Below are 56,969 nucleotides of genomic sequence, written 5' to 3' on the forward strand. Positions count from 1 at the left end.
AGCGGCGTCGGCTGCGGCGGCGTGAGCTTCGGCGGTGGCTTCAGCTCCTTCGGCGGCTCCGGCGGCGGCGGCGGCGGCGGCGGGGGCGGCGGCGGCGGCTTGATGAGGTTGACGAACGTGACGTCCTCTTCCTGCTGCTGCTGTGCGGGCGGAGCCATCGGAGCGAGCAGCAGGAGCAGGGCGGCGACGTGGAAGGCGATCGCGATGGTGATACCGGCGATGCGCGCCCAGTTCAGACCTTCGCGGTCGTCGTCTTTTCTAGCGTGGATTTCGAGGTCTTGCGTCATGCGCCGTAGCTCGGGAGGTGTTTCCGGACGCCAGGGCGCCTCGGGCCGTCGGTTGCGGTTCCCGCGGCTGCTTCGAGTCGCGGGAACCTCCTAGCATATACCAAATTGCGCCCGTGGAACCAAGCGCAAATCGGTGCACTCGCTTTGCCGATTACTTCCCCGGCAGGGCGAGAATCTTCTTGGCGTCCTCGGGCTTTTTCACGCCCTTCGCGACAGCCTGCTTGGCGGCTTCCTTGGCCTCGGGGATGCGGTCTTCCTGCCACAGGACGCGGGCGAGATTGAGGTAGGTCTCGCCGTCCGGCGCGAGCGGCGCGGCCTTCTTGTAGGCGTCGATGGCCGGGCCGAACTGGTCGGCGAAGTAATTGGCCTGGGCCAGGGCCACGTAGGCCTGGTAGTCCGGCTTGAGGATGCCCTTCTGCAGGCCCTCGTTGATGACGCCGATGGCGTCCTTCTCGCGGCCGTCCATGTTCAGGTAGGTCGCGTAGAGCTGGCGGTATTCGCGGTCATCGGTGAGCTGGCCGGCGGCGCGCAGCTTCTCGAGCACGGCGGCCGACTTGTCGAGCATGTCGGCCTGCTGGTAGACGGCGGCCAGGTTCATCTGGGCGCGCTTGTCGTTGGGGTTCTTGGCGGCGACGGCTTCGGCCATCCGGGTGGCCTCGGCGGCGTTGCCCGATTCGGCGTAGGTCGCCATCAGTAGCTGCTGCCATTCCGGCTTCGGATCCGGGCTGGCGTCGATGGCCTGCTTCAGCACCGTGGCGGCTTCCGGGTAGCGCTCCAGGCGGTACAACGCGTTGCCCTTGACCACCAGCTGTTCCGGCTTGGTGCTCTTGGTCTCGGCGAAGAAGCGGTCGAGCGTCTTCAGCGATTCGGCGTACTGGTCGTCCTGCAGCTGCAGCTGGGCCAGCATGTACATCGCGCCGAAATGCGAGTTGTTGTCCAGGCCGTCGAAATCGATGGCCTGCTGCAGGTATTTCTTGGCAGCCGCCGCATCGTCGTTGTCGTACGAGGCCTGCGCGGCGATCTGCGCGGCGAAGGCGTGGTCGTATGCGTTGAACGCCGGGTTGGCGATGATCTCGTTGGCCGCGGCGATGGCTTCCTGCGCCTTGTCGTCGTCGTACAGGTCGACCATCTTCTGCAGCTTCGGCGAGGCCTTGGACGATGCCTTCGCCTCGGCCTTGCGCGTGGCTTCCGGATAATCGACGGCCGCCTTGCCCTTCGACGCGCCCTGCTGCTTGTCGGCATTGCGGGCGCGGCGCTGTTCGGCGCGATCCTGGGCCGTCTGCGCCTCGACCTGGCTGACCGTACCGAACACCAGGACCGCACCGATCGCCGCCGCGAGGACGCTGCGGTTGCGGAAGGAGAACTTGTTCATCGAGCACCTCAAATCTGCTGCCGCACGGGAGCGGGCGGGACGGGGTGGCACCAGGCCAGGGGGGCGTCACGCTATCAGAAACGCGCGCGCCAGGGATACGGGGTTTGTGTGTCTGGTTTGGTGGTTCAGCCGCACTTGGGCGTATGGCCGGAAGCGCGTGCCTGCTCGAAAGTGGGCATCAGGCTGGCGGCGCGGGCATTGAGTTCGCTGATGCGCGACTGCGGGTCCGGGTGGGTGGAGAGCCACTGCGGCGGGCGGCTGCCGCCCGCGGCGATCATGTTCTGCCACAGGTTCACCGCCTGGCGCGGATCGAACCCGGCCTTGGCCGCCAGTTGCTGGCCGACCACGTCGGCCTCGCTTTCCTGGGTGCGCGAATTGGGCAGCAGGTAGAAGGTCTGGGCGGCGGTGCCGCCGAGCTGGCTGGCCGCGTTGGCGGCGCCGGAGCCGTAGGCCGAACCAAGGATGGCGCTGCCGATACCGAGCAGGGTCGAGGTGCCCTGCTGGCGCGTGATCCGCTCGTCGTGATGGCGCGAGACGACGTGACCGATCTCGTGGCCGATCACCGCCGCGAGCTGGTCCTGGTTCTTGGCCACGGTGAAGATGCCGGTGTTTACGCCGACCTTGCCGCCGGGCAGGGCGAAGGCGTTCGGGGAGTCGTCGGCGAACAGGGCCACGTCCCACTGGGTCTGCCAGCCGGCGGGGAGTTCGCGGGTGATCGCGTCCACCACGCAGCGCACGTAGGCATTCTTACGCGCATCGGTGCTGAGCTTCTGCTTGGCCTTGGCTTCGGCAAAGGCCTGCGCGCCGAGCTGGTCGAGTTGTGCCTGGGGCACGGCACCGACGTACTGCTTGCGGCCGGTCGGCGAGGTGGTGGTGGCGCAGGCGGCCACGGCCACGGCGATCGCAAGACCGAGCAGGATGGGCTTCATCGGCAGGGCTCCCGGGGGGCTGCTGGGGTTGTAGCGTCGGCTGGATTAACGGGCCGTCAATGGGCCGGCCCGCACACGGACATGCCGCGAGCCCGCACGGGCAGGCTCGCGGGACAAGCCGGGTCAGACGTCGAGGTTGGCGACCTTCAGCGCGTTGTCCTCGATGAACTCGCGGCGCGGCTCCACCACGTCGCCCATCAGCGTGCTGAAGATCTGGTCCGCGGCGACCGCGTCCTCGATCCGCACCTGCAGCAGGCGGCGGGTTTCCGGATTGACCGTGGTTTCCCACAGCTGCTCGGGGTTCATTTCGCCCAGGCCCTTGAAGCGCTGGATCTGGCGACCCTTCTTGGCTTCGTCCATCAGCCATGATTGCGCCTGCGCGAAACTGTCGATCGGCTGCGCGCGATTGCCGCGCACGATCTGCGCGCCTTCGCGGATCAGGCCGTGCAGTTGCGCCGCCGCCTCGCGCACCGCACGCAACTCGCCGGCTTCGAAGATCGACAGCGGCAGCACCTGGGTGAGTTCCTCGCCCATGTGCATGCGCTTGACCAGCAGCGCCGGCTGGCCGCTGCCTTCATGCAGTTCCAGCTTGTAGCGCGGCTTGCCCAGGCCGCCGCGATTGAGGCGGGCTTCGAGCGCATCGAACTCGCTGCGCAGCGCGGCGTGGTCGGCGAGCGCGGCGGCGTCGAGCGGGATCGAATCGATCAGCGCTTCGATCACGCTCGGGTCGTAGCGGTGTGCGTTGCGTCCGATCGCCTCGCGCGCGCCGGCATAGGCTAGCAGCAGCTTCTCGAGCGCTGCGCCATCGATCGCCGGTTCGTTCGCGGCCGGAACCAGCGACGCACCTTCAACCGCGTTGCTCGCCAGATAGGCGTCCAGCGCCGCGTCGTCCTTCAGGTACAGCTCGTTCTTGCCCTGCTTGATCTTGTACAGCGGCGGCAGACCGATATAGACATGGCCGCGTTCGATCAGCTCCGGCATCTGCCGGTAGAAGAACGTCAGCAGCAGCGTGCGGATATGGCTGCCGTCCACGTCCGCGTCGGTCATCAGGATGATGCGGTGGTAGCGCAGCTTGTCCGGGTTGTACTCGTCCTTGCCGATGCCCGTGCCGAGCGCGGTGATCAGCGTGCCGACTTCCGCACTGCCGAGCATGCGGTCGAAGCGCGCGCGCTCGACGTTGAGGATCTTGCCCTTGAGCGGAAGGATCGCCTGCGTCTTGCGGTTGCGGCCCTGCTTGGCCGAGCCGCCTGCGGAGTCACCCTCGACGATGAAGAGCTCGGACAGCGCGGGGTCCTTCTCCTGGCAGTCGGCCAGCTTGCCGGGCAGGCCGGCGATGTCGAGCGCGCCCTTGCGGCGGGTCAGGTCGCGCGCCTTGCGCGCGGCTTCGCGCGCACGGGCCGCGTCGACCACCTTTTCGCAGATGGCGCGGGCTTCCTGGGGATGTTCCTGCAGGAACTCCTCCAAACGCGCGCCAAACGTGCTTTCAACGACCGGCTTCACGTCCGAACTGACCAGTTTTTCCTTGGTCTGCGAAGAGAAGCTCGGATCCGGCACCTTCACCGACAGCACCGCGATCATGCCTTCGCGCATGTCGTCGCCCGACAGGCTGATCTTGGCCTGCTTGGCGATGCCGTTCTGTTCGATGTAATTGGAAAGCGTGCGCGTCAGCGCGGCGCGGAAACCGGCCAGGTGCGTGCCGCCATCCTTCTGCGGGATGTTGTTGGTGAAGCAGAACATCGTTTCCTGGTAGGCGTCGGTCCACTGTAGGGCCACGTCCACGGTGATGCCGTTCTGCTCGCCGGAGACGGCGATCACGTTGGGGTGCAACGGGTTCTTCAGCTGCGCCAGGTGCTCGACGAAGGAAGCGATGCCACCGGCGTACTGGAAGACGTCGCGCTTGCCTTCGCCGCGCTCGTCGATGAGGGTGATCTTGACGCCGGAGTTGAGGAACGACAGCTCGCGCAGCCGGCGCGCCAGGATGTCGTAATGGAATTCGACGTCGGTGAAGATGGCCGCCGACGGCTTGAAGCGCAGGCGCGTGCCGCGCTTGTCGGACGCTTCCAGCTGCTTGAGCGGAAACACCGGCTCGCCCAGCGCGTATTCCTGGTGGTGGTGGTGGCCGTCGCGCCACACGTCCAGCCACAGGTGCTCGGACAGGGCGTTGACCACCGATACGCCCACGCCGTGCAGGCCGCCGGACACCTTGTAGCTGTTGTCGTCGAACTTGCCGCCGGCATGCAGCACGGTGAGGATCACCTCGGCCGCCGACACGCCTTCTTCCTTGTGGATGTCGACCGGCATACCGCGACCGTTGTCCAGCACCGAGACCGAGCCGTCCTCGTGGATGGTCACGACGATGTCGTCGGCGTGGCCGGCCAAGGCCTCGTCGACCGAGTTGTCGACCACCTCGAACACCATGTGGTGCAGGCCCGTACCGTCGTGCACGTCACCGATGTACATGCCCGGACGCTTGCGCACGGCCTCCAGACCCCGCAGCACGGTGATCTTGCTGGAGTCGTAGGTCTGGGAGGGGGTGGGAACGGTGGAAGGGTCTTGCGAGGGATCGTGCTCGATGTGGGTCATGCGGCAACAGGCTCCGTCGACGCACTGCGGTGAGGCGCCGAGACACATTAGCTATATGGTTTGGGAGTATAGCAGCCCATTCCACGACGCCAGTTGACTCCGGGCCTGTGGCCTGCCGCGCGGGCTGCTAGAGGCCGATCAAGCGTCCTTGTTCCACGTGGAACGTGGTCGTCGGCAGCCCGGGGACCATGCCCGGCGGACGCTCCGTACCGGTGATGAATGTCTGGGCGCGACTGGCGCTCAGACGCGCCAATACGCGCCCCTGATGATTGCGATCAAGCTCGGACGCCAAGTCATCCAGAGCCACCACGGGCCATTCCCCGTGCACGGCGTCGTGGTGCTCGGCCTGCGAAAGGAGGGCAGCCAGTGCGGTGAGCTTGGCTTGGCCCCGGGAGAGCGCCTCCCGACCCGGCAAGGCGCCGAACTCGATGCGCCAGTCGGCCCGGTGCGGTCCGACCGAGGTGTAGCCGGCGAGAAGATCACGGCTGCGCGCAAGAAGCAGCGCGTCCGCCAGAGGGAGCTCCTCCCGTCGCCAGCCGGGCATGTATTCGAGCCGGCTGGGTCCCAGGGCCGGTGCGAGTTCGTCGAGAAGCCCGGCGAATCGGGGTTGCAGCTCGTCCAGGTATCGCTCGCGATAGCGGGCCAACGGCTCGCCGGCCTCCGCCAGCTCCCGGTCCCAGGCGTCGAGCTGCGATTCGGGGGCTCGCCCTTTGAGCAGGGCATTGCGTTGCTTCAGGGCCCGGGCGTATCGACGCCAGACCGGCATGAAGCCCTGTTCCACGTGGAACAAACCCCAATCCAGAAACCGCCGCCTGGATTCGCCACCACCCATGATCAGCGCATGGCTACCCGGCTCGAAGGTCACAACCGCAAGCGCGGCGCACAAATCTCCCAGCTGGGCGACGGATTCACCGTCCAGGCGGCCGGTCCAGTCCTGCCCGCTGTGCCGCAGACCCGCCCGTCGCGTCCGGGCCCCCTCGCCGCGCCCTGTCGGGTTCTCGTGCCACTCGACGAACACTTCCAAGGCCGGATCGCCGGATCGAACCAGGCCATCGCGCACCCGCCCACGGAAACTGCGCCCGTACGCCATCAGGTGCAGGGCTTCGAGCACGGACGTCTTGCCCGCGCCGTTGTCCCCTGTGATCAGGTTCAGGCCGGGAGCAGGGTCGAGGCGCAGTTCTTCGAAGCGGCGCAGATGGCGCAGCTCTAGGCGGGTAACGTGCATTGCGGTCAGTTTAGCGGAGCGCCCAAACGAAAACGCCCGGCCGGAGCCGGGCGTCGTGTTCCACGTGGAACGTGGCGGATCAGAGCCGCAGCGGCATCACCACGTGGCGGCAGCGCTCGTTGCCAGCTTCGCGGACCAGGGCCGAAGAATTGGCGTCGCGCAGGGCAATGATCACGTGCTCGTCCTTCAGCGAGCTCAGCGCATCGAGCAGGTAGTTCACGTTGAAGCCCACGGCCAGGTCGTCGACCTTGGTATCCGCCTCGACTTCTTCCTGCGCCTCTTCCTGCTCCGGATTGTGCGCGCTGATCTTCACCTGGCCGGGCGACACCTCCAGGCGCACGCCGCGGTACTTCTCGTTGGAGAGGATGGCGGCGCGCTGCAGCGATGCGCGCAGGACCTCGCGATCGATCCGCACCTCGCGGTCGGCACCAATCGGAATCACCGCCTCGTAGTCCGGGAAGCGACCGTCGATCAGCTTGCTGGTAAAGGTGACATCGTCGCGCTTCACCCGCAGATGGCCGCGGCCCATCTCCAGTTCCAGCTCGCGCTCGCCGCCTTCCAGCAGGCGCTGCAGCTCCTGCACGCCCTTGCGCGGCACGATGATCTGGCGCTTGGTCTGGGCACCGTTCTCCAGCGGCGACTCGCACAGCGCCAGACGGTGACCGTCGGTCGCCACGCAGCGCAGTCCGGCTTCGCGCAGGTCGAACAGCAGGCCGTTGAGGTAGTAGCGCACGTCCTGCTGCGCCATCGCGAACGCGGTGCGCTCGATGAGTTCCTTCAGCGACGCCTCGGGCACGCGCACGCGCTCGGTCGCCTCGACCTCGTCGATCGACGGGAAGTCGTTGGCCGGCAGGCTCGCCAGGGTGAAGCGGGAACGCCCGGCCTGCACCGTGATCTTTTCGGCCGATTGCGAGACGGTCACCTTGCTGCCATCGGGCAGGGCGCGAACGATCTCGAACAGCTTGCGCGCCGGGATCGTGGTTTCGCCGTCTTGCGCGTCATCGACGAACACGCGCGAGACCATCTCCACTTCCAGGTCGGTACCGGTCAGCGAGAGCTGTCCGTCCTTCACCTGGACCAGCAGGTTGGCCAGCACCGGTAGCGTCTGGCGGCGCTCGACGACATTGACGACCTGGGCGAGCGGCTTGAGAAAGACTTCGCGTTGGAGGGAAAAACGCATGCGGACCCCGTCCCCTTGCCTTTACTAGGATGTGGAATAAATCAAAAGCATGGTGGTGATGGAGCGGCGCAAAAGCCGGGAAAACCATCTCAAGCTTTTGATTCTGAAGATTTTTATTGCTTATGAAACTTCGGTAGAACCGGCCGGGCAACCGGCGGACAAACTGTGGACAACTCTACCGCGCCGGCGGGGCGTCCGAATTGTCCACAACTTGTGCCCGCACGATACATGGCTTGCCCCGCTGTTCCTGAGGATAAGTATGTATCGGCGCCGTCGCGTTTGCTTCGTCGTGCGTGCACGCGCGACAGCGCTTACTCGCTGAGCTTGCGGATCAGCTTGTCCCAGTCCTCGCGCAGCTTGCCGTCGGTCTCCATCAACGTGCGGATCTGCCGGCAGGCGTGCAGCACGGTGGTGTGGTCGCGGCCGGCGAAGGCGTCGCCGATCTCCGGCAGGCTGTGCTCGGTGAGTTCCTTGGCCAGCGCCATCGCCATCTGGCGCGGACGCGCCAGCGAGCGCGTGCGGCGCTTGGACAGCAGGTCCTTGATCTGCAGGCCGTAGTAGTCGGCCACGACCTTCTGGATGTTGGGGATGCCGATGGCCTGCTGCTGCGCGCGCAGAAGGTCGCGCAGGGTTTCCTGGGCGAACTCCACCGTGATCGCTCGGCCGGTGAAGTTGGCGCGCGCGGCGAGCGTGTTGAGCGCGCCTTCCAGGTCGCGCACGTTGCTGCGCATCTTCTTGGCCAGCAGGAAGGCCACTTCCTCGGGGATGTGCGCGCCGCGCTCGCGCGCCTTGGACAGGACGATCTGCGCGCGCGTCTCGAAGTCCGGCGGCTCGATCGCCACGCTCAGGCCCCAGGCCAGGCGCGACTTCAGGCGCGGCTCCAGGCCTTCGACTTCGCGCGGGTAGCGGTCGCAGGTCAGGATGATCTGCTGCTTGCCGTCGAACAGCGCGTTGAAGGTGTGGAAGAACTCCTCCTGCGTGCGGTCCTTGCCGGCGAAGAACTGGATGTCGTCGATCAGCAGCGCATCTACCTGCTGGAACTGCCGCTTGAAGGCGTCCATGGTCTTGTCCTGCAGCGACTTCATCATCGCGCTGAAGAACTGCTCGCTGCGCAGGTACAGCACGCGCATGTTCGGATTGGCCGCGCGCATGGCGTTGCCGGCCGCGAACATCAGGTGGGTCTTGCCCAGCCCCGTGCCGCCGTACAGCAGCAGCGGGTTATGGGCCCGGTCGCCGGGCTTGAGCGAGGCCTGCCACGCGGCGGCGCGGCCGAGCTGGTTGCTGCGGCCCTCGACGAAGTTCTCGAAGGTGTAGTGGTTGTCCAGGTGGCCGTTGAACGGCTCGGCCATCGGCGCCGAGACGCGGATCGGCGTGGCGGTGAACTCCGGTTCCCGCGCCGGTGTGGCGGCACGCGGCAGCGAACCGATCTCGAGGCTGACCTCGCCGCTGCCGGCGAAATGCGCCAGCAGCTCGCGGATCCGGGCCAGGTAGCGCTCGCGCACGTGCTCGACCACGAAGGCATTGGGCGCGTACAGCACCGTCGTGTCGTCGCGCTGCGTCGCCTGCAGGGGCTTGAGCCAGGTGTGGACATCCTCGGCCGGCAGTTCGGCTTCAAGGCGTTCGAGGCAGCGGGGCCAGGCATCCATCGATCGGAAATCTTGTTCTCTGTGGCCGCCGGGCGCGTGGCGCCGGCCGGACCATGGCGAAAAGCGTCCCGCCGCGCGATGCGCGCATCGCGGCGAACGGGTCAGGGGGTAGGGGCAGACTATCACCGCGACCCGGCGCGGAACAGGACTTGTCCACAGGCTCGTGAACAGGTAGTCCACAGGGCTCGCCCGCTTTGCGGGCAAGCCCCAAAGTTCGCCTTGCGAACTTCGGGCCCCACCTGCGTGTCGCCACACCCCCATCCGCGCTTCGCGCGAATCGCCCCCTGACTCAGGGGGCTGTAGCCTCCTCGATCCGGCTGTCTGAAGGACTGTGCCCAGCGCGTGTCCGTCGGCCACAGTCCCTGAGTGCCGTACACTTGCGCGCCGCCTGGGACACCAGGTTGACCGGGATAACCGAAGGCCGCTAGAATCAGCGGTCCATTTTCGCCGTTTACGCAGAGCCGGACCATGGCCACCAAGCGCACCTACCAGCCCAGCAACCTCAAGCGCAAGCGCGACCACGGTTTCCGTGCCCGCATGGCGACCGCCGATGGCCGCAAGGTCCTCGCCCGCCGTCGTGCCAAGGGCCGCAAGCGTCTTTGCGCCTAAGCGCTGCCGCCTAGGCAGCCGACCGGCCTGCGCCGGTAGTCGTAGATGACGTCGGCCCGCTTCCCGCGCAGCGCGCGGGTTCGCGCGAAGTCCGATTTCGACCGAATCTTCCAGCACGGGCGGCGCGTGGCGCTGCCCGTGCTGGCTTTGCATTGGCAGAGCGGCGCGGAGCCCGCACGACTGGGACTGGCCGTGTCGCGCAAGGTCGATCCGCACGCCGTGGGCCGCAACCGCATCAAGCGCGTGCTTCGTGACACATTCCGCCGCCTGCGCAGCGATCTCGCCGCGGGCGACTACGTCGTGGTCGCGCGGCCGCCGGCCGCACGCGCCAGCAGTGAGGAACTCGCCACCGCCCTGCGCGGTCTGCTCACCCGATGCGGTGCGCTGCCCGCGCCAGCCGGTTTGCCCCTGCCATCCGCGCCCGGCACAATGCCGGCCGCTTCCCCTTCCGTTCCCACGCCGCACGAAGAGCGCGGCTGAGCCTGCCTGTCGCCCATGAACCAGACCCGTGTCTTCCTGATCTTCGCCTGGCTGATGGTGGCGACCCTGCTGTGGATGGAGTGGGGCAAGGAGCAGGCGACACCGCCGGCGGCCGCCGCCACGACCACCCCCGCGACGCAGGGCGCCGTCCCGACCAACCCGGCGGTGCCGGGCGCTGTGCCGAACGCCCCGACCGTTGCCGCCCCCGCCGCGCCAGCCGGAACAAACCCGGGCGCCGCCGCGGCAACCGCGCCGACCGTCACCGTTACCACCGACGTGCTGAAGGTCGTGCTCGACGGCGGTGAAGTGCGCCAGGCGGACCTGATCGGATACCCGAGCACTGCAGACGACAACAGCCCGCCGGTCCGCCTGTTCGCGCAGGACCCGGCCAACTTCTTCGTCGCGCAGACCGGCTGGGTCAGCAACAAGGGCCCCACGCCGACGCACCTGTCGGGCTTCGTGCCCGAGGGCGGTACGCGCGAGTTCGTCCTCGCCGACGGCGCGAAGGCCGTCGAGGTTCCGTTCGTGTGGACGGGCCCGAACGGCGTGACGATCCGCCGCACCTTCACCTTCGGTCGCAGCAATTACGTCGTGAACGTGCGCGACGAGGTGATCAACGCCGGCAGCGAGCCGTGGCAGGGCAGCGTCTACCGCCAGCTCAGCCGCGTGCCGCGCGCACTGGTGAAGAAGGGCCCGATGAGCGCCGAGCAGTACAGCTTCCAGGGCGCCGCGTGGTACTCCAGCACCGACAAGTACGAGAAGCGCAAGTACGACGACTTCGTCGATGACGGCACGCTCGACAAGCAGGTGACGGGCGGCTGGATCGGCATGCTGCAGCACCACTTCTTCGCGGCGTGGATCCCCGGCAGCAACGACACCGGCACCTTCTCGCTGGCCACCGTGCAGGGTCCGGGTGGCACGAACTACGTGATCCGCGAAGTCGGCCCCGGCGTCAACGTGGCGCCCGGCGCGACGGCCTCCACCGAGGCACGCCTTTGGGTCGGCCCCAAGCTGGTCAAGGCGATCGAGGCGCAGAACGTGCCGGGCCTGGATCGCGCGGTCGACTTCAGCAGCTACAGCCTGATGGCGACGCTGGCCAGCTGGCTGTTCTGGGTGCTTGAGAAGATCTACCGCCTGGTCGGCAACTGGGGTTGGGCCATCGTCGGCCTGGTGCTGCTGATCAAGCTCGCGATGTATCCGCTGTCGGCGGCGCAGTACAAGTCGATGGCGAAGATGCGCAAGTTCCAGCCGCGCATCGCGCAGCTCAAGGAGCGCTACGGCGACGACCGCCAGAAGTTCCAGATGGCGATGATGGAGCTGTACAAGAAGGAGAAGATCAACCCGGTCGGCGGCTGCCTGCCAATCCTGCTGCAGATGCCGGTGTTCCTGGCGCTGTACTGGATGCTGTCGGAATCGGTCGAGCTGCGCCACGCGCCGTGGATCGGCTGGATCACCGACCTGACCTCGCGCGATCCGTACTTCGTGCTGCCGATCATCAACGTCGCGGTGATGTGGTTCACCCAGAAGTTGAACCCGACCACCGGCATGGACCCCATGCAGGCGAAGATGATGCAGTTCATGCCGCTGGTATTCGGCGTGATGTTCGCCTTCTTCCCGGCCGGTCTGGTGCTGTACTGGGTCACCAACGGCGCGCTCGGCCTGCTGCAGCAGTGGTGGATGATCAAGAAGTACAGCGACGAGCCCGCACAGGCCAAGTGATGCGCGCTCCCGCGACACCGCACTCCGGAAAACCCGCCGCAAGGCGGGTTTTTCCGTTCACCCGAACCCAATGCGACTTCTTCGCCTTCATGCCAACCGTTCGCGCTCCGCAGCACCTCGTTCTTGCGCTGGTCCTGGCGGGCCTGACCACTGCGTGCGGCGGACGCGACGGCGGCTCGCCCGGCGCCGCCGCGGCACCAGCGCCAGCGTCCGCGCGCGCCGACGCAATCGACACCCGCGCCATCGCCGCCGAACTGCGCGCCCAGGTCAACACGCACCGCAGGATCATCGTGCTACTGGCCGACGAGCAGTCGCTGTCGCCGGCCACGCGACAGAGCGCCACCGCGATCGGCCAGAGCCTGTTCCACCAGAACCTGGAACGCCGTGAGCGGCTCGATGCGCAGTTCGCGGCGTTGCTCGCCCGATCCGAACCCGGGCGCTACGCGGCGCTCGCCGCGCTGCTCGACTATGTCGAATCCGCGCCGGATCTTTACGACGCGGATCGCCTGGCTTTCCGCGAGACCCTGCGCGACCTGCAGCTGCGCGTCGGCAAGGACTCCTCGTTGCCGGCCATCAAGCTGCACCAGCGCGTGGGCGAGGATCTGGAGGCGCTGGACGAGATCGAACGTAACTACAGCCGTGAGATCAGCCGCATCTTTGGCCGCTTCGACACGACGCGCGCCATCGAACTCAAACGCGAGAAGTGGGAGGACTACGTCGCGCACCTGCGCAAACGTTACGACCGCGACGCGTTGCTGCGCGAGCACGGCGTGATCGAGCCCTATCCGATGTCGATGAAGGACAGCGACCGCGAAGTGTTCGGGCGCGACCTGCCGCCCCGTACGATCGCGTTGAGCTTCGACGACGGTCCGCATCGCGCCTACACCGAGGAGATCGTGGCCATCCTCAAGCGTTATGACGCACCCGCCACGTTCTTCCAGGTCGGGCGCAACCTCGGAAACCTGGATGCGCAGGGCCACGCGACACTCGGCCCGATGGCGGGCCTGAGCCGCGAGCTGATCGAACAGGGCTACGCGGTCGGCAACCACAGCCTCACGCATGCGCAGCTCTCGCGCGAAACCGGCGACGCGCTGCGTAACCAGATCCTGGGCACCGACACGCTGCTGCGCGACATCGACGCCAAGCGCGCGCCACTGTTCCGCTTTCCGTATGGCGCGCGCAACGCCGAAGGTATGCGCATCCTGGGCGAGGCGGGACTGAAGTCGATCATGTGGAACATCGACTCGCTGGACTGGGCCGACCCGGTGCCGGAGTCGATCGTGCAGCGCGTGCTCGACCAAGTGCACGCGCAGCAGCGCGGCATCGTGCTGTTCCACGACATCCACGAGCGCACCGTCAAGGCGTTGCCGCAGATCCTCGACCGCCTCACCGCCGAGGGTTACCAGTTCGCCGGATGGAACGGCCGCGAATTCAGCGTCGCGCGCACTCGGCAGTCTGATCGCAAGCCCGTCGCGGTCACCACCGGCTATGAGCGCTCGTGGGCCATCGTCATCGGCATCGACGACTATGCGCACTGGCCGCGCCTGCGCTACGCCGCCAACGATGCGCAGGCAATCGCCGACACGCTGACGCGCCAGTTCGCGTTCCCGTCGTCGCAGGTGATCGTGCTGAAGAACCAGGACGCCACGCGCGGCAACATCCTCGCGGCCTTCCACGATCGCCTCGGCCATGGCGAACTGGGCACCAACGACCGCGTCTTCGTGTTCTTCGCCGGACACGGCGCCACGCGCCGCCTCGCAACGGGCCGCGAGCTGGGTTACATCATTCCGGTGGATTCCGATCCCGCGCAGTTCGCCAGCGACGGCATCGCGATGACCGACATCCAGAACATCGCCGAGAGCCTGCCGGCCAAGCACGTGATGTTCGTGATGGATGCCTGCTACAGCGGCCTGGGCCTCACGCGCGGCGGCGGCACGGCCGCGTACCTGCGCGAGAACGCCCGGCGCGTCGCGCGGCAGATGCTCACCGCCGGCGGCGCGGACCAGGAAGTCGCCGACAGCGGGCCGAACGGGCATTCGGTATTCACCTGGGTGCTGCTGCAGGCGCTGTCCGGCAAGGGCGACCTCAATGGCGACGGCCTGATCACCGGCACCGAACTGGCCGCGTACGTCGCGCCGGCGGTGTCGGGCATCTCGCCGCAGACGCCGGCGTTCGGCTCGCTGCCGGGCTCGCAGGGCGGGGAGTTCGTCTTCCAGGTGCCGGACGCGGACGAGTTCCTCAACGCGGGCACCGAGCAGCTCTCGGCCGATGCGATCGCGCTCAACGGCAAGGTGGACGCGGCTGCGTCCGCGCAGGATGGAAGCCCGGTCACCGTGACGGACCTGCAGGGCGCGCAGCGGCAGCTGGTGTTGCCGGCCGCAAGCGGCCACGCGTCCGATCGGCAACTGGCACAGCGCGCCAACGACCGGGGCCTGCAGCTATATCGCGAGAAGCGCTACGCCGAAGCGGAGGCGCAGTTCACCGAAGCGCTCAAGCTGCGGCCCGACTTCGCGCTGGCGGCGAACAACCTCGGCTTCGTCTACTACCGTCAGGCGCGCTACGCGCAGGCCGCGGTGTGGATGGAAAACGCGCTGAAGATCGATCCTTCACGCGCGGTGGCCTATCTCAACCTCGGCGATGCCTATCGCCAACTTGGCGATTCGTCCAAGGCGGCCAAGGCGTACCGCACCTATCTGGAACTGCAGCCGGGCGACGCACAGGCCGCGTCCGTCCGCGCACGACTCGAGACGCTGCAATGAACGCTGTCCGCGACACCATCGCTGCGATCGCCACCGCACCCGGTGCCGGTGGCGTCGGCATCGTGCGCTTGTCGGGACCGCGTGCGAAGGAGATCGCCGGTATCGTGTGCGGCCGCCAGCTGCTTCCCCGACAGGCGCATTACGTGCGCTTCCGCGATGCGCAGGAGGAGGTCATCGATGACGGCATCGCGCTGTACTTCGCCGCGCCCGCCAGCTACACCGGAGAGGACGTCGTCGAACTGCAGGCACACGGCAGCCCGGCCGTGCTGCACGAACTGGTGAACCGCTGCGTCGCGCTCGGCGCGCGCCGGGCGCGACCGGGCGAGTTCAGCGAGCGCGCCTTCCTCGAAGGCCGGCTCGACCTGGCCCAGGCCGAAGCCGTCGCCGACCTGATCGCCGCGGCCGACGTGCGCGCCGCACGCGCCGCGCGCCGGGCGCTGGACGGCGAGTTCTCGCGTCGCGTGGACGCACTGGGCGACGAGCTGCTCGCGATCCGCGTGCACGTGGAAGCGACCATCGACTTCGCCGACGAGCCCATCGAGACACTCGGCGGCGCGCAGCTGCGGGTACGTCTGGCCGACACGGCGCGTGCCCTCGACGAACTGCTGCAGGCAGCCGAGCGCGGCCGGCGGCTGCGCGATGGGTTGCATGCGGTGATCGTCGGTCCGCCCAATGCCGGCAAGAGTTCGCTGCTCAACGTGCTGGCCGGCAGCGAGCGCGCCATCGTCACCGACATCGCCGGCACCACGCGCGACCTGCTGCACGAACACATCCGCATCGACGGCGTCGAACTCACGCTGGTCGACACCGCCGGCCTGCGCGAGGGCGGCGACGCGATCGAGCGCGAAGGCATGCGCCGCGCGCGTGGCGAACTCACCCGCGCGGACCTTGCGCTGGTGGTGCTGGATGCACGCGATCCCGTCGGCGGCCGTGCGGCGGTGGCGGACGCCATCGCCGACGTGCCGCTGCGCCTGTGGATCCACAACAAGGCGGACCTGCTCGATTCGCCGGGCAGCGTTGCGGAAGACGACGCGCTGCACGTGTCGGCACGCACGGGACTGGGCATCGAGACGCTGCACGCACGGCTGCGCCAGCTTGCGCAGGGCAACGCCGACGCGGCGGGCGAGGGCGCCTTCACCGCGCGAGCGCGCCATGTCGATGCGCTCACGCAGGCGCGCGAGTATCTGGGCCAGGCGCGCGGGCAACTCGACCGCGAAGCGCTGGACCTGGCCGCCGAATCGCTGCGGCTGGCGCACGACGCACTCGGCGAGATCACCGGCCGCGTCCACGCCGATGATCTGCTGGGCCACATCTTTTCCAGCTTCTGCATCGGCAAGTGAGCCTCGCGCCCGCTTGATACGGGTCAAGGCCGATGCCGCCGCGCGGCCGGCACAGTGCGCCCTCGACCGGAACACGAGGAGCGCGCAGTGGAAACCATTCGTACCGATGTAACCATCGTCGGCGCCGGCCCGGCCGGGTTGTGCCTGGCGCAGGCGCTGGCCGGCACCGGCCTGCGCACGGTGCTGGTGGAACGCCAGCCGGAAGCCGCACTGCGAGACCCCGCGTTCGATGGTCGCGAGATCGCGCTGACCCACCGCTCGCAGGCACTGATGAAACAGCTGGGCCTGTGGCAGCGGCTGCCCGACGACGAAATCCATCCGCTGCGCGATGCGCTGGTATTCGATGGCGGCGACGACCGGCCGATGCGCGTCTCGCACACGGACGGCGGTCGCGACCAGCTCGGCTTCCTGATCCCGAACCACTGCATCCGCAAGGCCGCATTCGAGGCGGTGGCCGACGGCACCCAATCCACGCTGCTGCATGGCGTGGCTGTGGCCGGCATCGAGACGCACGAAGACCGCGCGCATGTGCGCCTCGCCGACGGCCGCAGCGTCGAGTCGCGGCTGCTGGTGGCCGCCGACAGCCGCTTCTCGGAAACGCGCCGCGTCGCCGGCATCGGCGCGCGCATGTACGACTTCGGACGCTCGATGCTGGTGTGCCGGGTCAGCCACGAAGTCGCACACGACGACACCGCGTGGGAATGGTTCGACTACGCGCAGACCCTGGCGCTGCTGCCGCTGGGCCGTGCGGCGCCGCAGGGCCACCGGTCCTCGGTCGTGCTCACATTGCCGTCGCCGCGCATGCGCGAGGTGCAGGACCTGGACGCGGACGGCTTCGCTCGCGAAATGGAGCGCCGCTTCCACGGGCGCCTGGGCCGGATCTCCGACGTGGGCGAGCGGCACGTCTACCCGCTGGTCGGCACCTATGCGGACCGCTTCGCCGCACGCCGGCTCGCGTTGCTGGGTGACGCGGCCGTCGGCATGCATCCGGTGACCGCGCACGGTTTCAACCTGGGGCTGCTCGGCGTGGAGCGGCTGGCCGGTGAACTGCGTCGCGCGGCGCAGTCCGGCCAGGACATCGGCGCGCCGGCCCTGCTGGCCCGCTACGACCGCGGCCACCGCCGGGCCACGCTGCCGCTGTACTTGGCCACGCGCGGCATCGTCGGCCTGTTCACCGACGACCGTTGGCCTGCGCGTCGCGTCCGTGCCGGACTGCTGCGGGCCAGCGAGGCGTTCGCGCCGTTCCAGCGCCTGCTGGCGGCCCAGCTTGCCGATGAAGGCGGGTTGGGTGTGCGGCTGCCGTGGCGGGCCCTGCGTGGATCGGTGCGCGCGGCCCGCTGAGGGGCTCTCCTGAAACAGGGCCGATGACCCGCCTGGCGCGGCTTGGGCGGCCTTGTCGATGGTAGGCTGCGGGACGCCGTTGCTTGACAAACACGGCCCGCTCACGCGATCTAGTGGCGTGTGCTCGTGACGGCGCACTTCAGGGGAGCTTTGCCAATGACCGTCGTAAATCCAATAGCCCGGCCCTCGCGCCGGCTGTCCGTGGTATCGCAGTGGTCCATCGCGCTGGCCTTGGGCTGCGTGCTGGTTGCCTGCCAGAAAGAACAGCCCGCGCAGGAGAGCGCGGCTGCCCCGGCCGCGACTGCGGCCGCCCCCGCGGTAACGGCGGAAACCGCCGTATCGGCCAAGGTAACGGCCCTGACCGCGGACCAGCTGCGTGAGGCCGCCCGCAAGGCCTACGCGGAGAACCGTCTGTATGCACCGGCCGAGGACAACGCGGTCGAGTACTACCTGGCGCTGCGGGACAAGGCGCCGGGGGACGCCGCCGTGTCGAGCGCATTGACCGATCTGTTGCCGATGACGGTGATCGCCATCGAGCAGAGCGTGAACCGCGAGGACTTCACCGAAGCCCAGCGCCTGGCCGCGCTGCTGGAACGGGCCGACGCGCAGCATCCCGCGCTGGCGCGCCTGAAGACCAGCATCACGCAGCAGCAGGACGCGGTCGCCAAGCGCGCCACGCAGCAGCAGCTGACTGCCGAGGAAGAGGCCAAGAAGAAGGTCGAACTCGAGCGCAAGCGCGTCGAGGACCAGAAGAAGCAGCAGGAAGAAGCCGCCCGCCAGCTGGCCGCCCAGCAGGCCAAGGCCACCGCCGACAAGCAGGCCGAGGATCGTGCTGCCGCCGACCGCGCCGCCGCCGAACAGCGTGCGGCCGACCAACGCGCTGCCGAGCAGCGTGCCGCCGCGGCCCGCCAAGCCGCCGCGACGCCGGCCACGGCCGATGCGAGCGACCTGCGTCCGCTGTCGATGCCGCCGCCGCGCTATCCGCCGGAAGCTCTGCGTGCCGGTACGTCGGGCGAGGTGCAGGTGGAGTTCACGGTCGGCACCGACGGCTCGGTAACCGCCGCCCGCGTGGTGCGCTCCAACCCGGCGCGCATCTTCGATCGCGAAGCGGTGAACGCCGTGCGCAAGTGGCGCTTCCAGCCGATCGACGCGCCGGTGACCACCCGCCGCACCATCGGTTTCAATCCGCAGAGCTGATCGCGGACGCAATACACGGCGACGTCGGTTGGGGGATCGGCGTCGTTGTGGAAGCAGACGAAAGAGCCCGGCGTTTGCCGGGCTTTTTCTTTGTCGGGTGGAAGTGACGTGGTTGCGAGCGTGGAGGCCAGGGCCCCTGTGTCGCGCGCCTTTGCCAGTCAGTTCCGCGAGGGCGGGAATTTGGTTGCTCGCACCGTCAACTCATCCACACGGCGCAACCCCGTAGCCCGGGTAAGCGAAGCGCACCCGGGTCGCGCAAGACGGTGCTATGCGGCGGTTCGATTGCCTCGGCGATCGATGGCGTCACGCCATGGCTTCGGTCGCCGCGGTTGCACGGGTCGCGAGCAAGCTCGCTCCTACGCGAACTCCCGGCTGTAGGAGCCAGCTTGCTGGCGAGCGTGCGTTGAAGGGGTCCGTACCACCGCGTACTTCCTGCGGTTCACATGCGGTCGTTGTCGTCCATGGCGTCACGTAACGGGCTTCGGATCGCCGGCCCGGCTATCCGTGGCTGGGCGTTCATACGACCTCGCGGCAGTGCCGAAAAAGCGGTCGTACTCTCACCCGGGCGTTCGCGGCCGCGCGCGCCAGTGGCGCGCGACGAAGTGGTCGCTGCCGTCCGTGGCGTCACGTGGTGGGCTTCGGGTCGCCCAGCCCGGCCATCCGTGGCCGGGCGTTCGGCAGGCCACGCGGCAGTGCCGGACACTGGTCAGCGTTGCCGCTGCCGTCCATGGCGTCACGTAATGGGCTTCGGGTTGCCCGGCCCGGCCATCCGTGGCCGGGCGTTCGCGGCCGCGCGCGCCAGTGGCGCGCAAGCGCGGCCGCTCACCCCGATATCGCCAGGCGCTCCTGGTGATAGCGGCGTACGGCGGCGAGCCACAGGACGGCAGCCATGCCGAAGCCGGCGGCCAGGTAGATCGCCCAGACCTGCAGGTCGATGCTCTCGCCGCGCGTCACCTTCAGCAGCATCTGGTTCTGCGCGAGGAACGGCACCATGAACTGCCACGCCTGCGTCTTGATCGGGTTCACCGCCAGCGCGATGGTCGGGATCATCGGCAGCAGCATCAGCCAGGTCATGTGGCTCTGCGCTTCCTTCATGCTCTTCGCAGTGGCGGACAGCCACGTCAGCAGCGTGGTACCGATGAACAGCATCGGCAGCAGGATCAGCAGCATTCGGCCGATCGCAGCGAAACTCACGTCGAGCATGCGGCCGACGCCGCTGCTGAGCTGCGCGCTGAGCTTGAAGGCCAGCAACGTCAGCAGCAGCGAAAGCAGGCCCAGTGCGCACGCCGCGGCGATCTTGCCGCTGACAATGGCGCCGCGCGAGGCCGGCGTGGCGAGCAGCGGTTCCAGCGACTGGCGTTCGCGCTCGCCGGCAGTGGCGTCCATGATCAGGTACGCGCCGCCGAGGAACGACATCAGGATCAGCAGGTACGGCATGATCGTGGAGAGCATCAGGCCGCGTCGTGCATCCTCCGTTGCGAGATCACGGCTGCCGACGTTGATGGCGCGCGTCACCGAAGGATCGATGCCGCGCGCGAGCAGGCGCAGCGCACCGACCTGGTCGCCGTAGGCCGCGACCGCCGCACGCACGCGCGCGCTGGGGATTTCGCTGTCGCGCCGCGTGGTGTCCTGCACGATCTCCACCAGCGCCGGACGGCCGGCACGCCAGTCGTCGGCGAACGTCGGGCCGATGCGCAGCGCGACGTCCACTTCCTGGCGCACGATGGCCGCATCGACGTCGGTCGGCGGTTCGACCGCGCGGATGCCCTGCGTGGCGAGGAAGGCGACCAGGTTCGGCGCGCGTTCCATGCCGACCGTAGGCACCTCAAGCACCTTGTCCAGCTGCGTGCGCGCGCGGTTCTCCGCGAGCGAGCCAATGCCGATCATCAGCAGCGGATACAGCAACGGACCGAGCAGCAGCGCCAGCGCGAGGGTGCGCCGATCGCGCGAGATGTCGCGCAGTTCCTTGCACATCACCGACCAGGCGGTGGCGAATAGGCCGGGTTCGCGGAAAGCGGAAGTGCCGGTGCTCATGCGTGCAGGCCCTCATCAGAACCGATGGCACGGACGAACGCGTCCTCCAGATTCGCCTCGCCGGTCTGCGCGCGCAATTCGTCCGCGGTGCCGGCGGCCACCACCTGCCCCTTGGCGATGATCACGATGCGATCGCACAGCGCGGCGACCTCCTGCATGATGTGGCTGGAAAAGATCACGCAGCGTCCCTCCGCGCGCAGCTGCTGCAGGAATCCGCGCATCGCGCGTGTGGTCATCACGTCCAGGCCGTTGGTCGGCTCGTCCAGGATCACGTTCCTCGGGTCGTGCACCAGTGCGCGTGCGATCGCGGTTTTGGTGCGCTGCCCTTGCGAGAAGCCTTCGGTCTGGCGATCGAGGATGTCGTCCATCTGCAGCGCATCGGCCAGCACGCGCGTGCGCTGCGCGATCGTCCCGGCGGACATGCCGTGCAGCTGGCCGAAGTACGCGATGTTCTCCCGTGCGGTAAGGCGCTTGTACACGCCGCGTGCATCCGGCAGCACGCCCAGCGCCCGGCGCACCGCGGCGGGGTCGCGCGCCGCATCGACGCCGTCCACCAGCACCTGGCCGGAGTCGGGCTTCATCAGCGTGTAGAGCATGCGCAGCGTGGTGGTCTTGCCGGCGCCGTTGGGGCCGAGCAGGCCGGTGATCTGGCCGTCGTGCGCCTCGAAGTGCACGCCCTGCACCGCGTGCACCGTGCCGGTCTTGGTCTTGAAGTGCTTGTGGAGATCGTGGGCGAGGATCATGCGCGCGCGCTCTGGATTCGGAAGATGACGACAGGTGCGTGGCTCATGGTTCCCATCCGTTGAAGCTGGTGAACGGCGGCACATAGTCGATGGTGTCCAGGCACGTTGCGTCCAGCGACTTCGCGTCGCGCGATTCGATGAACTGGCCGACCAGCTTGGGCAGGCAGCCCAGCCCGCCGACGTTGTGCCCCTGCCCGCGCAGCACCAAGTGGCGGCCGTTCGGCAGGCCATTCAGCACTCGCTCGCCGTAGTCGGGCGGCGTGACTGGATCGAGTTCACCCGACAGCAGCAGCGCCGGCACGTCCGAACGCAGCGGCGTGGCGAATTCCTTCGGGCGTGCGCCGTGCGGCCATGCCGGACATGCGGCGAAGAACGCCGCGGCCATGTCGGGTCCGAGCACCGTGCCCGCATCGCGCGGATCGGCGACGTAACGGTCGGCATCCTCGGCGCAGATCACCGACCACTGCATGCCGCGGTTCATCTGCCCACCGACCTCGCGCGTCATCATCTGCGCCAGCGCCATCAGTGGCTCGTAATGCCCGCGGTCGGCTTCGTCGATCACTACCGGCAGCAGCGACGCCATCTGTGGCATGTACGAGAACAGGTGCGTCAGGCCGACCACCGTGTCGGCGGTGAGCGTGTCGCGCTTGCGCTGCGCGGTGGACGGATCGCGGTAATCGACCTGCACCGGCGCGTCGGCCAGTCGCACCTTCACCGCCATCAGCTGCGTGCGCAGGTCCTGCGGAAAACGCGCGGCGCAGCTGGGCTGGCCCTTGCACTGGGCCACCTGCAGTTCGAGCGCGCGCTCGAACGTGCGGGCGAACTCGCCGCCCACCACCAGTTCGTTGGGCGCAACGCCGTCGAGCACCAGCGTGCGCGTGTGCTGCGGGAAACGCGCGGCGTACTGCTGCGCCACGCGCGTGCCGTACGACACGCCGACCAGGTTGATCTGCTGCACGCCCAGCGCCGCGCGCACGGCGTCCAGGTCGGCGATGGCCTGGCTGGTGGTGTAGAAGCGCGGATCGGCCTTGCCCTGCAGGTTGCGCGCGCAGGTCGCGGCATAGTCGGCGATGGCCGAAGCATCGGCTTCCTCCGACGTGGGCAGTTCCAGCGGCTGGCCGTTGGCGTCGCGGCAGACCAGCGGGCTGAGCTTGCCGGTGCCGCGCTGGTCGATCAGCACGATGTCGCGCTGCTTGCGCACGTCGCGCAGCGCGAGGTCGATCTGCGACGCGTACTCGGTCGCGGCCTGACCGGGGCCACCGGCTAGGAAGAACACCGGATCGGTGATGTCGCCGCTGCGATCCTTGGCCGGCAGCCACGCGATGTTGAGCGGGATGCGCCGAGCCTTCGGCTGCGACGGGTCCTCGGCGACCTCGAACTTCGCGCATTGAGCGTCGATGCCGGTCGGCGCCATCGGGCTGGACAGCGTGCACGGTTCGAAGGCGATCTCGCCGAACCGGCGCTGCGCCGTTTCCTGCGTGGGCGCCTTCGCGGCGTCTCCCGGCGCGTTGCAGCCAGTGAGCCAGCAGATCGCCGCCAATGCGGCGATCCATCCATGGGTGTTGCGCATTGATTCCCCTCGAATCCGGTGCCGAACGACCCAAGCATGACAGAGGCGCCCGTGCCGGCGCGACCTCGTGGCACGCACCGGTTTGCCGTTAGCATCGGACATCCCACGTATCCCGATGCAGCCTCATGCGCACGCCGATCATCGCCTCCGCCTTGTTGTCCGCTTTGCTCGCCACGCCCGCCTTCGCGCAGCAGCCCGATGTCGCCTCGGGCGCGAAGGCCGTGCAGGCGCAGGTGGTCGCGTGGCGCCGCGACATTCACCAGCATCCGGAGTTGGGCAACCACGAAGTCCGCACGGCGAAGCTCGTCGCCGACCAGCTGCGCAGGATCGGCCTGCAGCCGCGCACCGGCATCGCGCATACCGGCGTGGTCGCGGTGCTCAAGGGCGGAAAGCCGGGCCCGCGCATCGCATTGCGCGCCGACATGGATGCGTTGCCCGTCACCGAGCAGACCGGCCTGCCGTTCGCCTCCAAAGTGAAGACCACCTACCGCGGCCAGGACGTCGGCGTGATGCACGCCTGCGGGCACGATGCGCATGTGGCCATCCTGCTGGGCGTGGCTACTGCGCTGGCAGCGCAGAAGGAGAACCTGCCGGGCGAGGTGATGTTCGTGTTCCAGCCGTCCGAGGAAGGCCCTCCGAATCCCGGCGAGAACTTCGGCGCCAAGCTCATGCTGGACGAGGGCGTGTTCCGCGACTTCAAGCCCGATGCGGTGTTCGGCCTGCACGTGTGGGCGGGGCTGCCGGTCGGCACGATCGGCGTGCGCAGTGGCCCGATGCTCGCCGCCGCCGACGAGTGGAGCCTGACGGTTCGCGGACAGCAGACGCACGGCTCGCGTCCGTGGGACGGCGTGGACCCGATCACCGTGGCCGCGCAGATCCTGCTGGGCACGCAGAGCATGATCGCGCGGCAGGTCAACATCGCTGCCACACCGGCCGTGCTCACGGCCGGACAGTTCAACGCCGGCGTGCGCTTCAACATCATTCCGGACGAGGCGCGCATGGTCGGTACGCTGCGTACCTTCGACGCGAAGCAGCGCGAGGACATCATCGCGCGCTTCCGCCGCACCGCGGAGGACTTCGCCCATGCCAGCGGCGCAAGCGCGAAACTCGAAGTGGCCGCCAACGCGCCGGCCACCGTCAACGACCCCGAACTGACCACACGCGTGCGGCCGTCGCTGCAGCGCGCCGTGGGCGAGGCGAACGTCGTCGAGATGCCGCTGGTGACGGTCGCCGAGGACTTCGCGCAGTTCTCCAACACGGTGCCGGGCGTGTACTTCTTCGTCGGCTCCACCGCGCCGGGCATCGATCCGGCCAAGGCACCGATCAACCACTCGCCGCACTTCATGCTCGACGAACAGGCGCTGGACGTCGGCGTGCGCGCGATGCTGCAGGTGGCGGTGGATTACCTCGGTGCGCCGTAGCACGTAGCCCGGGTAAGCGAAGCGCACCCGGGTCGCAGTGCACCCGGCGTAGTCAGGTCGCTGCACGCTCGCTCCTACGCGGGGTGTTCTTCCGTAGAAGCGAGCTTGCTCGCGACCGGCCATCCATCCGCCGTGAAGAGCACTTCCGCGCACCGCGCGATGAGCCGAGCGGCCCGGTTCCGCCAAACCCGCTTGAGCTAGCATCGGTGCTCCACTTACCGGAGTCCGCCGATGCGTCTGTTGCCCGCGCTGCTTGGCAGCGCCATGCTCGCCACGCCGCTGTTCGCCCACGCGCAGGACGTCGCGTCGCCTGAGAGGCCCGAGGTGGCCGCCGCCGCCAGGGCGGTGCAGCAGAAGGTCGTCGCCTGGCGTCGCGACTTCCACCAGAACCCGGAACTGTCCAACCGTGAGCAGCGCACTGCGGCGAAGGTCGCCGAGCACCTGCGCGCGCTGGGGCTGAAGCCGAAGACCGGCATCGCGCACCACGGCGTGGTGGCGATCATCGAAGGCGGCAAGCCCGGGCCGAGGGTCGCGTTGCGCGCGGACATGGACGCGCTGCCCGTCACCGAGCAGACCGGACTGCCGTATGCGTCCAAGGCCACTGCGACCTTCCGCGGCGAGACCGTCGGCGTCATGCATGCCTGCGGCCACGACGCGCACACCGGCATCCTGCTCGGCATCGCCGACGCGCTGGTGAAGATGAAGGCCGACCTGCCCGGCTCGGTGATGCTGGTGTTCCAGCCGTCCGAGGAAGGCGCGCCCGACGGCGAGGAGGGTGGCGCGTCGCTGATGATCGAGGAAGGCCTGTTCAAGGATTTCAAGCCGGACGCGATGTTCGGCCTGCACGTGTTCTCGACGTTGCAGGCGGGACAGATCGGCGTGCGCCAGGGACCGCTGATGGCCGCGTCCGACAAGTTCACGATCAAGGTGAAGGGCCGCCAGACGCACGGTTCGCGCCCGTGGGGCGGCATCGATCCCATCGTCGCCGCGGCCGACCTGGTCGGCACCGCGCAGACCATCGTCAGCCGCCGCACCGACATCGCGAAGCTGCCGGCGGTGGTCAGCTTCGGCGCGATCAAGGGCGGCATCCGCTACAACATCATTCCGGACGAGGTGGAGCTGGTCGGCACCATCCGCACCTTCGACGAAGGCATGCGCCAGCGCATCTTCGCCGACCTGAAGAACGTGGCCGAGCACGTCAGCGCCGCCAACGGTGCGAGCGTCGAGGCGAGCGTGCCGGACAACGACGGCAATCCGGTGACGGTGAACGATCCCGCGCTGACCGCGCGCATGATTCCGAGCCTGCAAGCCGTGGCCGGCAAGGCCAACGTGATCGAACCGCCGCTGCAGATGGGCGCGGAGGACTTCTCGTTCTACGCGAAGGAGGTGCCGTCGATGTTCTTCTTCGTCGGCGCGACCGCCAAGGGCATCGACCCGGTCACCGCCCCCAGCAACCACTCGCCGAAGTTCACGCTCGACGAATCCTCGCTGGACCTGGGCTTACGCGCCTTGCTGCAGGTCACGCTGGACTACCTGCACGGAGTGCCGCAGGCGCAGGGGTAAGTGGCGCGGTGCGCTGGGCGTGGAGATGACGGGTGGAGAACGTCAGTGATGGGCCCCGCGCTCGCGCTGTCGCTCCGCTAGACCGTCATTTCCGCGCAGGCGGGAATCCATCTGGACGCGGATGTCCCGCCTTCCGCAGAGCGTGATACACAGACGCATGGATCCCCGCCTTCGCGGGGATGACGAGCAAAAGACACATGCGCCGGCGGGAATATGCCTTGGCCCCCGGCACTGACACTGGTACCAGCTCTTGCAGTTGCAGCCCGCCACCGCCGTCGCCATCTTGTCCTTCTGCCGTCATTCCCGCGTAGGCGGGAATCCATCTGGACGCGATCCTTCGCCTTCCGGAGAGCGTGATGCGCAGATCCATGGATCCCCGCCTTCGCGGGGATGACGAGCAAAAAGGCCTCCCGCGAATCGGCGGCAGCGGCGCAGCACGACATATGCGTCGTTGCAATGCACGAAGTTCTGTCCTGGACATGGAAGTCAGTACCGCGAAGTCAGCACAGCTCCCTTGGATCTACAACTCATTCACCGACTGCGGATCGATCGAATAGTCGAAGCGCTCGGCCAGGTGGCGGTCCTGCGCGCGCACGCGTTCGAACCACGCACGCAAGTGCGGGTATGGCGACAGATCGAAGCCGGCTTCGTCGGCGACGCCCGCGTAGGCGTACAGCGACAGGTCCGCGATGGTGTAGCGGTCGGCGGCGATCCAGTCGCGCGTGGCGAACTGCGCATCGAGGATCGATAGCGCGTTGAGCCCGGCCTTGCGCTTGATCGCCACCAGCGCTTCGGGGCGACGCGTGAGCTTGCCGGTGAGCGTCCAGTGGCGCAGCGCACCGATCTGGCTCTCCACGCGTTCCTGCTCGAACGACAGCCACTGCATCACGCGTGCACGGCCGTAGGCGTCGGCCGGCAGGTAGGCGGTGTCGTCCGCCAGATACATCAGGATCGCGTTCGACTCGGCCAGCGTGCGGCCGTCCTCCAGTTCGAGCGCCGGGACGGTGCCGGTGGGACTGATCGCGCGGAACGCATCGCTGCGTCCTTCGCCGTCGAAGATGCGGACCATGCGCGTCTCGAACGGACGCTGCAGATGGTGCAGCAGCTGGCGCACCTTCCAGGCGTTCTGTGAGGGCAAGTAGTCGTAGAGGATGAGCATGGCGGCGTTCCGTGGAGTGGCATCGCCAGTGTCCGGCGGGCAGGTCCGGCCCGATATCCGAACCTTGCGACGCCCGCTCCGCTCAGGTAAGCGGCGCGCGCGGCGCTAAAATGCCCGCATGAACACCCATGACCTCCCGCTTGGCCGCCACGTCGACTACCCGCGCGAGTACGACGCGAGCCTGCTGTTCCCCATCGCCCGCACGCTTGGTCGCGGCGAGATCGGCATCGACGGCGACGCACTGCCATTCGAAGGCGTGGATCGCTGGCACGCGTATGAGCTGAGCTGGCTGGATGCGCGCGGCAAGCCACGCGTGGGCACCGCGACGATCACGGTGCCGGCCACGTCGCCGAACCTGGTCGAATCCAAGTCGCTCAAGCTGTATCTCAACTCGTTCAACGGCACGCGATTCGCGTCCGACGACGAGGTGCGCGCGCGCATGGTGCATGACCTCTCGCACGCGGCTGGCGCGCCGGTGGACGTAGCCTTCGGCCTGCCGCCGATCGACGAGGGCGCGCCGGAGAACGCGGTGATGGACTGCATCGACGGGCTCGATGTCGCCATCGACGAATATGGCCCGCCCAACGCGGCGCATCTGCAGGCGGACGCCTCTCACGTGGTCGAGGAAACGCTCACCAGTTCGCTGCTCAAGTCCAACTGCCCGGTGACCGGCCAGCCGGACTGGGCGCGCATTGTCATCTCGTATCACGGCCCGCGCATCGATCGCGCCGGACTGCTGCGTTACCTCGTTTCATTCCGCGACCACGCGGAGTTCCACGAGCAGTGCGTGGAGCGCGTGTTCGTCGACGTGCTCTCGCGCACGGGCGCGCGCCAGCTCTCCGTCGAAGCGCGTTACACGCGTCGCGGCGGGCTGGACATCAATCCCTGGCGCGGTACGCCGGGACACCCGCGTCCGGCTGCGGGACGCGACGAACGGCAGTAAAACCGTCGTGTGTGGCGGCCTGTTTCCACGGCCGCCATATTTCCTTAACAGCGGGCGTGTCATGGTGCCTCCGCCTCACCGGAGGAGCCGCGACCCCATGACCACCCCGGACAAGAAAGCCGATTTCTCGGACGTTCGAAGCAACGTCGAGAGCACCGAGCAGATCTCGAAGAAGGCCGATTTCAGCGACGTCCAGTCGACGATCAGTTCGACCGAGCAGATCAACTCCGCCACCGCAGGCGAAGCGCAGACCTACACCGTGCAGAAGGGCGACACGCTCTCGCACATCGCCAAGCATTTCTACGGAAAGGCCAGTCGGTGGAGCGCGATCTTCGACGCCAACCGGGACCAGCTCGACGATCCCGACCGCATCCAGCCCGGCCAGGTCCTGCGCATTCCGCCCGCGGGCGATTGAGCGCCGACGCTTTCCGTTCCATTCGTTTGCAGTCAGGAGACTCCAGATGATCCGCAATCGCCTGCATCTCGCCGTTGCCGCCGCACTGGTCGCCTCCCTGGCGCTGGTCGGCTGCAAGAAGAAGGAAGAAGCCGCCGTGGTGTCGCCGCCGGCGACCGAACCCGCGGCACCGGCCGCCCCGGCGCCCGCTCCGGCACCGGCCGCTGCCAGTGCGACGGTCACGTCGGTCGACCTGGGCACGCAGGTCGGCGCGGACAAGAAGGTCACCGCGGCCACCAGCACCTTCAAGCCCACCGACACCATCCATGCTTCTGTCGCCACGTCCACGTCCGATCCGATGGCGAGCGTGCCGGCCAGGCTGGGCGCCAAGTGGACGTTCCAGGATGGCCAGACGGTGAAGGAAGACAGTGCCGATGCCACGCTCACCGGCACCGGCAACACGACCTTCAGCATCAACAGCCCGAACGGCTTCCCGACCGGCCGTTACAAGGTGGAGATTTCCCTCAACGGCGCCGTGGTCCAGACCCGCGAGTTCGAAGTGAAGTGATCCCCTCTCTCCCCCACCGTGTGGTGGGCAAGCATGGGCGCGGCTCTCCCCCGCGCCCTTTTTTTGCGCGGCGATTCCGCGGCGGGCTAATGCGCTGCGTGGCGTCACTGGCGTGCGGGGAAGGTCCCGTTGACGTAGTACCAGCGGCCGTCGATGCGCTCGAAGCGGCTGACCTCGTGCAGCCGCACGGCCGGCGCGCCACCGGTCCGGTACCGCGCGACGAACTCCACCGTCGCGTGGTCCGCGTCGATGGGCACGTGCTGCTTCACCTCCAGCCCCAGCCAGCGTGTGGCGGCGGCATCGTCTAGGTCCAGGTCGGCCGGACGGGTGTCCGGATGCCACGAAGCGCTCACGTACGCGGCATCGCCCAGCGCGTAGGCGCTGTAGCGCGAGCGCATCAGCGCCTCGGCATCGGGCGCCGGCGCACCGGCGTGCAGCGGGCCGCAGCAGGTGGCGTACGGACGGCCGCGACCGCAGGGACAGGGTGCGCCGGGCGCGGGAGGCGCCGTGTTAGGTGTCGACATGGGCGGATTCTCGGCGAGAGAACGCCCGGGCGACTACCATGTCGCGTTTCGCAGGCCGAGTTCCCCCCGATGAAAGCCCCCGCCTACCTCGACGACGATCAGATCGAACGCCTGGCCGAACTGCTGGAGCAGCGCGCCGTCCCGTTCAAGGGTTTCAACCTGGAGGCACTGGACGGCTACCTGTCGGCACTGGCGGTAGGCCCGGAGGTGATCGCGTTCGAGCAGTGGCAGGGCGCCGTGTGGGGCACGCCGCCGCGCTGGAAGGACGACGAGGAGCGCGCGCAGGTCGAGGCGCTGCTGCAGGGCCACTGGAACATGGTCAGCCAGCGCGTACGCCACGGCGACGACGACCTGCCGGACCACCTGGCGCCGCTGCTGTGGCTGCCCGAAGAGCCGGAACAGGAGCAGGACGACGAACTCGACGTCGGCCGCGACTGGGCCTTCGGTTTCTTCCGCGGCGTCGAGCTCAGCGAGATCGCCTGGGACAAGTGGCTCGACGAGCACGAGTGGGTCGACGAGATCTTCCTGCGACTGGATCGCCTGGCCAGTGGCGAGGTCATCGGCGAGAACCCGGACGAGCCCGGCGAGCCGGTGAGCTATCGCGAGCGACTAGAAGTCATCGCCTCGCTGCCGGGCATGCTGGCCGACCTGCACCATCTGCGCATCGAAGCGCTGACCCCGCGCGAACCGATCCGCCGCGAAGCCACGCCCGACCGCAACGAGCCCTGCCCCTGCGGTAGCGGCAAGAAGTACAAGAAGTGCTGCGGAGCGTAAGCGCATAAGAGCCAATCCCCCTTCATTCCCCTTTTTCAAAGGGGGAGATGAAAAGCGCAGGCGTGTCGCGTGTTGCGGTAGCCGGGTGACGGCAGCGATGCCTGCTCCCCTCCCCTGATGGGGAGGGGTTGGGGGAGAGGAGAAGGACCGGCACGCTCGCAGCGTCGCGAAGCGCAAAGCACAAGCAAATCCCCCTTTGATCCCCCTTTTCCAAAGGGGGAGATGAAAGCACGGCGCTTCGTGCGTTGCGGTTTCGGGCGATGTCCCGCTGGTTGCTCCCCTCCCCTGATGGGGAGGGTTGGGGGGAGAGGAGAGAAGGGCCGGCACGCTCGCAGCGCGGCGTAGCGCAAAGAGCAGAAGCGAATCCCCCTTTGATCCCCCTTTTTCAAAGGGGGAGATGAAAGCACGGCGCTTCGTGCGTTGCGGTTTCGGGCGATGTCCCGATGTTTGCTCCCCTCTCCTGATGGGGAGGGGTTGGGGGAGAGGAGAGAAAGCGCCGGCACGCTTGCAGCGTCGCGAAGCGCAAAGCACAAGCGAATCCCCCTTGATCCCCCTTTTCCAAAGGGGGAGATGAAAAGCGCGGTAAGAGACGGACAACCAGGCATCGCCGCTGCAACCGTACGTCCTGGTGCGGTCCGCCGACCCGCCCGACGAACCGCACCGTTGCGCCGCCGCCCTTTGCCACCCCTGCCGAAACCGCGACAATGCGAGGGTTGCGCGCCTCACGGCGCGCGTCGAAGACGCTGCGGTCGCCTCTGATGCGGGCACGCAGCGTCGGCCCCTGTGGCCTTCCGCCCACGCCTCACGCAAGCGAGCCCCACCGACATGCCCAATACGCCCAAGATCATCTACACGCTGACGGACGAAGCGCCGTTCCTGGCCACGCAGTCGCTGCTGCCGATCATCGAGGCGTACACCGCCACCGCGGGCATCGCCGTGGAAACGCGCGACATCTCGCTCGCGGGCCGCATCCTGTCGCAGTTCCCCGACGTGTTGAAAGACGACCAGAAGGTCGCCGATCACCTGAGCGAGCTCGGCCAGCTGGCGACCACGCCGGAAGCCAACATCATCAAGCTGCCCAACATCAGCGCCTCGGTACCGCAGCTCAAGGCCGCCATCGCCGAACTGCAGCAGCAGGGCTACGCGCTGCCGGACTATCCGGAAGAACCCAAGGGCGAGCAGGAAAGCGAGATCAAGGCGCGCTACGACCGCGTCAAGGGCAGCGCGGTGAATCCGGTGCTGCGCGAAGGCAACTCCGACCGCCGCGCGCCGCTGTCGGTGAAGAACTACGCGCGCAAGCATCCGCATCGCATGGGTGCATGGAGCGCCGATTCGAAGTCGCACGTCGCACACATGGACAGCGGCGACTTCTACGGCAGCGAGCAGTCGAAGGTGATCGACAAGGCCGGTACGGTCTCGATCGAACTGACCGGCAGCGACGGCCGCCGCAACATGCTCAAGACCAATATCAAGGTGCAGGCCGGCGAGGTCATCGATGCCTCGGTGATGAACGCCAATGCGCTGTCGCGTTTCGTCGATGCGCAGATCGACGACGCGCTGTCGCGCGGCGTGCTGTTCTCGCTGCACCTGAAGGCGACGATGATGAAGGTCAGCGACCCCATCATGTTCGGCATCGTGGTCAGGCGCTTCTACCGCGACACGCTGGCCAAGCACGCCGACGTGCTGGACAAGGCTGGCTTCGACGCCAACAACGGCATCGGCGACCTGTACGCGCGCCTGCCTTCGCTGCCGCCGGAAACCGTTGCCGCCATCGAGGCCGACATCGTCGCCGAATACACGCGCCGTCCGGCCCTTGCCATGGTGAACTCCGACAAGGGCATCACCAACCTGCACGTGCCCAGCGACGTGATCGTCGATGCGTCGATGCCGGCGATGATCCGCGACTCCGGCCGCATGTGGAACGCCGGCGGCAAGCTGCAGGACACCAAGGCGGTGATCCCCGACCGCTGCTATGCGGGCATCTACCAGGCCGTGATCGACGACTGCCGCGCCAACGGCGCGTTCGATCCGGCGACGATGGGCAGCGTGCCCAACGTCGGCCTGATGGCGCAGAAGGCCGAGGAATACGGCAGCCACGACAAGACCTTCCAGATCCCCGCCGACGGCGTGGTGCGCGTGCTTGACGACGCCGGCAACGTGCTGATGGAGCACAAGGTCGAGGCGGGCGACATCTGGCGCATGTGCCAGACCAAGGATGCACCGATCCAGGACTGGGTGAAGCTGGCCGTGAACCGCGCGCGCCTGAGCAACACGCCGGCCGTGTTCTGGCTGGATCCGCAGCGTGCGCACGACGCCAACGTCATCGCCAAGGTCGAGCGCTACCTCAAGGACCACGACACCAGCGGGCTGGACATCCGCATCCTGCCGCCGGTGGAGGCGATGAAGCACTCGCTGGCGCGCATCCGCCAGGGCCAGGACACCATCTCGGTCACCGGCAACGTGCTGCGCGACTACCTCACCGACCTGTTCCCGATCATGGAGCTGGGCACCAGCGCGAAGATGCTGTCCATCGTGCCGCTGATGGCCGGCGGTGGCCTGTTCGAAACCGGCGCGGGCGGTTCGGCGCCGAAGCACGTGCAGCAGTTCGTCGAGGAGGACTACCTGCGCTGGGATTCGCTGGGTGAATTCCTGGCGCTGGCGGCGTCGCTGGAACACCTGGCCGATACGACCGGAAACGCGCGTGCGAAGGTGCTGGCGGACACGCTGGACCAGGCGAACGCGAAGTTCCTCGACACCGACAAGTCGCCCTCGCGCAAGGTCGGTGGCATCGACAACCGCGGCAGCCATTTCTACCTGGCGATGTACTGGGCGCGCGCACTGGCCGACCAGAAGGCCGACGCCGAGCTGGCCGCGCGCTTCGCCAAGCTGGCCGACACGCTGGAAGCCAACGAGCAGAAGATCGTCGAGGAGCAGATCGCGGTGCAGGGCAAGCCGGTCGAGATCGGCGGCTACTACCACCCCGACATGGCGCTGCTGGCCAAGGCCATGCGCCCGAGCCAGACGCTCAACGCGGCCATCGCGGCGCTGTAGGCGCGACGCCCGGATCGCTCGCCGCGCAACGGCGGCGAGGACATCAAAAAAGCCGCAGCGATGCGGCTTTTTTCGTTGCCTGCACCGCGGGGAAGCGCCGGCGCTGGCGCTTTCTTCTCTCCGGAAGCCACTTCAAACGGCGGCGTCGACGCTTTTTTCGCCACGCACGCTGCGCTTTCCATTGCTCGGGAATCAAAAATGCGCCGCCGCGGGGGCTTTTTCCGCCGCGCGAGGCGCCGGGAGCGTCGTGGCGAGCGCTTTTCTCGCCAACGGAAGGGCCTTGCCGGCCACCGGTAGCGCTTTTCGCCGATCGAACCATGTTCGGGTGGCCCCTCAGAGTACAGGCACGATGACCTCGCGCTCTCTTGACGACAGCCGACGCCGCGCAAGACCCTCAGGTCCGGTCGAGACCGTACAGCGCGTTCAGGTCGAGCAGCCGGTGCCCGACGACCGTGCGTCCCACCGCGTCCAGCACGACGACCATGAACACGTTCCGATCCTCGCTGTTGAACAGCACGTGCTGGAAACGTCCCTGCGCCTCCTCATAGACCCAGGTCACGTCGCCCTGACACGCGTGGCCTGCGAAGTCCTCGCTGGGGATCGTGTCTAGGTAGTCGATGAAGTCGAAAGGCGGTTCAGCGTCGGGCGGAATCTGGCGCATCGACCCGATGCACGTCGCCTCGTACTGCGCCTGCGTCAGCTGCACCTTGCCCTCCCGGTCAGACCGCGCACGGCCTCAGCGGATGTACGGGATGCTCGTGTTGCGCTCGCGTTCTCGTTCGCGCTGCTCGAACAGCCGGTTTGCCTTCTCTTCGGTCATCTCGTACTTGGGCGCCACGTACGGCAGCAGCAGGCGCAGCCACGAGCGGCTGATGCGGCGCGCTTCTTCCGGGCAACCCTTGGCGCGTGCTTCGGGCAGGTCGCCGTCGGTGACGATGTTCAGGTAACGCGCCGGGTCGCTGCCGTACAGCAGGCACTGCAGGTTGAAGTAGCGCTGTTCGCCCAGCGCGTGCTGGTCGGCGTACGCGTCCAGGTTGTACTCGCCGGTGCTGCGCGCGAGGAACCAGTTGGACGCCATGCGCAGGTTCTCGGTCACCGCGGTGGTGGATTCGTCGGGGCCGGCAAAACGCATCATCAGCGTGGTGGCGAGCTGGTCGACGGCGTCTTCCTCGCGCCCGGTGATCGGGATTTCCAGCAGCGTGATCAGCGCGTGGCCGGTCTCGTGCAGCAGGATGAAACGCACGTTGGCGTCGAGATACCGCTGCGCGTAGCCCTCGTCGAGCTTGTTGGCAGCGGCCAGTTCGCGGCCGCGCTCCTGCAGCGTCTGCATGGTCTCGTAGCACATCACCACTTCGCCGCGTTCGGGCGAGTAGAACGCGTTGACCTCGCCGCATTCGGCGGTGACGTAGTTGATCGGCCGCGGCAGCATCAGCATGCCGTCGATGGCCTGCACCTCGGGGATGTGGCGCAGCATGTCGCCGTCGTGCGCCATCTTGTAGAACGGCTCCAGCGCCGCGTTCTTCGGCTTCATGTACTCGTAGCCGAACTGCACGCCGCCCGGCTTGGTCTCGGCATCGGCGGTCTTGGCGAAGGTCACCGGCTTCAGCGCGGCCAGTTCGTCGGACAGCGCCTTCTCGGCTTCCTTGCGGCCCTCCGCGCGCGCGGCCGCCAGCGCGGCCGCCTGGCGCTTGCCGGCGATCAGCGACCAGCCGAAGGCGCCGCTCACCACGCCCAGGGCCAAGGACAGCAGGACAATCAGCAATCTGGTGGACATGCGCATCCCCACGCGCTCGAATCGAAGGGCGCCCGGAAACAGACGCCCGTGGGGATCGTAGCGATTCGCGCGTGACGGCGGAACCGCGCCTCCTTCACGCCTCAGGCGGTCTGGCCCTCGCCCGTGGCGGGCTCCGGGCGGATGCGTACCGCCCACATCACGCCCGCCACCAGCAGTGCGATGCCGGCCAGCGTCAGCGGCTCGGGCATGCGCCCGCGCAGGATGAACGCGTAGGCCAGCGCCGCCAGCGTCTCGAACACGATCAGCTGCCCTACCAGGGCCGTCGGCAGCCGCTGGCTGGCGGCGTTCCAGCACAGCGTGCCCAGCCACGAGGCGAACAGGCCGATGGCCAGCATCAGGCCGACGAAGAACAGCGGCCGCGGCCCGAAGGGCATCGCGAAGTCGGCATCCGTCGCAGCCATCACTGTCCACAGCAGCGCGTAGCCGACCAGCGCCAGTGGCAGTGTCGCCACGCCCTGCGCGGTGGCCCAGGTGCGCGGATTGCGGTCCGGATGCGCGCGCAGCCAGTCCGCGTTGCGCAGCGGGTACCAGGTCCAGCAGACCACGGCGATCACCGCCAGCCCGGCGCCCTGCAGGTAGCGCACGGGATCTGCGTCCGGATCGGCGCGCAGCGCGACCAGCTCCACCTGGTTGACGCAGGCGATGCCGGCGGCGATGAGCAGCAGCGACGGCGCGAGGCGGCGCCAGGGCAGGCGGCCGTCGCGGCGATGGTCGCGCAGGTTGGCGGTAATGGCGATCACCACCGGCAGCGTGCCGATGATCATCGTCGGCAAGGGCGCTCCCGCGCGCTGGATAGCCGAGGCCAGGCACACGTAGTAGAGGAGGTTGCCGATGGCCGCCAGCTTCAGCGCCTCGATCCAGTCTGGCCGTGTCAGCCGGCGCAGCGCGGTGCGGTCCATCCACGCCAGCGGCAGCGCGATCAGGCCGAACGCGAGATAGCGTCCGACCGACTGCAGCATGGCCGGGTACTCCGGCAGCAGCAGCGGGCCGACGAACACCAGGCCCCACATGAGGCCGGCGGCAAGCGCATAGAGGGTTCCAGTCCACATGGGACCAGAGTGGACCGGCGTGCGGGCGCTGTCTTGAAGGAGATTGCGGTGACGGCGCTCGGCGGACCACGGGGCAGCGTCCGTAGCCGGGTGAGCGAAGCGCACCCGGGGTTTCGCACGCCGCTTCCCGAGTGCGCTTCGCTTACGCGAGCTACAGCGGCCGCCACAGCCACAACCGGAGCCGCAGCGCAGTTCTTCCGTCTCCCTACGGCACAGCGAAACGGCTCAGCGCCGTACCTGCCGCTGATATCGCGCCGGCGTCACGCCGTAGCGTTGCGCGAACGCACGCGTCAGGTGCGCCTGGTCGCTCAGCCCGACGGACGCCGCCACCTGCGCGGGCGCAATCCCATCCGCCAGCAGCCGCTTGGCCTCGAACAGGCGCAACGCCATCAGCATCTGCTGCGGCGTGGCGTCGTGGTGGTCGCGGAACGCGCGCAGGAAATGGAACGGGCTGAGGTTGGCCACCGCAGCCAGCTCTTCCAGCGTGATGCGCCGCGCGAGGTTGGCGCGCAGGTACTCGATCACGTGGGTGAAGCGCGGCGCGGCGGCGCTGCGCGATTCGGGCGCGTGGCGCACCTGGTCGCCGAATCCGTCGAGCAGCGACAGCAGCAGGCTGTCGAAGGCCAGCGGCTCCTCGGCGCGCCACAGTGCGTCCAGCAGCAAGGTCACGCGGTGCGCGCGTGCGGCGTCGTGATGGACGGCATCGCGGAACCACCAGCCGCGTTCGCCGCTGAACGCCTCGACCACATCGACGTCGATGTAGGCCATGCGATAACGCCAGCCGCCTTCGGTTTCCGCCCGGCCGGTATGCAGCACGTCCGGATTCATCATCACGCGCGAGTCCGACGGCGCCAGGTGATCGCTGCCGCGGTAGCGGAAACGCTCCACGCCCGATTCGATCGCGCCCAGCCCGTAGGCTTCGTGCGTGTGGGGTTCGAACGCATGGCGGACGATGTGCGCGCGGTACAGCTCGACGCCCGGCCGGTGCGTCGGCCGACGGAACTGCGCGCGGTCCTGCGGATGCTCGAAATGTTGGGGAACGCCCTGCATCGCCCGATCATGCCACGCACCGCTCAGGCCCGGCGCTTGGCCGGCGGCAGCAGTGCATTGGCGGCATTGCGCAGCTTCAGCGACAGCGCGTGGAAGCCCGCGCCGGTGGGGTGCATCTCGTCGAACCACTGGTCCGCGCGCCGCAGGGTGCCGTGCAGGTCGACGAAGCGGAACACGCCGGCGAACTCGGTGCGGTCCGCCAGTGGCGACAGCACCTGCTCGACGAATCCGTCGATCAGCATCGCCGCGAACTCGCGCTGCTGCGTCGCCTGCGGCAGCACGGTGGCCAGGTGCGGTGCGATCCACGGACCGACGCGGTCGCGCAGCAGCGCCGCCGCGCCCAGGTTCGCCAGCGTGAGCTGCCCGGACTGGCCCATGCGCTGCGGGTAGTCGTAGCTGTGCGCGAGGATCGGCGTGTCCGGCCGGATCCGCCTGAATGCGCGCAGGAAGCGCTGGTACGCGCCACGCACCTCCTCGAAACGGCGCGAGCGCTGCACGCGCGCGAAGGCCTGGGCCGGCGTCATCGGTCCCTGTCCGGCGAACAGGTCGCCCAGGAACGTACCGACGAAGTCGTTGCCGCCGGCGCTGATGAGCACCAGGTCGAAATCGAAGCCCTCGTACCAGTCGGCCAGGTCGTCGATGCGGCCTGGCGAAAAGATGTCCAGCGCCAGATCGCCGCTGCGCTCGGTGCGGAAGAACAGCCCACCCGCGCCGAACTGCGGCACGCCGTGTTCCTCGTCTTCCGGCGTCGGATAGACCAGCCAGTCCAGCAGGTTCATCGCCAGCGGCGTGGAGAACCACGAGTCGCCTTCGCAGAAGAACACCGGCGTGCGTGCGGCGAGCTCGGGCTTGCGCTGCAGCGCGCGATGGATGCGGCGGAACTCGCCGCGCTGCGTGGTCATCGTCGACTGCGGGAACGGCATGACGGCCTCCATGCGGATGCGCTCGCGCCGCGATTGTCCGCGCATCGCGTGACGGCCGCGCGTCGGTCGCGCGCCTGAACTCGGGTGCGGCGTTTTGCCGCATCCTCGCGCGATGGCTTGGCCTCGACAATGCGCGCCGGGTTCCACGCCGCATCGTCCATGACCTCCACACTCCGCCGCACTCCGGGCGCGCATCCGCTCGCGCTGGCCGTCGCCTTCTCGCTGTCGGCCGCCTGCGCTCCCGCACTCGCCTCCGGTGACCAGCCGACCACGCTGGATCGCATCCAGGTGCAGGGCGTCCGCCAGCCGCTGTCCGCGCCCGCGTCCGCCGGTACGCGGCTGCAGCTCACCGTGATGGAGACGCCCGCATCGGTGACGGTGATCGACCGCGACACGCTCGACCGCCGCGACGTGCGCAACACGCAGGAAGCGCTGTACGCCATCCCGGGCCTGACGGTGGTCTCGCCGCCGGGCAACGGCAACGCGGTGACGTACCGCGGCTTCTCCGGCTCGCAGATCTCGCAGCTGTTCAACGGCATCGACCTCCAGTACGCGACCATTGCCGCGCGCCCGGTCGATGCATGGATCTACGAGCGCGTCGAGGCCATCGGCGGGCCGTCGAGCTTCCTCTACGGTGCCGGCGCGGTGGGCGGTGCGATCAACTACGTCACGCGCCTGCCGCGGTTGGATGCGGACAGCGCGCAGGCGATGCTCGGCTACGGATCGTTCGACTCGCGCGTGCTCGCCGCCGGCATCAACCACCGCCTCGGCGGCGATGGTGCGCGCAACGCGGTGCGGGCGGACGCCAGCTGGTCCGGCACCGACGGCTGGGCGGATCGCAATGATCGCGAATCGCTGGTCGCCGCGGTTTCTCTGCTCAGCCAGATCACTCCCGCCCTGACCCACACGCTGGCGCTGGAACACCAGAAGGAAGACAGCGCGCGCCCGTACTGGGGCACGCCGGTGCTCACCACGCCCGACGGCCGCATGAAGGTCCTGCCGGGTACGCAGACGCGCAACTACAACGTCGCCGATGGCTACTACAAACAGGACGTGGACTGGGTGCGGTCGCTGCTCGCCTGGCAACCGTCGGATGCCACCCGCCTGCGCAACACGCTCTACTACTACGACGCGCTGCGCGACTATCGCAATGTCGAGTCCTACCGCTTCAATGCCGACGCCACCGTGGTGATCCGCTCCGGTGCGCTGCTGCAGCGTCACGACCAGCAGGTGGTCGGCGACAAGCTCGAGTGGAGCCACGACGGCACGCTGGCCGGCCGGCGCTCGCAGTGGAATGCCGGGCTGGACGTCAGCTACAACCGGCAGACGCGGTTCCCGCTGTCCATCGCCGGCGACATCGACACGGTGCCGATCGACTCGGTCACGCCCGGCAGCTTCTTCGACGTTCGCGGCGCGGCACAGGTATTCACGCCACAACGCACCAACCGCGTGCGCACGCAAGCGCTGTTCGTGGAGAACCTCACGCAGCTCACGCAACGCCTGTCGCTGCTCACCGGATTGCGCCACGACCGAATCGAACTGGACGTGGAAAACCATCAGGCCGCGACGCCGTCCAACCCGGCGCGGTTCACGCGCGACTACGACCCCACCACCGGACGGATCGCACTCGATTTCGCCTTCTCGCCCGGCGCCAGCGTGTACGCGCAGTACGCGACCGCGGCCGACCCGCCGGCCGGCGTGCTCAGCACGGCCAGCCTGTCGCAGGTGCAGGACTTCGATCTCTCCAGGGGCCGCCAGTTCGAGGTCGGCTCCAAGTTCCAGCGCGCGGACGGCCGCGCCTTCGCCACGCTGGCGGCGTTCCACATCGTGCGCGAGAACCTCGCCATTGCCGATCCGGAGCGTCCGGGCCAGACGGTGCCGGTGGGCGAGCAGTCTTCGCGCGGCGTGGAAGTGGCGTTCGGCCTGGAGACGCAGCGTGGCCTGTCGCTGCAGGGCAACCTGGCCTGGGTCGAGGCGACGCTGGACGACTTCTTCGAAACGCAGGGCGGCGTGCCGGTGTCGCGCGCGGGCAACCGCCCGGCCAATACGCCGTCGACCGTCGCCAACCTGTGGGCGGACTACCGCTTCGCGCCCGCGTGGTCGGCAGGCATCGACGTACGCGCGGTGTCATCGCGGTACGCCAATGCGGCCAATACCATCGAAAGCGCCGGCTACGCGCTGCTCGGCGCGAACCTGCGCTGGAATCTGGACGCGCGCACGCAGCTCACCCTGCGCGCCCGCAACCTGGGCGACAGGACGTACATCGCGTACGCGCTGAGCCCGACGATGGCCTACCTGGGCGAGCCGCGCTCGCTGGAGGTCTCGCTGCGCAGGGAATTCTGAGCGGCTTTCAGCGGATCGTCGGCCCACGCTTTCGCGTCGCCCGTCGTCCACACGCTGTTGGCCTCGCCATCGCGCGCACGCCTTGCGGTCACGCGCGCGAGCCACGCGAACCCGACCGCCATCGCCAGCGCACCGGCATCGATGGCAAACAGCGCCCACTGGTCGGCAGCGGCGCTGGTCCATAGCCACGCGCCGGTGACGACGCCATGCACCAGCGGGATCGCGGCGGTGACGATGGCCGCGGCCCACAGCAGTTCCTGCGCGGCGCGGATCGGCGGACGCAGCGCGGCCCACAGCATGCACAGGCCCCATGCGGCGAAACAGGCGGCATTCACGCCGAAGCCCAGGTCGACGCCGCGCAGCGACGGCGCCTGCAGCCATTGCGTGGCGACGAAGGCGGCGGAGATCGCCACGCACACGCCGATGCACACGCCCACGGTCGCGCGCGCCATCCACAGCTGCGCGCGGCCCTGCGTGGCCTGGCGACGCTTGCGGCGCGATTCGATCCACAGCAGGTTGCCCGAATAGAACAGGAACGCACCGCCCAGGCCGAGCAGGAAGTAGAGCCACTGCACCCAGTGGTTGCCGTACTCGCCGAAGTGCAGCGCATACGCCGAGGCGAGCGTGGCATGGTTGGCATCGCGCTGGCCCGGCAGCTGCGTGGCCAGCTTCTCGCCGGTGTTGGCGTTGAGCGCCACCGCGCCCAGCGGGCCGAGCGAGCCTTCGGTCTCGCCGGTGATCTCGACCACCGCATTCGCATCGCCCGCGTTGGCGAGCTTGAGATACGCCGGCTCGAACGACTCCAGCCCCTGCGCGCGCGCCTCGTCGATCGCGCGCTGGTGCCACATCGCCATCGGGCCGATCGCCTGCGTGCGATTGGCCGGCGCCAGCATCGGCGCGGTGTCCATCGCCGGGCCCAGCGCCTGCATGAGCTGGCCGCGATAGATCAGTGGGTTCAGCGCCATCATCACGATCAGCACCAGGCACAGCATCGCGCCGGTCACCGCGAACATCACATGCATCGGCAAGCTCAGCACGCCGATCACGTTGTGCGCGTCCTGCCACATGCGCTTGAGGTTGCGGCCCGGACGCAGCGCGAACAGGTCTTCCTTCAGCTTCGGAAGATGGATGATCACGCCGGAGATCAACGCCAGCCCGTACAGCAGGCTGACGATGCCCATCAGGTAGGTGCCCGCCACCGGAATGCCCAGCGAGTAGTGCAGCGCGTTGACCAGTTCGGAGAGTTCGCCGCCGGGCATCTCGTCGATGCCGTCGAGGTGGTCCAGCGTGGCGAAACGCCACTGGCCCTGGGCATCCTGCCAGTAGCTCGCGGCGACCGGATACTCCTCGCCCGGAAACACCATGCCCATGTGCTTGCGCGCGTCGGGATGGCGCGCCAGCGTTTCGTCCAGCAGGCGCTGCGCGTCGGCCAGCGTCTGCGGCTGGTGGTCCACGCCGTGCGGCGACTGCCACACCTGCAGGTCGTGGTGGAAGATGGTGATGGCGCCCGCGTAGAACGCCACGAACAACGCGAAGCCCGCGACCAGGCCCACCCAGGTGTGCACGGTGGTGAAGGTGCGCAGCGTGCCGGAGGAAATCTTCATCGCGTCACCCGAGCCATTGCAGCCATTGCAGCAACCACAGCGCACCCAGCGTTACCGCGGCCAGACCGCCGAGCCAGGCCCATGCGCGCTTGCCGCTGGAAAACTGGAAGCTGGCGCCCATCACGCCGATCCACACCACGAAGAAGGCGATCAGCCCGGGCACCAGCGTGTCCTGCCACGGCCCCGGCAGCATCCAGGTGAACAGCCCGACCAGCCCGGCCGACAGCAGGAATCCCGGCCCGATGCCGGCTAACGCGCGCGCCCACATCAATGCGTTCCTCCATGGCCGGCCGGTACGGTGCGCCAGGCCAGATACGGCAGCGCCATCATCGCGAGCATCCACGTGCCGAGCATCGCGCACAGCCCGGCGCCGACGCCGAGCCGTGCGATCCACAACGCCAGCGCCGCGATCGCCAGCACCGCGCCGATGGCGTTGCCGCGCGCGCCGTGGCGCTTCCACGACGGCCATCGGCAGTGCGTCGATGCGGCATACAGCGATGCCGCGGAGATCAGCGACATCGCGATGGCGGTGATGGTCATGGCAAGCGGGTTCATGGCATCGATCCGTCAGGTCACCACTGGTAGCGCGCGGTCGCGGTGACCGTGCGCGGATAGCCGTAGTAGCACCACGTCGCGCTGTTGCACGTGGCGATGTATTCCTTGTCGCCGACGTTCTGCGCGTTGAGCTGCAGGCGCCAGGCACCGATGTCGTAATGCACCGACGCATCGAACAGCGTGTACGACGGCGTCTGGAACTGGTTGTACGCATCGCCGTAGTGCTCGCCCGTGTAGCGCACGCCCGCGCCGAAGCCCAGGCCCGACAGCGCGCCTTCGGTGATCGTGTAGTCGGCGCCGAGCGAGGCCACGTGTTCCGGCTGCAGCGGGATTTCCTTGCCAAGCGACAGCGGGTCGGTCGACTGGGTGACTTCGGTGTCGGCATAGGTGTACGCGCCGTACACGCTCAGGCCGTGGCCGATGTTCCAGCGGCCTTCCAGCTCCACGCCGCGCACCTTGGTCTCGCCCTGCTGGATCGAATACAGCGTGTGGTTGGGATCCACGACCAGCGTGTTCTCCTGCACCAGTTCGTACACCGCCAGCGTCGCGAGGATGCGGTTGCTGGCCGGCTGGTACTTGAGTCCGACCTCGGTCTGCTCGCCGGTGGTCGGCACGAACGCGCGATTGAAGAAGTCCGTGCCCACCGTGGGCTGGAACGACTGCGACCAGCCCACGTACGGGGCCAGGCCGTTGTCGAACAGGTAGTTCACGCCGACGCGCCCGGAGAACTTGTCGTCGCTCTGGTGCGTGGGCCGGCCGGCGAGCACCTCGTGCGTGTCGGTGCCGACCCAGTCCTGGCGTGCGCCCAGCGTCACCACCCAGCGGTCGATCCGCATCTGGTCCTGCGCATACAGGCCGAACTGCGACTGCGTCTGGCGCGTGCGCGAGGTGTACTCGGGCTCGACTATCGACGCGCCGTACACCGGGTTGAAGATGTCGAGCGTCGGTGCGCCATCGAAGGTAAACGCCGAGGCGTACTCGTTGCGCGCACGGCGGTAGTCCAGGCCGGTAAGCAGCGTGTGCTGGATAGCACCGGTGGCGAACTGGAACTGCAGCTGGTTGTCGACGCCGAAGTTCTTGCTCTCTTCCTCGGTCTTCCACAGATAGCGCAGCAGCGTGCGCTGGTCGGCGAGCAGGCCGAACGCGCCGACCGAGGTGCTCGGGTCGATCTCGGTCACGCCGTAGCGCAGGTTCTGGCGGAACGTGGTGCCGCCGCCGAAGTCGTGGAAGTACTCCCAGCCCACCGACGACATGGTCTTGTCGTAGTCGTTGAAGCCCGGCTCGCCGGTGTAGCGGCCGGCGGGAATCTTGCCGAACGGATTGGGCGTCAGGGTGCCGGACTGGGGCAGGAAGCCCGCACCGGCGACGGTGTCGTTGCGCTGCCAGCGCGCCAACAGCGTGAGCGAGTTGGCTTCGTCCGGCTTCCAGGTCAGCGCGGGCGCGATCAGGTAGCGATCGTCGTGCACATAGTCGACCTGGTCGTCGCTGTTGCGCGCAAGCGCGGTCAGGCGATACGTCCACACGCCGTCGGCGGTCAGCCTGCCGCCGAAATCGCCGGCCACCTGGAACAGGTCGTAGCTGCCGGCCTGCACTTCGATCTCGCGCAGCGTTTCTTCGGTCGGACGCTTGCTGACGTAGTTGATCATGCCGCCCGGCGGCATCGCGCCGTAGGTGACGGACGATGGACCCTTCAGCACTTCCACGCGTTCCAGCCCGTAGGGCTCGACGCGGGTGATGCCGGTGCCCGTGCCTTCGGCCAGCGCCAGGCCGTCCATGTAGCGCGCCGGCGTGAAGCCGCGCAGCAGCAGCCAGTCGCTGCGCGGATCGCCACCGTAGCCGCCACCCTGCGCGCCGGCGGTGAACCACACCGCTTCCTCGACGCCGTGGATCGCCCGATCACGCATCTGCTGGTCGGTGATCACCGATACGGACTGTGGGATCTCGCTGATCCGCGTGTCGGTCTTGGTCACGGTGCCGCTGCTGCGGGCGATGGGTGCGCGTACCTCCACGGTGTCCAGATCGGTAGCCGACTGGGCCGAGGCGGCGATCGGAAAGGTGGCGAGCAGGGCGGCGGTCAGGACGTGGCGGACCGGCGCCGGCAGGGCGGAGGAGCGGATGGGCATTGCAGGGCCTGGAAGAGAGAAGGTCGGCATCCGCTGGACATCACCGGGGGACCGGTCGCCAACAAGGATGAGAATCGTTCTCGATTGTAGGCCGTGTTTCCCTGTTCAGACAATCGCTGCGACCCTGCCGGCTTTGCGTTTGGGCCGAGCGACCATGAAAAACGCGCCGCGGCGGAAGCCGGCGGCGCGTCGGGGAGAGCAAGCGTTGGCGGCGCGTCAGCCGCAGCCGGGTCAGCCGCAGCCGCAGGCCGCCAGGTTCGGATTGAGGTGGACCGCGGCCGGCGCCTCGTCGCGCGCGTCCCGCCGCGCATGGCCCAGCGGCGCGAAGAAGCGCTCGGAAGCGACGCGGTTGCCGTAGCCCTTCGTGTAACGCTCGTCCTCGTCGTCGAACAGGTGCGGGTCGGTCAGGTGACCCTGCAGGAACAGCAGGTTGGTGAACACGTTCATGGCGGACTCCTGGGTGCTGGCGCCTTCCTGGCGTGGACAACTTCCTTGAGTACGTTGCAAGATACGCCCGCCAAAACCGGCAAAAAAGCGAGCGTTCTGCAAGCCAGGCTTGAGCTGGAATCAACGCTCGCATTCCGCGCAGGAGGTCGAATGAGCCGTCCGCCGCTGCAGGCCCTGCTGGGTTTCGTTGCCGCCGCCCGCATCGGCAACCTGACCCGCGCCGCCGAGTCCATGCATCTCACCGTCAGCGCGCTGAGCCACCAGATCCGCGCGATCGAGGAACGCCTCGACCGGCGCCTGTTCGAACGCGGCGCGCGCGGCGTCCGGCTCACCGACGACGGCCAGGCGCTGTACGACCGCATCGCGCCGCACCTGGAGGCGATCGAACAGGCGCTGGCACCGCGCCGCGGCCGCCGCGACGACGCGCTGGCCATCACGCTGATGCCGTCGTTCGCCTCCAGCTGGCTGGTGCCGCGCCTGCCGCGTTTCCTCGCCGAGCACCCGCAGCTGGAAATCAGCCTGCAATCCAATACCGATCCGATCGACTTCGCACGCGAGAGCGCCATCGACGCGGGCATCCGCTTCGGTCCGGGCAAATGGCCGGGGCTGGAAGCGGTGCACCTGTTCGACGACTGGATGACGCCCACCGCGAGCCCGAAACTGATCGAACGCCTCGGCCGGCCGACGCTGGCGACGCTCAGCGAGTTTCCGTTGCTCGGCGCGCCGGGCGGACGCTGGAGCGAGTGGTTCGCGCGCTTCGGCGGCACGCCGCCGGCCCGCTTCGTCGCCATCTTCGACGACTCCGAAAACCTGCATCGCGCCGCCGCGGAAGGCATGGGCATCGTGCTCGGCCGCATCACCCTGGCGCGTCCGCTGATCGAGGCGGGGCGGCTGGTCGAGCTGTTCGACGAACGCCTGAAGACCGAGTTCGCGCACTACCTGGTGTATCCGCCGCGTTCGCGCGAGCACGGCGGATTGGCCGCGTTCCGCGACTGGCTGCTGGAGGAAGCGCGCGTCTACGAAGCCAGCGACGCGATGGTCCCGCGCCGCCGCAAGGCGAAGCCGGCCCCGCCCGCACGCCGCCGCACACGTGCCGGACGTTGATGGCCGCCGTCACGGCCAGGGGTTAGTCTGGCGCCCCCATTCCCGTGGCACCGCCTGGAGACCCGCATGAAACGCATGCTGCTCGCTGCCCTGCTTCCCGCCCTGCTCATCGCGCACGCCGATGCCGCCGCGCAGGCCAAGCCGAAGTCCGCACCGAAGGCGTCCACCGCCGCCGCCGTCGACCCGGCCCTGCAGGCTGCGCTGCGTTCGTCCACGCGCGATCCCAAGAACGTGCTGCGCGACCAGTACCGCCACCCGGGCGAGACGCTGGCCTTCTTCGGCGTGAAGCCCACGCAGACCGTCGTCGAGATCACCCCGGGCGGCGGCTGGTACACCGAGATCCTGGCGCCGTACCTGAAGGACGGCGGCCAGTACGTCGCCGCCGTGTACGACGATGCGGTGCCGAACCAGCCGCAGTACCGCTATCGCCAGAACAAGGCGCTGCGCGAGCGCTTCGCCAACGCGCAGGTGTACGGCAAGCCCGAAGTGCGGGGCTTCGATCCGAAGGCGCCGGCGTTCGGTCCGGCCAACTCGGCCGACGTGGTGCTGACCTTCCGCAACGCCCACAACTGGGTCGAGGAAGGCACGGCGGAGGCGTATTTCAAGGCGTTCTTCGACGTGCTCAAGCCCGGCGGCACGCTGGGCGTGGTCGATCACCGCGCCAAGCCCGGCACCGACCTGGAGAAGATGAAGACCTCCGGCTACCTGACCGAAGCGCTGGTGATCGAGCTGGCACAGAAGGCCGGCTTCAAGCTCGACGCCAAGAGCGAAGTGAACGCCAACCCCAAGGACACCGCCGACCATCCGAACGGCGTGTGGACGCTCCCGCCGAGCAACCAGCACGACGCCAAGGACGACGCGAAGTACAAGGCCATCGGCGAGAGCGACCGCATGACGCTGCGGTTCGTGAAGCCGTAAGACGGATTCGGGATTCGGGACTCGGGATTCCGCGGAAGCATTTCAGGATCGTCATCCCCGCGAAAGCGGGGATCCATTTTTCCGTCGTGATTCCGGACCGGATCGATGGTGACGCCCGCGAGCCTGGATCCCGGCCTTCGCGGGGATGACAGCAAGAATGCGAAACAGCGAAAGCGTCGCTCTACGGATCACGAATCCCGAATCACGAGTCACAGCTTCAATGCTCGTCGCATTCAACAAACCCTACGGCGTGCTGTGTCAGTTCACAGACCGCAGCACGCCGCCGCGGCGCACGCTGGCGGAGTTCGGCCTGCCGCGCGACGTGTATGCCGCCGGGCGGCTGGACCATGACAGTGAAGGCCTGCTGCTGCTTACCGACGACGGGGCGCTCGCGCATCGGTTGACCGATCCGCGCCACAAGCAGCCCAAGACGTACTGGGTGCAGGTGGAGGGCGATCCCGGCGACGCGCAGCTGCGGCAGTTGCGCGACGGCGTGGTGCTCAACGATGGCCCGACCCGACCCGCGAAAGTGCGGCGCATCGAAGCGCCCGCGTTGTGGCCGCGCGATCCGCCGGTGCGCTTCCGCAAGAGCGTGCCCGATGCCTGGCTGGAAATGACGATCACCGAAGGCCGCAACCGCCAGGTGCGCCGCATGACCGCCGCGGTCGGCCTGCCGACGTTGCGTCTGGTGCGCGTGGTGATCGGCGCGCATCGCATCGGCGACCTGGCGCCCGGACAGTGGCGCGTGTGCGAGTAGTGCGGATCGAACGCGGACAGTCCGTGCGTATCGTAACGACGCCACGTACATGGCGATCGGCGAAAGTGACCGCATGACGTTGCGATTCGCGAAGCCGTAAGGGCCGAAGGACCGGGCTCGGGAATCCGCATCCCGAGGTTCTCCGAGCGCTTCAGGCCGTAATCCCGGCGAACGCGGGAATCCACCATCCGTCGCTTCCTGAACTCCCTCTCCCCCGCCTGCGGGGGAGAGGGTCGGGGTGAGGGGGCGCCCCCCCCCCCCTGCCTGGATCCCCGCCTTCGCTGTGATGACGGCTGGGACGCGGCGAGGCGACTGGCGACGTATCCAACACTCGCGAATCACATCACGGCCGTAATCGTCGTCGCCCTCACCAAAGCCACCGGCCTTCGCTGTAGGAGCGAGCTTGCTCGCGATCTGATCATCCCCGGCCTTTCATTGCCGGTCGCCAGCAAGCTGGCTCCTACCAACGTGCGTGATCGACAGGCGCAAGCCCGACTACGTAGGAGCGAGCTTGCTCGCGACCGGTTGACTCGTGGCCTCGTGGCAAGCGGCCTTCGGACAGGCACCGCGCGACCCCAACGAAACCCTGATGCGCGTTGAGTACGATCAGGACTCGCGCTGCGGCGCCGGTCTATCGTCGCGGGCCGCCATTCCCGGAATCCCCATGGACTTCCTCGACAACCTGCTGCTCAACACCGACAGCTACAAGGCCAGCCATTGGCTGCAGTATCCGCCGGGCACCGACGCGACGTTCTTCTATGTCGAGTCGCGCGGCGGCGTGTACGACCGCACGGTGTTCTTCGGCCTGCAGGCGATCCTCAAGCAATACCTGAGCCGGCGCGTGACCGATGCCGACATCGACCAGGCACGTGATCTGTTCGCCGCGCACGGCGAGCCGTTCAACGAGGCCGGCTGGCGCGACATCGTGCGGCGCCACGAAGGTCGCCTCCCGCTGCGCATTCGCGCGGTGCCCGAGGGCACCGTGGTGCCGACGCACCAGGCGCTGGTGACCATCGAGTCCACCGATCCGCGCGCGTTCTGGGTGCCGTCGTACCTGGAAACGCAGCTGCTGCGCCTGTGGTATCCGGTGACGGTGGCGACGGTGAGCTGGCACGCGCGACAGACGATCCGCCAGTTCCTCGAACGCACCAGCGACGATCCGGATGGGCAGTTGCCATTCAAGCTGCACGACTTCGGCGCGCGTGGCGTGTCCAGCACCGAGTCGGCGGCCATCGGTGGCCTGTCGCATCTGGTGAATTTCCTGGGCACCGACACGGTGTCCGGCTTGCTCGCGGCGCGCGCCTGGTATCACGAACCACTCGCGGGATTTTCGATTCCCGCCGCCGAGCACAGCACCATCACCGCATGGGGCCGCGAGCGCGAGGTCGATGCGTACCGCAACATGCTGCGGCAGTTCGCCAGGCCCGGCGCCATCGTCGCGGTGGTGTCCGACAGCTACGACATCTTCCGCGCGGTGTCCGAGCACTGGGGGCGCACCCTGCGCGAAGAAGTGATCGCGTCCGGTGCGACGGTGGTGATCCGCCCGGACTCGGGCGACCCGGTCGAAGTCGTGCATCAATGCCTGGTGCGGCTGGACGAGGCTTTCGGCCACACCGTCAACGGCAAGGGCTACAAGGTGCTCGACCACGTGCGCCTGATCCAGGGCGACGGCGTCAATCCCACCAGCATCCGCGCGATCCTCGAGCGCATCACCAGCGCGGGCTACGCCACCGACAACCTCGCCTTCGGCATGGGCGGCGCGCTGCTGCAGCGGCTGGATCGCGACACGCAGAAGTTCGCGCTGAAGTGCTCCGCCGCGCGCGTGGACGGACGCTGGATCGACGTCTACAAAGACCCGGTCACCGACAAGGGCAAGGCCAGCAAGCGCGGTCGCATGACGCTGGCCCGCGACGTGCAGACCGGCCAGTACCGTACCGTGCCGCTGCGCGGCGATGCGATTGCGCTGGACCCGGCCGACGCGCCCGGCTGCGAGGACGCGATGGTGACCGTGTGGGAGGACGGCCGCCTGCTGCAGGACTGGACGCTCGCCCAGGTCAGGGAACGCGCGGCGGCGGAGCGGCTTTAGATCACCGTACCCGCGTCATCGCGTGTCGCCGTCCGGTGGCGCCTTCGTCCCCACCGGCACCGAATTTGCGCCCGGCCGCGTCAGCAGCAGCACGCCGCCCAGCACCACGGCGGTGCCGATGAGCTGGATGGCGGTGATGCGCTCGCCCAGCAGCCATGCGCCCAGGAACACCAGCGACACCGGCCCCAGCACCGACAGCTGCGCCGCGGTGCCGGCGCCAAGCCGGGCCACGGCGCCCATCGTGAAGGTCACCGGCAGGAAGGTGCAGAACACCGCGTTGACCAGCGCCAGCCAGTACACCGGCGCGGGCAGCTGCAGCAGGTGCATGGGGTCGCGCAGCAGCAGGTAGTGGATCACCGTGGCCGCGGTGGACACGCACATCGCGTACGCCACCAGCCGCAACGAACCGATCCGCGTGATCAGCTGGCCCGACATTGCCAGGTACAGCGCGTAGCTCAGCGCCGCCAGCAGCACCAGGCCGCTGCCCAGCAGGATGTGGTCTCCCTGGACGCGCAGGTTCTCGACGAACACCAGCGCCACGCCAGCGTAGCTCACCGCCAGCGCGATCCATTCGCGTCGCGCCACGCGGCGCTTGAACGCGAACACGCCGATCAGCAGCACGAACGTGGGGTTGAGGAACAAGATCAGCCGCTCCAGCGAGACCGGCACGTACTCCAGGCCCCAGAAGTCGAACAGGCTCGACAGGTAGTAGCCCAGCACGCCCAGCACGACGATCAGGCCCAGGTCACGGCGGGTCATCGGCATACGTGAAGGCCGCCGCGATTCGTGCACGCCCAGCGCCACGAACAGCGGCAGCGACAGCAGCATGCGCAGCGTCAGCACGTCCAGCGCATCGATGCCATGGCGGTACTGGAACTTCGCCAGGATCGCCTTGGCCGAGAACAGCACCGCGCCGGTCGCGGCCAGCAGCAGCCCCAGGCGCCGTGCGGACGCGGCTTCGTCCGGTGTGGAGGCAGGCACCGACAGGCTCATTCGGCGCCACCTGGACCGGGCGTGAAAGTGGGCAGCAGGTCACGCGCGCGGCCGCGCGGCAGGACTGGACGCATGGAGGGCGCCTCGGCGGCGGGTAGGGGATCACATGATGCGCTGCGTTCTAGCCGCCGAGGGAGAACGCGACCGCAACGCCATGTTTCGTCGTGGCTGCAGCGGCGCGCGCACGTGCGAGCGACCACGGAGGGGAACCATGCACGCAATCCGTCACCTTTCTGTTAACGTCTGTCCCGATGAAACCGCGGCGCGAAGGGGGTCGTTGCCGCCCCGGGGACAGGGACGCATGGCCATAGCCGCAGGCAATTCGGGCCGGATTCTGGTCGTCGACGACCAGAGCGTGAACCTGCGCGTCGTCGGCACCCTGCTCACGCGCCAGGGTTACGAAGTGATGTCCGCCAGCAGCGGCGAGGAAGCCCTGCAGCGCTACGTCGAGACCCCGCCCGACCTGATCCTGCTGGACATGATGATGCCGGGCATGGACGGCTTCGACGTCCTGGCCGCATTGCACGAACTCGGCCCGTTGCAGGTACCGGTGGTGTTCGTCACCGCCGCCCACGACCGCGACCTGCTGCTGCGCGCCTTCGACGCCGGCGTGGTCGATTACGTCACCAAGCCTTTCCTGCCCGAGGAACTGCTGGCCCGCGTGGCCGCGCACGTCGGCCTCAAGCTCACCCGCGACCGGCTGGAACGCGTGGCGCGCGAGCGCGAGGAACTGGTCAACCTGGTCGCGCACGACCTGAAGAATCCGCTCGGCAGCGTGCTGTTCGCCGCGGAGCTGCTGCGCAGCGGCCTGTGCAAGGCCGAGCGCATCCCGCGCTACCTGCAGATGATCCACGAGAGCGCGGACGACGCGCTGGGCTACATCCGCCATTACCTGGAGAGCCAGTCCGCGTCGCGCGACCGCTCCGCCAGCGAGGAGCGCGCGGATCTGGGCGAAACCCTGCAGTGGCTGCACACCCGCTACGAAATGCAGCTGGAGGCGCGCGGCATCCGCGTGGACCTGCGGCCGCCGTCCGCGCCGGCGCACGTCGCGATCCACCCGCGCGTGCTGCGCCAGGTCGCCGAGAACCTGGTGACCAACGCGATGAAGTACGCCCCGGGTTCGGAACTGCTGCTCGCCGCGCGCAACGGCGCGCCGGGCTACTGGCAGCTGATCGTCGCCGACCGCGGCCCCGGCATCCCGCCGGAGCGCCAGCGCGAACTGTTCAAGCCCTTCGTGCGCCTGCACGACGAGGCGAAGGACGACGGGCTGTCGAACGGCCTGGGACTCTCGCTGGCCAAACGCATCATCGCGCGCGCCGGCGGGCAGCTGTGGTACGAGCCGCGCCGCCAGGGCGGCGCGCGCTTCATCATCGAATTGCCCGAGGCGGCGGTCGCGAACTGATCGCGGCGATCAGTGCGGGTCAGTGCTCCGCGCGCGGCTGGCGCGACGCGTTGCGGCGCGTGCCGCTGCGCGGGGCGCGCCGGGCTTCGACACGGCGCGACTGGCCGTCGATGGCCTCGCCCTGCGCATCCTCGGCCTGGCGTGCGCGACGCTTGGCCGCGTACCAGAGCAGGCCGGCACCGGCCACGGCCGCCGCGATCAGCACCGGGTTGCGCCGCACGAAGCCGCCGGCCACGCGCGCACCGCCCTTGAGCGCGCCGAGCTTCGCGCCGGCATCCAGCCACTGGCCGGCGTGCTGGGTCACCATCGGCACCGCGTGCCGGAGGTTGCCGCCGACCGAGGAGGCCAGCTCCATTGCGCGTTCGGGAAGCGAGGTCAGCCTGGTCATCGCAGCGATCCTGTAGCGGGGTCCGGAGGGCAGTGTCCCCGCCGTATCGTTGAAGCAGCGTGAGCGCAGGCCGCGGTTGCCGGCCCGCGCCTGAATGCCGATGATGGCCTCGCCTTCGACGCCGCGCCGCCATGATCCGAGTCCTGCCCAACGTGCTGTCCGCCGGCGACCTGCAGGCGATCCGCGAGCTGCTGCCGCAGGTGCGCTTCGGCGACGGCCGCATCACCAATCCGCACTCGACGATCAAGCAGAACCTGCAGGCCCCGCAGGACGATCCGGCGAACGCCCGCGTCGCCCTGATCGCACGCGAGGCGCTGATGCGCTATCCCGACCTGCGCACGTTCGCCCAGCCGCGCACCATGGCCCGGGCGACGGTGGTGCGGTACGAACCCGGTATGACCTACGGCTGGCACGTCGACGAGGCGCTGTTCCCCTCGACCCCGCCGATCCGCAGCGACCTGTCGTGCACGGTGTTCCTCAATTCGCCCTCCGAGTACGACGGCGGTGAGCTGACGATCCAGCTCGGCGCGCAGGAACTGTCGTACAAGCTGGAACCCGGCAGCGCCATCCTCTATCCATCCACCACGATCCACCGCGTTTCGCCGGTCACGCGCGGAGTGCGCCTGGCCGCCATCACCTGGCTGCAGAGCTGGGTCGCCGACAGCAACCGGCGCGAATTGCTGGTGCAACTGGACGAGGCGCGCGCGCTGGTCGCCAGTGGCGGCGATCGCCAGCGCCTGCAGGTGCTGCTGGAGTCGCTGCGCACCAACCTGTTCCGCATGTGGGCCGATACCTGACGGCCATCGCGGCGCAACTCAGCCGCAGCCGACGAACGCACCGCCATCGCCGTCGGATACCAGGCAGGTCGGCTTGCCGTCGCGTTCGAAGCGATACACGTTTGGACACAGGAACTCCTGGCCCCGCAGCGTTTCGCGCTCCGCCGACGTGAGCAGCCGCGCGGCTGCCGACACCACGTCGTACGACTCCGAGCAGCGGATCGCCAGCATCGTCGTGAAGAGGAACGAAAGGCACAGACCGGTCAGTGCCACCGCGAGCGAAGCCCACAGCGGCACGCGGCCGCGCAGGGCCGTTACGAACGTGGCCACGGCGACCGTGACGGGCACGACGGCGATCGACAACAGCGCGAGCATGTGGTGCCAACGCATCCTGCGTTCCAGTCAGTGGAGTTACAGGATGGTATTCGCGCCTAGACGAGCGAAGCCAGATCGTGGATCGGCAGGCGCAACTCGAAGGTGGAGCCTTGGCCCGGTCCGGCACTGAAGGCGGTGAGCGTGCCGCCGTGCAGCTGGGTCAGGCTGCGGGCAAGCGCCAGGCCGACGCCCAGTCCGCCCTCGTGGCGATCCGGCGTGTTCTCGCCCTGGGCGAACAGTTCGAACACGCGCCCGAGCAGCTGCGCGTCCATGCCGACGCCGTTGTCGATGACGCGCACGATCGCGTCGTCCTCCACGCGCACGGCCTCCAGCACGATGCGGCCACACGGCGGCGTGTACTTGGCGGCGTTGGTGAGCAGGTTGGCCAGCACCTGCACCAGCCGTTGCGGATCGGCCACCAGCACCAGGTCGCCGGCATGGTTGATCACGTCCAGGTTGTGGTCGCGACGCATCACCAGCGGCGAGGTCTGCTCGATCGCGGCGGCGATCACTTCCGACAGGTGGATCGGCTGCCGCTTCAGCGTGGTCAGCCCGCGCGTGACGCGCGAGATGTCCATCAGGTCCTCGACCAGGTTGCCCATGTGCACGGCCTGGCGGTCGATGATCTCCGCGGCCTGGCGCACGTTCGCGGCCGACTCGGGCGCCATCTTCAGCAGTTGCGCGGCGATGGTGATGGGCGCGAGCGGATTGCGCAGCTCGTGCGCCAGCGTCGCCAGGAACTGGTCCTTCTGCCGGTCGGCGCGTTCCAGCATTTCCTGCACGCGCTTCTGCTCGTGGATCTCGGTGCACGTGCCCATCCAGCGCACGATGTGCCCGGCGCCATCGCGCACGGGCAGCGCGCGGCCCAGCGCCCAGCGGTACTCGCCGGAGTGGTGGCGCAGGCGGTATTCGATGTCGTAGGGCTGGCCGGTGGCCATGCTGGCGCCCCAGCGCGACCACGCGCGCTCGCGATCGTCCGGATGCACCACCCGGTCCCAGCCGGCGCCGTGGGTGGCGCCTTCGGCCACGCCGGTGAAGTCGTACCAGCGCTGGTTGTAGTAGTCGGGCATGCCGTCCGGGCCGGTGGACCAGATCATCTGCGGCACCAGGTCCGCCATGGTGCGGAAGCTGCCTTCGCTCTCGCGCAGTGCCGACAGCGCCGACTCGCGCGAGGTGACGTCCGAGCCCTGCACGAAGATCGCCTCGACCTGCCCGGACGCGTCGAAGATCGGCTGGTAGATGAAGTCGACGAAGATCACGCGGACCGAATCCTCCGCGCCCAGCGCCACCGGCATGCCGCGTCCCACGAATGGCTTGCCGCTCGCACGCACCTGGTCCAGCAGTTCGAAGAAGCCCTGGTCGGCCAGCTCCGGCAGCACCTCGCGGATCGGATGGCCGAGGAAGTCGCGGCGCCCGATCATCCGCTCGTAGGCGTCGTTGGCCAGTTCGAAGACGTGCTCCGGTCCGCGCAGCACGGCCATGAAACCCGGCGCCTGCCCGAACAGGTCCGTGAGGAACGCCTGCCGCGCCGACAGGCGCTGGTTGTCCAGCTGCACCGCCGCCGCACGCGCCAGCACGCCACCCGACACCTGCTCGGCGGTGAGGCCGGTGGCCTCGCGCGCGCGCCGCACCTCCTCGCGCAGGCGATGCACCTCGGTCACGTCGGTGGTGTGCTGCATCACCGCGACCACGCGGCCATCCTCGAACACCGGCGTGTGCGTGGCGCTCCAGTAGCGCACGTCCTCGACCGGTCCGTCGGGCGTGTGCGACGTGATGGTGTAGGGAATCAGCGCCAGCACGTCACGCTTGCCCGTCGCCAGCGCGCGCTGCAGCGATATGCGCAGGATGTCCGCCTGCGCGCTGCCGTCCTCGTTCACCGCGCCGGGGAAGAGTTCGAACAGGCCGCGGCCGATCAGCTGCTCGCGGCGATAACCGGTTAGCAACTCGTAGGCATGGTTGGCCTCCAGATAGCGCAGGTTCCGGTCCAGCACCATGTAGGCATTGGGCGAATGCCGGAAGAGATCTTCGAACGAAACGGACACGAAAGGTCCTTTGCGAAACTGCGCGTCCGCCGAGTATCCACGTTTTGGCGTATTCACGTGTCGCTTGCTGAACGGTTCAGCTTCGTGCACGTGGTACGTGCGGTGTCCGCCGCTGGTGAACCTCAGGCCATGAAGCGGCTCAACCACGCCTCGCCTTCTGCGATTTCGCCGGCATGCCGTTGCATCGCCAGCGCAAGGTCGTGCGCGCGATCGTCACGCCCGTAGCCGTGCGACTGCGCCTTCGAATAGCGCCCCCATGCGGGGGAGGCCAGTGCGATCGCGACGTGGGCCGGGTCGAGTTCCAGGTGCGCGGAAATGCGATGCAGTTCGCGCTCCGGATGCTGCAGCAGTTCCTCGAAGTCGATGCGCAGGACGCGAGCGGCGTGCGCTCCGAATGCGAGCGCTTCGAAACGCAGGCGCTCGGACCACCAGCCCATCGCGCATTGCTGTGGCAGGGTCAGTTCATGCAGTGCGACGTCGCGTGCGATGCCGCGCGACTGCAGGTGCGCCAGCCGTTCGCCAGCCGCGTTGGCGGCATCGAGCACAGATGCGGGCGACTTCAGCAGCGTCGCCAGATAGGGCCGCAGTGGCATGTCGAGCAGGATCGCCCGCATGTCTGGCTGGCGCGCCAGCAGCGGTTCGATCAATCCGTTGCAGCTGCTGGTCGCCTTGACCACGTTGCGTTGCATCGGCGGCAGCGGCATCGACCAGCGGGCCCACAGCGCATCGATCAGGCGTGCCGCCTGCGTATCGGAAAGGCGCGCCTGCGGATGCCCCAGCATCGGCCACAACTCGGCCAGCGTGCGCAGCGGCAAGGGTTCGCGCAGG

Annotated in this window: 47 protein-coding genes and 1 pseudogene (1 of these 48 running past the window's edge); 21 read left to right on the top strand and 27 right to left on the bottom strand. The window is 68.3% G+C overall.

Features of this window, described 5'->3' with window-relative positions:
• The 7 genes and pseudogenes from VFE83_RS10155 to dnaA all read right to left on the bottom strand — a co-directional run.
• Nucleotides 1–287 (bottom strand): annotated as a pseudogene (locus VFE83_RS10155) (energy transducer TonB); the annotation flags it as partial.
• 151 nt (nucleotides 288–438) lie between these two features.
• The gene (locus VFE83_RS10160; protein WP_324905705.1) at nucleotides 439–1,659 is read right to left on the bottom strand and encodes a tetratricopeptide repeat protein; all 1,221 of its coding nucleotides are present in this window, start codon (nucleotides 1,657–1,659) and stop codon (nucleotides 439–441) included.
• Nucleotides 1,660–1,784: 125 nt separating this feature from the next.
• Nucleotides 1,785–2,588: a M48 family metallopeptidase gene (locus tag VFE83_RS10165; protein WP_324905707.1), complete on the bottom strand. Its 804-nt coding sequence runs from the start codon at nucleotides 2,586–2,588 to the stop codon at nucleotides 1,785–1,787.
• A 123-nt stretch (nucleotides 2,589–2,711) separates the two neighbouring features.
• Nucleotides 2,712–5,171 carry a DNA topoisomerase (ATP-hydrolyzing) subunit B gene (gyrB, locus tag VFE83_RS10170; RefSeq protein WP_324905709.1) on the bottom strand — a complete coding sequence of 820 codons (2,460 nt, stop codon included), beginning with the start codon at nucleotides 5,169–5,171 and terminating at the stop codon, nucleotides 2,712–2,714.
• 127 nt (nucleotides 5,172–5,298) lie between these two features.
• A complete protein-coding gene (recF, locus tag VFE83_RS10175; protein WP_324905711.1) occupies nucleotides 5,299–6,396 on the bottom strand; it encodes a DNA replication/repair protein RecF in 1,098 nt (365 codons plus the stop codon).
• 79 nt (nucleotides 6,397–6,475) lie between these two features.
• Nucleotides 6,476–7,576 (bottom strand): DNA polymerase III subunit beta, encoded by a 1,101-nt coding sequence (gene dnaN, locus VFE83_RS10180; protein ID WP_324905713.1) that lies wholly within the window; start codon nucleotides 7,574–7,576, stop codon nucleotides 6,476–6,478.
• 311 nt (nucleotides 7,577–7,887) lie between these two features.
• Complete coding sequence (dnaA, locus tag VFE83_RS10185) at nucleotides 7,888–9,222, bottom strand: chromosomal replication initiator protein DnaA (protein WP_324905715.1); 1,335 nt, start codon at nucleotides 9,220–9,222, stop codon at nucleotides 7,888–7,890.
• A 468-nt stretch (nucleotides 9,223–9,690) separates the two neighbouring features.
• On the opposite strand from dnaA, the gene rpmH reads away from it, so the two are divergent.
• From rpmH to VFE83_RS10220, 7 genes are all read left to right on the top strand, one after another.
• On the top strand, nucleotides 9,691–9,831 hold the full coding sequence (gene rpmH, locus VFE83_RS10190) for a 50S ribosomal protein L34 (RefSeq protein WP_036139660.1): 141 nt from the start codon (nucleotides 9,691–9,693) through the stop codon (nucleotides 9,829–9,831).
• 45 nt (nucleotides 9,832–9,876) lie between these two features.
• Complete coding sequence (gene rnpA, locus VFE83_RS10195; RefSeq protein WP_324905719.1) at nucleotides 9,877–10,311, top strand: ribonuclease P protein component; 435 nt, start codon at nucleotides 9,877–9,879, stop codon at nucleotides 10,309–10,311.
• Between the two features lie 15 nt (nucleotides 10,312–10,326).
• Nucleotides 10,327–12,030, top strand: coding sequence for a membrane protein insertase YidC (gene yidC / locus VFE83_RS10200; protein ID WP_324905721.1), 1,704 nt, complete (start codon nucleotides 10,327–10,329; stop codon nucleotides 12,028–12,030).
• An 89-nt stretch (nucleotides 12,031–12,119) separates the two neighbouring features.
• Nucleotides 12,120–14,789 (top strand): polysaccharide deacetylase family protein, encoded by a 2,670-nt coding sequence (locus tag VFE83_RS10205; protein WP_324905723.1) that lies wholly within the window; start codon nucleotides 12,120–12,122, stop codon nucleotides 14,787–14,789.
• Nucleotides 14,786–16,129, top strand: coding sequence for a tRNA uridine-5-carboxymethylaminomethyl(34) synthesis GTPase MnmE (gene mnmE / locus VFE83_RS10210; RefSeq protein WP_324905725.1), 1,344 nt, complete (start codon nucleotides 14,786–14,788; stop codon nucleotides 16,127–16,129). Before VFE83_RS10205 ends, mnmE begins: the two co-directional genes overlap by 4 nt.
• 96 nt (nucleotides 16,130–16,225) lie before the next feature.
• Complete coding sequence (ubiM, locus tag VFE83_RS10215; RefSeq protein WP_324905947.1) at nucleotides 16,226–17,470, top strand: 5-demethoxyubiquinol-8 5-hydroxylase UbiM; 1,245 nt, start codon at nucleotides 16,226–16,228, stop codon at nucleotides 17,468–17,470.
• Nucleotides 17,471–17,626: 156 nt separating this feature from the next.
• Nucleotides 17,627–18,667, top strand: a complete 1,041-nt coding sequence (locus VFE83_RS10220) for an energy transducer TonB (protein WP_324905727.1) — start codon at nucleotides 17,627–17,629, stop codon at nucleotides 18,665–18,667.
• 822 nt (nucleotides 18,668–19,489) lie between these two features.
• Here the strand turns inward: VFE83_RS10220 and VFE83_RS10225 are convergent.
• The 3 genes from VFE83_RS10225 to VFE83_RS10235 are packed head-to-tail and all read right to left on the bottom strand — an operon-like array spanning nucleotide 19,490 to nucleotide 23,014.
• Nucleotides 19,490–20,701, bottom strand: a complete 1,212-nt coding sequence (locus tag VFE83_RS10225; protein WP_324905729.1) for an ABC transporter permease — start codon at nucleotides 20,699–20,701, stop codon at nucleotides 19,490–19,492.
• The gene (locus VFE83_RS10230) at nucleotides 20,698–21,444 is read right to left on the bottom strand and encodes an ATP-binding cassette domain-containing protein (RefSeq protein ID WP_324905731.1); all 747 of its coding nucleotides are present in this window, start codon (nucleotides 21,442–21,444) and stop codon (nucleotides 20,698–20,700) included. Before VFE83_RS10230 ends, VFE83_RS10225 begins: the two co-directional genes overlap by 4 nt.
• A 43-nt stretch (nucleotides 21,445–21,487) precedes the next feature.
• Nucleotides 21,488–23,014, bottom strand: coding sequence for an alpha/beta fold hydrolase (locus VFE83_RS10235; protein WP_324905733.1), 1,527 nt, complete (start codon nucleotides 23,012–23,014; stop codon nucleotides 21,488–21,490).
• A 125-nt stretch (nucleotides 23,015–23,139) separates the two neighbouring features.
• Here VFE83_RS10235 and VFE83_RS10240 point away from each other — a divergent pair, with 125 nt between their 5' ends.
• Nucleotides 23,140–24,435, top strand: coding sequence for a M20 family metallopeptidase (locus tag VFE83_RS10240; RefSeq protein WP_324905735.1), 1,296 nt, complete (start codon nucleotides 23,140–23,142; stop codon nucleotides 24,433–24,435).
• Nucleotides 24,436–24,666: 231 nt separating this feature from the next.
• Entirely contained in the window at nucleotides 24,667–25,998 is a 1,332-nt protein-coding gene (locus VFE83_RS10245; RefSeq protein ID WP_324905737.1) for a M20 family metallopeptidase, read from the top strand.
• A gap of 520 nt (nucleotides 25,999–26,518) precedes the next feature.
• Here VFE83_RS10245 and VFE83_RS10250 read toward each other — a convergent pair.
• On the bottom strand, nucleotides 26,519–27,157 hold the full coding sequence (locus tag VFE83_RS10250) for a glutathione S-transferase family protein (protein WP_324905739.1): 639 nt from the start codon (nucleotides 27,155–27,157) through the stop codon (nucleotides 26,519–26,521).
• Between the two features lie 118 nt (nucleotides 27,158–27,275).
• Here VFE83_RS10250 and queF point away from each other — a divergent pair, with 118 nt between their 5' ends.
• From queF to VFE83_RS10265, 3 genes are all read left to right on the top strand, one after another.
• Complete coding sequence (gene queF / locus VFE83_RS10255; RefSeq protein WP_324905741.1) at nucleotides 27,276–28,100, top strand: NADPH-dependent 7-cyano-7-deazaguanine reductase QueF; 825 nt, start codon at nucleotides 27,276–27,278, stop codon at nucleotides 28,098–28,100.
• Nucleotides 28,101–28,197: 97 nt separating this feature from the next.
• Nucleotides 28,198–28,515, top strand: a complete 318-nt coding sequence (locus VFE83_RS10260; RefSeq protein ID WP_324905743.1) for a LysM peptidoglycan-binding domain-containing protein — start codon at nucleotides 28,198–28,200, stop codon at nucleotides 28,513–28,515.
• A gap of 46 nt (nucleotides 28,516–28,561) precedes the next feature.
• Nucleotides 28,562–29,062, top strand: a complete 501-nt coding sequence (locus VFE83_RS10265; RefSeq protein WP_324905745.1) for a hypothetical protein — start codon at nucleotides 28,562–28,564, stop codon at nucleotides 29,060–29,062.
• 104 nt (nucleotides 29,063–29,166) lie between these two features.
• Here VFE83_RS10265 and VFE83_RS10270 read toward each other — a convergent pair whose 3' ends face one another.
• Nucleotides 29,167–29,586, bottom strand: coding sequence for a YchJ family protein (locus VFE83_RS10270; RefSeq protein WP_324905747.1), 420 nt, complete (start codon nucleotides 29,584–29,586; stop codon nucleotides 29,167–29,169).
• A gap of 69 nt (nucleotides 29,587–29,655) precedes the next feature.
• Here VFE83_RS10270 and VFE83_RS10275 point away from each other — a divergent pair, with 69 nt between their 5' ends.
• Both VFE83_RS10275 and VFE83_RS10280 read left to right on the top strand, forming a co-directional pair.
• Entirely contained in the window at nucleotides 29,656–30,360 is a 705-nt protein-coding gene (locus tag VFE83_RS10275; RefSeq protein WP_324905749.1) for a UPF0149 family protein, read from the top strand.
• Nucleotides 30,361–31,185: 825 nt separating this feature from the next.
• The gene (locus VFE83_RS10280; RefSeq protein ID WP_324905751.1) at nucleotides 31,186–33,411 is read left to right on the top strand and encodes an NADP-dependent isocitrate dehydrogenase; all 2,226 of its coding nucleotides are present in this window, start codon (nucleotides 31,186–31,188) and stop codon (nucleotides 33,409–33,411) included.
• Between the two features lie 394 nt (nucleotides 33,412–33,805).
• On the opposite strand, the gene VFE83_RS10285 is transcribed toward VFE83_RS10280, so the two are convergent.
• The 5 genes from VFE83_RS10285 to VFE83_RS10305 all read right to left on the bottom strand — a co-directional run bounded on the left by VFE83_RS10285 (nucleotide 33,806) and on the right by VFE83_RS10305 (nucleotide 38,228).
• Complete coding sequence (locus VFE83_RS10285; protein WP_324905753.1) at nucleotides 33,806–34,117, bottom strand: hypothetical protein; 312 nt, start codon at nucleotides 34,115–34,117, stop codon at nucleotides 33,806–33,808.
• Nucleotides 34,118–34,147: 30 nt separating this feature from the next.
• Complete coding sequence (locus VFE83_RS10290; RefSeq protein WP_324905755.1) at nucleotides 34,148–35,185, bottom strand: DUF4344 domain-containing metallopeptidase; 1,038 nt, start codon at nucleotides 35,183–35,185, stop codon at nucleotides 34,148–34,150.
• A gap of 101 nt (nucleotides 35,186–35,286) precedes the next feature.
• Nucleotides 35,287–36,255 (bottom strand): DMT family transporter, encoded by a 969-nt coding sequence (locus VFE83_RS10295; RefSeq protein WP_324905758.1) that lies wholly within the window; start codon nucleotides 36,253–36,255, stop codon nucleotides 35,287–35,289.
• A 225-nt stretch (nucleotides 36,256–36,480) separates the two neighbouring features.
• Complete coding sequence (locus VFE83_RS10300) at nucleotides 36,481–37,305, bottom strand: AraC family transcriptional regulator (RefSeq protein WP_324905760.1); 825 nt, start codon at nucleotides 37,303–37,305, stop codon at nucleotides 36,481–36,483.
• 23 nt (nucleotides 37,306–37,328) lie between these two features.
• Entirely contained in the window at nucleotides 37,329–38,228 is a 900-nt protein-coding gene (locus tag VFE83_RS10305) for a hypothetical protein (RefSeq protein WP_324905763.1), read from the bottom strand.
• A gap of 159 nt (nucleotides 38,229–38,387) precedes the next feature.
• Between VFE83_RS10305 and VFE83_RS10310 the strand changes: the two genes are divergently transcribed.
• Entirely contained in the window at nucleotides 38,388–40,571 is a 2,184-nt protein-coding gene (locus VFE83_RS10310; RefSeq protein WP_324905766.1) for a TonB-dependent receptor, read from the top strand.
• Here VFE83_RS10310 and VFE83_RS10315 read toward each other — a convergent pair.
• The 5 genes from VFE83_RS10315 to VFE83_RS10335 all read right to left on the bottom strand — a co-directional run bounded on the left by VFE83_RS10315 (nucleotide 40,520) and on the right by VFE83_RS10335 (nucleotide 45,300).
• Nucleotides 40,520–42,175, bottom strand: a complete 1,656-nt coding sequence (locus VFE83_RS10315; RefSeq protein WP_324905768.1) for a PepSY-associated TM helix domain-containing protein — start codon at nucleotides 42,173–42,175, stop codon at nucleotides 40,520–40,522. The two genes, VFE83_RS10310 and VFE83_RS10315, sit on opposite strands and share 52 nt — an antisense overlap.
• Nucleotides 42,176–42,179: 4 nt before the next feature.
• Complete coding sequence (locus VFE83_RS10320) at nucleotides 42,180–42,443, bottom strand: hypothetical protein (RefSeq protein WP_324905770.1); 264 nt, start codon at nucleotides 42,441–42,443, stop codon at nucleotides 42,180–42,182.
• Nucleotides 42,443–42,730, bottom strand: coding sequence for a hypothetical protein (locus VFE83_RS10325; protein ID WP_324905772.1), 288 nt, complete (start codon nucleotides 42,728–42,730; stop codon nucleotides 42,443–42,445). Before VFE83_RS10325 ends, VFE83_RS10320 begins: the two co-directional genes overlap by 1 nt.
• Nucleotides 42,731–42,747: 17 nt before the next feature.
• Nucleotides 42,748–44,853 (bottom strand): TonB-dependent siderophore receptor, encoded by a 2,106-nt coding sequence (locus VFE83_RS10330; protein ID WP_324905774.1) that lies wholly within the window; start codon nucleotides 44,851–44,853, stop codon nucleotides 42,748–42,750.
• Between the two features lie 231 nt (nucleotides 44,854–45,084).
• On the bottom strand, nucleotides 45,085–45,300 hold the full coding sequence (locus tag VFE83_RS10335) for a hypothetical protein (RefSeq protein WP_324905776.1): 216 nt from the start codon (nucleotides 45,298–45,300) through the stop codon (nucleotides 45,085–45,087).
• A 150-nt stretch (nucleotides 45,301–45,450) separates the two neighbouring features.
• On the opposite strand from VFE83_RS10335, the gene VFE83_RS10340 reads away from it, so the two are divergent.
• The 4 genes from VFE83_RS10340 (at nucleotide 45,451) to VFE83_RS10355 (ending at nucleotide 50,165) form a co-directional block, all read left to right on the top strand.
• Nucleotides 45,451–46,404, top strand: coding sequence for a LysR substrate-binding domain-containing protein (locus VFE83_RS10340; RefSeq protein WP_324905778.1), 954 nt, complete (start codon nucleotides 45,451–45,453; stop codon nucleotides 46,402–46,404).
• Between the two features lie 75 nt (nucleotides 46,405–46,479).
• Nucleotides 46,480–47,322 carry a class I SAM-dependent methyltransferase gene (locus VFE83_RS10345; RefSeq protein ID WP_414674726.1) on the top strand — a complete coding sequence of 281 codons (843 nt, stop codon included), beginning with the start codon at nucleotides 46,480–46,482 and terminating at the stop codon, nucleotides 47,320–47,322.
• 220 nt (nucleotides 47,323–47,542) lie between these two features.
• Entirely contained in the window at nucleotides 47,543–48,079 is a 537-nt protein-coding gene (locus VFE83_RS10350) for a pseudouridine synthase (protein WP_324905782.1), read from the top strand.
• Between the two features lie 664 nt (nucleotides 48,080–48,743).
• The gene (locus VFE83_RS10355; RefSeq protein ID WP_324905784.1) at nucleotides 48,744–50,165 is read left to right on the top strand and encodes a nicotinate phosphoribosyltransferase; all 1,422 of its coding nucleotides are present in this window, start codon (nucleotides 48,744–48,746) and stop codon (nucleotides 50,163–50,165) included.
• A 15-nt stretch (nucleotides 50,166–50,180) separates the two neighbouring features.
• On the opposite strand, the gene VFE83_RS10360 is transcribed toward VFE83_RS10355, so the two are convergent.
• Nucleotides 50,181–51,158, bottom strand: a complete 978-nt coding sequence (locus VFE83_RS10360; protein ID WP_324905786.1) for a DMT family transporter — start codon at nucleotides 51,156–51,158, stop codon at nucleotides 50,181–50,183.
• Nucleotides 51,159–51,459: 301 nt separating this feature from the next.
• Here VFE83_RS10360 and VFE83_RS10365 point away from each other — a divergent pair, with 301 nt between their 5' ends.
• Complete coding sequence (locus VFE83_RS10365) at nucleotides 51,460–52,560, top strand: hybrid sensor histidine kinase/response regulator (RefSeq protein ID WP_324905788.1); 1,101 nt, start codon at nucleotides 51,460–51,462, stop codon at nucleotides 52,558–52,560.
• Nucleotides 52,561–52,579: 19 nt separating this feature from the next.
• On the opposite strand, the gene VFE83_RS10370 is transcribed toward VFE83_RS10365, so the two are convergent.
• On the bottom strand, nucleotides 52,580–52,948 hold the full coding sequence (locus tag VFE83_RS10370; RefSeq protein WP_324905790.1) for a hypothetical protein: 369 nt from the start codon (nucleotides 52,946–52,948) through the stop codon (nucleotides 52,580–52,582).
• Between the two features lie 131 nt (nucleotides 52,949–53,079).
• On the opposite strand from VFE83_RS10370, the gene VFE83_RS10375 reads away from it, so the two are divergent.
• Complete coding sequence (locus VFE83_RS10375) at nucleotides 53,080–53,745, top strand: Fe2+-dependent dioxygenase (RefSeq protein ID WP_324905792.1); 666 nt, start codon at nucleotides 53,080–53,082, stop codon at nucleotides 53,743–53,745.
• An 18-nt stretch (nucleotides 53,746–53,763) separates the two neighbouring features.
• On the opposite strand, the gene VFE83_RS10380 is transcribed toward VFE83_RS10375, so the two are convergent.
• The 3 genes from VFE83_RS10380 to VFE83_RS10390 form a co-directional block, all read right to left on the bottom strand.
• A complete protein-coding gene (locus VFE83_RS10380; protein WP_324905794.1) occupies nucleotides 53,764–54,114 on the bottom strand; it encodes a hypothetical protein in 351 nt (116 codons plus the stop codon).
• Nucleotides 54,115–54,155: 41 nt separating this feature from the next.
• Nucleotides 54,156–56,141 (bottom strand): PAS domain-containing sensor histidine kinase, encoded by a 1,986-nt coding sequence (locus VFE83_RS10385; protein WP_324905796.1) that lies wholly within the window; start codon nucleotides 56,139–56,141, stop codon nucleotides 54,156–54,158.
• Between the two features lie 122 nt (nucleotides 56,142–56,263).
• On the bottom strand, nucleotides 56,264–56,969 hold the 3' portion of the coding sequence (locus VFE83_RS10390; RefSeq protein ID WP_324905797.1) for a hypothetical protein. Its footprint extends 284 nt past the window's final position; only the last 706 of its 990 coding nucleotides appear in the window; its start codon lies beyond the right edge, outside the window — the gene reads right to left on this strand; it ends in the stop codon at nucleotides 56,264–56,266.

This window comes from Lysobacter sp. (genome assembly GCF_035655815.1).
Lineage (GTDB): Bacteria > Pseudomonadota > Gammaproteobacteria > Xanthomonadales > Xanthomonadaceae > Lysobacter_J.

Excerpts from the sequence above, each read along its gene's own strand:
- VFE83_RS10160 (WP_324905705.1), bottom strand. The coding sequence starts at position 1,659 with ATGAACAAGTTCTCCTTCCGCAACCGCAGCGTCCTCGCGGCGGCGATC.
- VFE83_RS10165 (WP_324905707.1), bottom strand. The coding sequence starts at position 2,588 with ATGAAGCCCATCCTGCTCGGTCTTGCGATCGCCGTGGCCGTGGCCGCC.
- gyrB (WP_324905709.1), bottom strand. The coding sequence starts at position 5,171 with ATGACCCACATCGAGCACGATCCCTCGCAAGACCCTTCCACCGTTCCC.
- recF (WP_324905711.1), bottom strand. The coding sequence starts at position 6,396 with ATGCACGTTACCCGCCTAGAGCTGCGCCATCTGCGCCGCTTCGAAGAA.
- dnaN (WP_324905713.1), bottom strand. The coding sequence starts at position 7,576 with ATGCGTTTTTCCCTCCAACGCGAAGTCTTTCTCAAGCCGCTCGCCCAG.
- dnaA (WP_324905715.1), bottom strand. The coding sequence starts at position 9,222 with ATGGATGCCTGGCCCCGCTGCCTCGAACGCCTTGAAGCCGAACTGCCG.
- rpmH (WP_036139660.1), top strand. The coding sequence starts at position 9,691 with ATGGCCACCAAGCGCACCTACCAGCCCAGCAACCTCAAGCGCAAGCGC.
- rnpA (WP_324905719.1), top strand. The coding sequence starts at position 9,877 with ATGACGTCGGCCCGCTTCCCGCGCAGCGCGCGGGTTCGCGCGAAGTCC.
- yidC (WP_324905721.1), top strand. The coding sequence starts at position 10,327 with ATGAACCAGACCCGTGTCTTCCTGATCTTCGCCTGGCTGATGGTGGCG.
- VFE83_RS10205 (WP_324905723.1), top strand. The coding sequence starts at position 12,120 with ATGCCAACCGTTCGCGCTCCGCAGCACCTCGTTCTTGCGCTGGTCCTG.
- mnmE (WP_324905725.1), top strand. The coding sequence starts at position 14,786 with ATGAACGCTGTCCGCGACACCATCGCTGCGATCGCCACCGCACCCGGT.
- VFE83_RS10220 (WP_324905727.1), top strand. The coding sequence starts at position 17,627 with ATGACCGTCGTAAATCCAATAGCCCGGCCCTCGCGCCGGCTGTCCGTG.
- VFE83_RS10225 (WP_324905729.1), bottom strand. The coding sequence starts at position 20,701 with ATGAGCACCGGCACTTCCGCTTTCCGCGAACCCGGCCTATTCGCCACC.
- VFE83_RS10230 (WP_324905731.1), bottom strand. The coding sequence starts at position 21,444 with ATGATCCTCGCCCACGATCTCCACAAGCACTTCAAGACCAAGACCGGC.
- VFE83_RS10235 (WP_324905733.1), bottom strand. The coding sequence starts at position 23,014 with ATGCGCAACACCCATGGATGGATCGCCGCATTGGCGGCGATCTGCTGG.
- VFE83_RS10240 (WP_324905735.1), top strand. The coding sequence starts at position 23,140 with ATGCGCACGCCGATCATCGCCTCCGCCTTGTTGTCCGCTTTGCTCGCC.
- VFE83_RS10245 (WP_324905737.1), top strand. The coding sequence starts at position 24,667 with ATGCGTCTGTTGCCCGCGCTGCTTGGCAGCGCCATGCTCGCCACGCCG.
- VFE83_RS10250 (WP_324905739.1), bottom strand. The coding sequence starts at position 27,157 with ATGCTCATCCTCTACGACTACTTGCCCTCACAGAACGCCTGGAAGGTG.
- queF (WP_324905741.1), top strand. The coding sequence starts at position 27,276 with ATGAACACCCATGACCTCCCGCTTGGCCGCCACGTCGACTACCCGCGC.
- VFE83_RS10260 (WP_324905743.1), top strand. The coding sequence starts at position 28,198 with ATGACCACCCCGGACAAGAAAGCCGATTTCTCGGACGTTCGAAGCAAC.
- VFE83_RS10265 (WP_324905745.1), top strand. The coding sequence starts at position 28,562 with ATGATCCGCAATCGCCTGCATCTCGCCGTTGCCGCCGCACTGGTCGCC.
- VFE83_RS10270 (WP_324905747.1), bottom strand. The coding sequence starts at position 29,586 with ATGTCGACACCTAACACGGCGCCTCCCGCGCCCGGCGCACCCTGTCCC.
- VFE83_RS10275 (WP_324905749.1), top strand. The coding sequence starts at position 29,656 with ATGAAAGCCCCCGCCTACCTCGACGACGATCAGATCGAACGCCTGGCC.
- VFE83_RS10280 (WP_324905751.1), top strand. The coding sequence starts at position 31,186 with ATGCCCAATACGCCCAAGATCATCTACACGCTGACGGACGAAGCGCCG.
- VFE83_RS10290 (WP_324905755.1), bottom strand. The coding sequence starts at position 35,185 with ATGTCCACCAGATTGCTGATTGTCCTGCTGTCCTTGGCCCTGGGCGTG.
- VFE83_RS10295 (WP_324905758.1), bottom strand. The coding sequence starts at position 36,255 with ATGTGGACTGGAACCCTCTATGCGCTTGCCGCCGGCCTCATGTGGGGC.
- VFE83_RS10300 (WP_324905760.1), bottom strand. The coding sequence starts at position 37,305 with ATGCAGGGCGTTCCCCAACATTTCGAGCATCCGCAGGACCGCGCGCAG.
- VFE83_RS10305 (WP_324905763.1), bottom strand. The coding sequence starts at position 38,228 with ATGCCGTTCCCGCAGTCGACGATGACCACGCAGCGCGGCGAGTTCCGC.
- VFE83_RS10310 (WP_324905766.1), top strand. The coding sequence starts at position 38,388 with ATGACCTCCACACTCCGCCGCACTCCGGGCGCGCATCCGCTCGCGCTG.
- VFE83_RS10315 (WP_324905768.1), bottom strand. The coding sequence starts at position 42,175 with ATGAAGATTTCCTCCGGCACGCTGCGCACCTTCACCACCGTGCACACC.
- VFE83_RS10320 (WP_324905770.1), bottom strand. The coding sequence starts at position 42,443 with ATGTGGGCGCGCGCGTTAGCCGGCATCGGGCCGGGATTCCTGCTGTCG.
- VFE83_RS10325 (WP_324905772.1), bottom strand. The coding sequence starts at position 42,730 with ATGAACCCGCTTGCCATGACCATCACCGCCATCGCGATGTCGCTGATC.
- VFE83_RS10330 (WP_324905774.1), bottom strand. The coding sequence starts at position 44,853 with ATGCCCATCCGCTCCTCCGCCCTGCCGGCGCCGGTCCGCCACGTCCTG.
- VFE83_RS10335 (WP_324905776.1), bottom strand. The coding sequence starts at position 45,300 with ATGAACGTGTTCACCAACCTGCTGTTCCTGCAGGGTCACCTGACCGAC.
- VFE83_RS10340 (WP_324905778.1), top strand. The coding sequence starts at position 45,451 with ATGAGCCGTCCGCCGCTGCAGGCCCTGCTGGGTTTCGTTGCCGCCGCC.
- VFE83_RS10345 (WP_414674726.1), top strand. The coding sequence starts at position 46,480 with ATGCTGCTCGCTGCCCTGCTTCCCGCCCTGCTCATCGCGCACGCCGAT.
- VFE83_RS10350 (WP_324905782.1), top strand. The coding sequence starts at position 47,543 with ATGCTCGTCGCATTCAACAAACCCTACGGCGTGCTGTGTCAGTTCACA.
- VFE83_RS10355 (WP_324905784.1), top strand. The coding sequence starts at position 48,744 with ATGGACTTCCTCGACAACCTGCTGCTCAACACCGACAGCTACAAGGCC.
- VFE83_RS10360 (WP_324905786.1), bottom strand. The coding sequence starts at position 51,158 with ATGAGCCTGTCGGTGCCTGCCTCCACACCGGACGAAGCCGCGTCCGCA.
- VFE83_RS10365 (WP_324905788.1), top strand. The coding sequence starts at position 51,460 with ATGGCCATAGCCGCAGGCAATTCGGGCCGGATTCTGGTCGTCGACGAC.
- VFE83_RS10370 (WP_324905790.1), bottom strand. The coding sequence starts at position 52,948 with ATGACCAGGCTGACCTCGCTTCCCGAACGCGCAATGGAGCTGGCCTCC.
- VFE83_RS10375 (WP_324905792.1), top strand. The coding sequence starts at position 53,080 with ATGATCCGAGTCCTGCCCAACGTGCTGTCCGCCGGCGACCTGCAGGCG.
- VFE83_RS10380 (WP_324905794.1), bottom strand. The coding sequence starts at position 54,114 with ATGCGTTGGCACCACATGCTCGCGCTGTTGTCGATCGCCGTCGTGCCC.